48 protein-coding genes (1 of these 48 running past the window's edge) are annotated in these 57173 nt (G+C 61.8%); 33 read left to right on the top strand and 15 right to left on the bottom strand.

All coding sequences use genetic code 11. The annotated features are described in order from the left end of the window. Positions 1 to 18: 18 nt before the first annotated feature. Positions 19 to 675, bottom strand: a complete 657-nt coding sequence (locus tag ACZZ0Q_RS00765) for a histidinol-phosphatase (protein ID WP_463540434.1) — start codon at positions 673 to 675, stop codon at positions 19 to 21. A 188-nt stretch (positions 676 to 863) separates the two neighbouring features. Between ACZZ0Q_RS00765 and ACZZ0Q_RS00770 the strand changes: the two genes are divergently transcribed. Continuing rightward, on the top strand, positions 864 to 1343 hold the full coding sequence (locus ACZZ0Q_RS00770; protein ID WP_122492078.1) for an RNA pyrophosphohydrolase: 480 nt from the start codon (positions 864 to 866) through the stop codon (positions 1341 to 1343). 42 nt (positions 1344 to 1385) lie between these two features. Continuing rightward, on the top strand, positions 1386 to 3665 hold the full coding sequence (gene ptsP / locus ACZZ0Q_RS00775) for a phosphoenolpyruvate--protein phosphotransferase (RefSeq protein WP_122492077.1): 2280 nt from the start codon (positions 1386 to 1388) through the stop codon (positions 3663 to 3665). A gap of 32 nt (positions 3666 to 3697) precedes the next feature. On the opposite strand, the gene ACZZ0Q_RS00780 is transcribed toward ptsP, so the two are convergent. Continuing rightward, positions 3698 to 4444 (bottom strand): NRDE family protein, encoded by a 747-nt coding sequence (locus tag ACZZ0Q_RS00780; protein WP_463540433.1) that lies wholly within the window; start codon positions 4442 to 4444, stop codon positions 3698 to 3700. Between the two features lie 196 nt (positions 4445 to 4640). Between ACZZ0Q_RS00780 and ACZZ0Q_RS00785 the strand changes: the two genes are divergently transcribed. Genes ACZZ0Q_RS00785 through ACZZ0Q_RS00795 form a run of 3 tightly spaced genes read left to right on the top strand, consistent with a single transcriptional unit; the run spans position 4641 to position 7033 of the window. Continuing rightward, on the top strand, positions 4641 to 5423 hold the full coding sequence (locus ACZZ0Q_RS00785) for a sulfite exporter TauE/SafE family protein (RefSeq protein ID WP_122492075.1): 783 nt from the start codon (positions 4641 to 4643) through the stop codon (positions 5421 to 5423). A 9-nt stretch (positions 5424 to 5432) separates the two neighbouring features. Then, the gene (lgt, locus tag ACZZ0Q_RS00790; RefSeq protein ID WP_122492074.1) at positions 5433 to 6242 is read left to right on the top strand and encodes a prolipoprotein diacylglyceryl transferase; all 810 of its coding nucleotides are present in this window, start codon (positions 5433 to 5435) and stop codon (positions 6240 to 6242) included. Beyond that, on the top strand, positions 6239 to 7033 hold the full coding sequence (locus ACZZ0Q_RS00795; RefSeq protein WP_122492073.1) for a thymidylate synthase: 795 nt from the start codon (positions 6239 to 6241) through the stop codon (positions 7031 to 7033). Before lgt ends, ACZZ0Q_RS00795 begins: the two co-directional genes overlap by 4 nt. Positions 7034 to 7149: 116 nt before the next feature. Here ACZZ0Q_RS00795 and ACZZ0Q_RS00800 read toward each other — a convergent pair whose 3' ends face one another. Beyond that, a complete protein-coding gene (locus ACZZ0Q_RS00800) occupies positions 7150 to 8574 on the bottom strand; it encodes a DASH family cryptochrome (RefSeq protein ID WP_463540432.1) in 1425 nt (474 codons plus the stop codon). 269 nt (positions 8575 to 8843) lie between these two features. On the opposite strand from ACZZ0Q_RS00800, the gene ACZZ0Q_RS00805 reads away from it, so the two are divergent. Next, positions 8844 to 9629 (top strand): N-acetylmuramoyl-L-alanine amidase, encoded by a 786-nt coding sequence (locus ACZZ0Q_RS00805; RefSeq protein ID WP_463540431.1) that lies wholly within the window; start codon positions 8844 to 8846, stop codon positions 9627 to 9629. 9 nt (positions 9630 to 9638) lie between these two features. On the opposite strand, the gene ACZZ0Q_RS00810 is transcribed toward ACZZ0Q_RS00805, so the two are convergent. Next, on the bottom strand, positions 9639 to 10055 hold the full coding sequence (locus ACZZ0Q_RS00810; RefSeq protein WP_463540430.1) for a DUF1330 domain-containing protein: 417 nt from the start codon (positions 10053 to 10055) through the stop codon (positions 9639 to 9641). Between the two features lie 39 nt (positions 10056 to 10094). Beyond that, a complete protein-coding gene (locus ACZZ0Q_RS00815) occupies positions 10095 to 10478 on the bottom strand; it encodes a response regulator (protein WP_463384155.1) in 384 nt (127 codons plus the stop codon). Between the two features lie 241 nt (positions 10479 to 10719). Between ACZZ0Q_RS00815 and ACZZ0Q_RS00820 the strand changes: the two genes are divergently transcribed. From ACZZ0Q_RS00820 to etfB, 12 genes are all read left to right on the top strand, one after another. After that, positions 10720 to 14205 carry a response regulator gene (locus ACZZ0Q_RS00820; protein WP_463540429.1) on the top strand — a complete coding sequence of 1162 codons (3486 nt, stop codon included), beginning with the start codon at positions 10720 to 10722 and terminating at the stop codon, positions 14203 to 14205. Next, positions 14205 to 15026 (top strand): CheR family methyltransferase, encoded by an 822-nt coding sequence (locus tag ACZZ0Q_RS00825; protein WP_463540428.1) that lies wholly within the window; start codon positions 14205 to 14207, stop codon positions 15024 to 15026. Before ACZZ0Q_RS00820 ends, ACZZ0Q_RS00825 begins: the two co-directional genes overlap by 1 nt. After that, the gene (locus ACZZ0Q_RS00830) at positions 15023 to 15637 is read left to right on the top strand and encodes a chemotaxis protein CheB (RefSeq protein WP_463540427.1); all 615 of its coding nucleotides are present in this window, start codon (positions 15023 to 15025) and stop codon (positions 15635 to 15637) included. The genes ACZZ0Q_RS00825 and ACZZ0Q_RS00830 overlap by 4 nt, the downstream gene beginning before the upstream one ends. After that, positions 15631 to 16842, top strand: coding sequence for a hybrid sensor histidine kinase/response regulator (locus ACZZ0Q_RS00835; RefSeq protein ID WP_463540426.1), 1212 nt, complete (start codon positions 15631 to 15633; stop codon positions 16840 to 16842). The genes ACZZ0Q_RS00830 and ACZZ0Q_RS00835 overlap by 7 nt, the downstream gene beginning before the upstream one ends. 214 nt (positions 16843 to 17056) lie before the next feature. Continuing rightward, a complete protein-coding gene (locus ACZZ0Q_RS00840) occupies positions 17057 to 17365 on the top strand; it encodes a hypothetical protein (RefSeq protein WP_463540425.1) in 309 nt (102 codons plus the stop codon). A gap of 99 nt (positions 17366 to 17464) precedes the next feature. After that, on the top strand, positions 17465 to 17650 hold the full coding sequence (locus ACZZ0Q_RS00845; RefSeq protein ID WP_463540424.1) for a PA3371 family protein: 186 nt from the start codon (positions 17465 to 17467) through the stop codon (positions 17648 to 17650). Between the two features lie 294 nt (positions 17651 to 17944). After that, on the top strand, positions 17945 to 18922 hold the full coding sequence (locus ACZZ0Q_RS00850) for a dipeptidase (RefSeq protein WP_463540423.1): 978 nt from the start codon (positions 17945 to 17947) through the stop codon (positions 18920 to 18922). A 141-nt stretch (positions 18923 to 19063) separates the two neighbouring features. After that, a complete protein-coding gene (locus ACZZ0Q_RS00855) occupies positions 19064 to 19594 on the top strand; it encodes a DUF5943 domain-containing protein (protein ID WP_463540422.1) in 531 nt (176 codons plus the stop codon). A 157-nt stretch (positions 19595 to 19751) separates the two neighbouring features. Beyond that, positions 19752 to 21812 carry a dimethylglycine demethylation protein DgcA gene (gene dgcA / locus ACZZ0Q_RS00860; RefSeq protein WP_122492061.1) on the top strand — a complete coding sequence of 687 codons (2061 nt, stop codon included), beginning with the start codon at positions 19752 to 19754 and terminating at the stop codon, positions 21810 to 21812. 161 nt (positions 21813 to 21973) lie between these two features. Then, a complete protein-coding gene (gene dgcB / locus ACZZ0Q_RS00865; protein WP_463540421.1) occupies positions 21974 to 23908 on the top strand; it encodes a dimethylglycine demethylation protein DgcB in 1935 nt (644 codons plus the stop codon). Positions 23909 to 24064: 156 nt separating this feature from the next. Beyond that, a complete protein-coding gene (gene etfA / locus ACZZ0Q_RS00870; RefSeq protein WP_463540420.1) occupies positions 24065 to 25288 on the top strand; it encodes an electron transfer flavoprotein subunit alpha in 1224 nt (407 codons plus the stop codon). Next, positions 25278 to 26057: an electron transfer flavoprotein subunit beta gene (gene etfB, locus ACZZ0Q_RS00875; protein WP_463540419.1), complete on the top strand. Its 780-nt coding sequence runs from the start codon at positions 25278 to 25280 to the stop codon at positions 26055 to 26057. The genes etfA and etfB overlap by 11 nt, the downstream gene beginning before the upstream one ends. A gap of 220 nt (positions 26058 to 26277) precedes the next feature. On the opposite strand, the gene gbcA is transcribed toward etfB, so the two are convergent. Then, positions 26278 to 27567, bottom strand: coding sequence for a glycine-betaine demethylase subunit GbcA (gene gbcA, locus ACZZ0Q_RS00880; protein WP_463384146.1), 1290 nt, complete (start codon positions 27565 to 27567; stop codon positions 26278 to 26280). 307 nt (positions 27568 to 27874) lie between these two features. Between gbcA and gbcB the strand changes: the two genes are divergently transcribed. Then, positions 27875 to 28975 (top strand): glycine-betaine demethylase subunit GbcB, encoded by a 1101-nt coding sequence (gene gbcB / locus ACZZ0Q_RS00885; protein ID WP_463540418.1) that lies wholly within the window; start codon positions 27875 to 27877, stop codon positions 28973 to 28975. Positions 28976 to 29729: 754 nt separating this feature from the next. Here gbcB and ACZZ0Q_RS00890 read toward each other — a convergent pair. Together ACZZ0Q_RS00890 and ACZZ0Q_RS00895 are read right to left on the bottom strand one after the other, a co-directional pair. After that, a complete protein-coding gene (locus tag ACZZ0Q_RS00890) occupies positions 29730 to 31658 on the bottom strand; it encodes a ferredoxin (protein WP_463560204.1) in 1929 nt (642 codons plus the stop codon). 99 nt (positions 31659 to 31757) lie between these two features. Beyond that, on the bottom strand, positions 31758 to 32798 hold the full coding sequence (locus ACZZ0Q_RS00895; RefSeq protein ID WP_122492054.1) for a threonine aldolase family protein: 1041 nt from the start codon (positions 32796 to 32798) through the stop codon (positions 31758 to 31760). Between the two features lie 294 nt (positions 32799 to 33092). On the opposite strand from ACZZ0Q_RS00895, the gene glyA reads away from it, so the two are divergent. The 8 genes from glyA (at position 33093) to ACZZ0Q_RS00935 (ending at position 43433) form a co-directional block, all read left to right on the top strand. Then, positions 33093 to 34346, top strand: coding sequence for a serine hydroxymethyltransferase (gene glyA, locus ACZZ0Q_RS00900; RefSeq protein WP_463540416.1), 1254 nt, complete (start codon positions 33093 to 33095; stop codon positions 34344 to 34346). 66 nt (positions 34347 to 34412) lie between these two features. Beyond that, positions 34413 to 35663 carry a sarcosine oxidase subunit beta family protein gene (locus tag ACZZ0Q_RS00905; protein WP_463540415.1) on the top strand — a complete coding sequence of 417 codons (1251 nt, stop codon included), beginning with the start codon at positions 34413 to 34415 and terminating at the stop codon, positions 35661 to 35663. Between the two features lie 209 nt (positions 35664 to 35872). Continuing rightward, positions 35873 to 36187: a sarcosine oxidase subunit delta gene (locus ACZZ0Q_RS00910; RefSeq protein WP_122492052.1), complete on the top strand. Its 315-nt coding sequence runs from the start codon at positions 35873 to 35875 to the stop codon at positions 36185 to 36187. Next, a complete protein-coding gene (locus ACZZ0Q_RS00915) occupies positions 36184 to 39201 on the top strand; it encodes a sarcosine oxidase subunit alpha (RefSeq protein ID WP_463540414.1) in 3018 nt (1005 codons plus the stop codon). Before ACZZ0Q_RS00910 ends, ACZZ0Q_RS00915 begins: the two co-directional genes overlap by 4 nt. A gap of 54 nt (positions 39202 to 39255) precedes the next feature. Continuing rightward, a complete protein-coding gene (locus tag ACZZ0Q_RS00920) occupies positions 39256 to 39888 on the top strand; it encodes a sarcosine oxidase subunit gamma (RefSeq protein ID WP_463540413.1) in 633 nt (210 codons plus the stop codon). A gap of 93 nt (positions 39889 to 39981) precedes the next feature. Further along, positions 39982 to 40839, top strand: a complete 858-nt coding sequence (gene purU, locus ACZZ0Q_RS00925) for a formyltetrahydrofolate deformylase (protein WP_463384140.1) — start codon at positions 39982 to 39984, stop codon at positions 40837 to 40839. Positions 40840 to 40971: 132 nt separating this feature from the next. Then, a complete protein-coding gene (gene fdhA, locus ACZZ0Q_RS00930) occupies positions 40972 to 42171 on the top strand; it encodes a formaldehyde dehydrogenase, glutathione-independent (RefSeq protein ID WP_463540412.1) in 1200 nt (399 codons plus the stop codon). A 689-nt stretch (positions 42172 to 42860) separates the two neighbouring features. Then, complete coding sequence (locus ACZZ0Q_RS00935) at positions 42861 to 43433, top strand: DUF2780 domain-containing protein (protein ID WP_463540411.1); 573 nt, start codon at positions 42861 to 42863, stop codon at positions 43431 to 43433. On the opposite strand, the gene ACZZ0Q_RS00940 is transcribed toward ACZZ0Q_RS00935, so the two are convergent. Then, positions 43434 to 44327, bottom strand: a complete 894-nt coding sequence (locus ACZZ0Q_RS00940; protein ID WP_463540410.1) for an acyltransferase — start codon at positions 44325 to 44327, stop codon at positions 43434 to 43436. It abuts the gene before it with no gap. Positions 44328 to 44517: 190 nt separating this feature from the next. On the opposite strand from ACZZ0Q_RS00940, the gene rloA2 reads away from it, so the two are divergent. The 6 genes from rloA2 (at position 44518) to ACZZ0Q_RS00970 (ending at position 49790) form a co-directional block, all read left to right on the top strand. Further along, on the top strand, positions 44518 to 45018 hold the full coding sequence (gene rloA2 / locus ACZZ0Q_RS00945) for a retropepsin-like aspartic peptidase RloA2 (protein ID WP_122492046.1): 501 nt from the start codon (positions 44518 to 44520) through the stop codon (positions 45016 to 45018). A 131-nt stretch (positions 45019 to 45149) separates the two neighbouring features. Further along, a complete protein-coding gene (creB, locus tag ACZZ0Q_RS00950; protein WP_463560206.1) occupies positions 45150 to 45827 on the top strand; it encodes a two-component system response regulator CreB in 678 nt (225 codons plus the stop codon). Next, on the top strand, positions 45827 to 47254 hold the full coding sequence (gene creC / locus ACZZ0Q_RS00955; protein ID WP_463540409.1) for a two-component system sensor histidine kinase CreC: 1428 nt from the start codon (positions 45827 to 45829) through the stop codon (positions 47252 to 47254). Before creB ends, creC begins: the two co-directional genes overlap by 1 nt. 141 nt (positions 47255 to 47395) lie before the next feature. Beyond that, entirely contained in the window at positions 47396 to 47827 is a 432-nt protein-coding gene (locus tag ACZZ0Q_RS00960) for a CBS domain-containing protein (protein WP_463384135.1), read from the top strand. Between the two features lie 276 nt (positions 47828 to 48103). After that, on the top strand, positions 48104 to 49483 hold the full coding sequence (creD, locus tag ACZZ0Q_RS00965) for a cell envelope integrity protein CreD (RefSeq protein ID WP_463540408.1): 1380 nt from the start codon (positions 48104 to 48106) through the stop codon (positions 49481 to 49483). A gap of 4 nt (positions 49484 to 49487) precedes the next feature. Then, positions 49488 to 49790: a hypothetical protein gene (locus tag ACZZ0Q_RS00970; protein WP_463540407.1), complete on the top strand. Its 303-nt coding sequence runs from the start codon at positions 49488 to 49490 to the stop codon at positions 49788 to 49790. A gap of 178 nt (positions 49791 to 49968) precedes the next feature. On the opposite strand, the gene ACZZ0Q_RS00975 is transcribed toward ACZZ0Q_RS00970, so the two are convergent. The 6 genes from ACZZ0Q_RS00975 to ACZZ0Q_RS01000 all read right to left on the bottom strand — a co-directional run. Beyond that, entirely contained in the window at positions 49969 to 50598 is a 630-nt protein-coding gene (locus tag ACZZ0Q_RS00975) for a glutathione S-transferase (protein ID WP_463540406.1), read from the bottom strand. 214 nt (positions 50599 to 50812) lie between these two features. Further along, a complete protein-coding gene (locus ACZZ0Q_RS00980; protein WP_463540405.1) occupies positions 50813 to 53254 on the bottom strand; it encodes a TonB-dependent siderophore receptor in 2442 nt (813 codons plus the stop codon). 101 nt (positions 53255 to 53355) lie between these two features. After that, complete coding sequence (locus tag ACZZ0Q_RS00985) at positions 53356 to 54330, bottom strand: FecR domain-containing protein (RefSeq protein ID WP_463540404.1); 975 nt, start codon at positions 54328 to 54330, stop codon at positions 53356 to 53358. Beyond that, positions 54327 to 54845, bottom strand: a complete 519-nt coding sequence (locus ACZZ0Q_RS00990; protein ID WP_463540403.1) for an RNA polymerase sigma factor — start codon at positions 54843 to 54845, stop codon at positions 54327 to 54329. Before ACZZ0Q_RS00990 ends, ACZZ0Q_RS00985 begins: the two co-directional genes overlap by 4 nt. Before the next feature lie 125 nt (positions 54846 to 54970). Then, positions 54971 to 55681 carry a 3'-5' exonuclease gene (locus tag ACZZ0Q_RS00995; RefSeq protein WP_463540402.1) on the bottom strand — a complete coding sequence of 237 codons (711 nt, stop codon included), beginning with the start codon at positions 55679 to 55681 and terminating at the stop codon, positions 54971 to 54973. A 10-nt stretch (positions 55682 to 55691) separates the two neighbouring features. Beyond that, positions 55692 to 57173 carry the 3' portion of a putative nucleotidyltransferase substrate binding domain-containing protein gene (locus tag ACZZ0Q_RS01000; protein ID WP_463540401.1) on the bottom strand. The gene runs 453 nt beyond the window's last position, so 1482 of the gene's 1935 nt are visible here — the last part of the coding sequence; the start codon falls outside the window, past its right edge — the gene reads right to left on this strand; it ends in the stop codon at positions 55692 to 55694.

Consider the following 57173-nt stretch of genomic DNA (forward strand, 5'->3'; position numbering starts at 1 on the left):
GCCTCGATGCCATTGAGATCAGCCGCGCAAACTAATCACCGGCCAACCCCGACGCTCAGCTTCGGCGCGCAGCGTGGGGTCCGGGTCAACGGCGAACGGGTTGGCGACTTTTTCCAGCAGCGGCAAATCGTTCATCGAGTCGCTGTAGAAGTAGCTGTCGTCCAGGTTGAAACCAGTTTCTTCCAGCCAGCGGTTCAGTCGCGTCACTTTCCCTTCTTTAAAGCACGGTATGTCTGTGGTGCGGCCGCTGTAGCGGCCCTCGACCATTTCGCATTCGGTGGCCAGCAGCGTGTCGACGCCCAGGCGCGCGGCAATCGGGCCGGTGACGAAGCGGTTGGTGGCGGTGATGATCACCAGCTTGTCGCCCGCCGCGCGGTGCTTCTCCAGCAACGCCAAAGCGGGCGCGAGGATGATCGGCTCAACGCAATCGCGCATGAACTCGCGGTGCCATTGATCCAATTGGGCCATGTCGGTGCGGCCGAGAATTTCCAGGCTGAAGTTCAGGTAGTCGGTAATGTTCAGCTTGCCGGCCAGGTAATCCTGATAAAACTCGTCGTTGCGCGCTTTGTAAGTAGCGCCGTCGAGGATGCCGCGCTCGCACAGGTAATCGCCCCAGGTGTGATCGCTGTCGCCAGCCAGAAGGGTGTTATCGAGGTCGAACAAGGCCAGGCGCATACGTAATCTCGCTTTACAGATATCAAAAAGTTGACGGCTCAAGGGGCGGTGAAACCGAGCGTAGTCGTTTTCCCAAGGGCGGAACAATACGGGGTTTGAAGGCACCTGCCCATAAGGTTGGAAGGCGCGTTGCTGGCATCACGACCTTTGTGAAAGAATGCAAAAACATGCGTTTACGAGGTTGTGCCGTGATCGATTCTGATGGTTTTCGCCCGAATGTCGGCATCATTCTTACCAATGATGTTGGGCAAGTGCTCTGGGCTCGTCGTATCAATCAGGACGCCTGGCAGTTTCCGCAAGGCGGCATCAATGACAACGAGTCCCCCGAAGAAGCGCTGTATCGCGAATTGAACGAAGAAGTAGGGTTGGAGCAGGAAGATGTGCAGATTCTTGCCTGCACCCGCGGTTGGTTGCGGTATCGTCTGCCGCAGCGCTTGGTCCGTACTCACAGTCAGCCGTTGTGCATCGGGCAAAAGCAGAAGTGGTTTCTGCTGCGCCTGAAATCCGCCGAAGAGCGGGTGCGCATGGACCTGACCAACAAACCTGAATTCGATGGCTGGAAGTGGGTAAGTTATTGGTACCCGCTGGGCCAGGTTGTGACATTCAAGCGTGAGGTGTACCGCCGCGCATTGAAGGAATTGGCGCCGCGCCTTCTCGCGCGAGATTGACGATGCAAGCTATAAGACCGACCTAGGAGTTCACCTCGAGCCATGCTCAACACGCTGCGCAAGATCGTCCAGGAAGTGAACAGCGCCAAAGACCTCAAGTCGGCGTTGACGATCATTGTGCAGCGGGTAAAAGACGCCATGGGCAGCCAGGTGTGCTCCGTTTACCTGCTCGACCCCGAAACCAATCGCTTCGTGCTGATGGCCACCGAGGGCTTGAACAAGCGCTCCATTGGTAAAGTCAGCATGTCGCCCAGCGAAGGTCTGGTCGGCCTGGTGGGCACGCGTGAAGAACCGCTGAACCTCGAAAACGCCGCCGACCACCCGCGCTACCGCTACTTCGCCGAAACCGGTGAAGAACGTTACGCCTCCTTTCTTGGCGCGCCGATCATCCACCACCGTCGGGTGATGGGCGTTCTGGTTATCCAACAAAAGGAGCGTCGCCAGTTCGACGAGGGCGAAGAAGCCTTCCTGGTGACCATGAGCGCCCAGCTCGCCGGCGTTATCGCCCACGCTGAGGCCACCGGTTCCATCCGTGGCTTGGGCCGTCAGGGCAAAGGCATTCAAGAAGCCAAATTCACTGGCGTGCCGGGCTCGCCGGGTGCTGCCGTGGGCACGGCGGTGGTGGTGTTGCCGCCTGCCGACCTTGAGGTGGTGCCCGACAAAACCGTTTCCGACATCGCCGCCGAACTGCTGCTGTTCAATCAGGCGCTGGAGCGCGTGCGTGCCGACATGCGTGCGCTGTCCGCCAAGCTCGCCACCCAGTTGCGCCCGGAAGAGCGCGCGCTGTTCGACGTGTACCTGATGATGCTCGACGACGCGGCCCTCGGCGGCGAAGTAACCACCGTGATCAAAACCGGTCAGTGGGCGCAGGGCGCGTTGCGCCAAGTGGTGGGCGAACACGTCAACCGCTTCGGCTTGATGGACGACGCCTACCTGCGCGAGCGCGCCTCTGACGTCAAAGACCTCGGCCGTCGCCTGCTCAGCTACCTGCAACAGGCGCGTCAGCAGAACCTGGTTTACCCCGACAACACCATTCTGGTCAGCGAAGAACTGACCCCGGCCATGCTCGGCGAAGTGCCGGAAGGCAAGCTGGTGGGCCTGGTGTCGGTACTCGGTTCGGGTAACTCCCACGTTGCTATTTTCGCCCGCGCCATGGGCATTCCCACGGTGATGGGTGCGGTCGATCTGCCGTATTCGAAAATCGACGGCATTCAGCTGATCGTCGATGGCTACCACGGCGAAGTGTTCACCAACCCCAGCGACGTGCTGCGCAAGCAATACGTTGAAGTGGTGGAAGAAGAGCGCCAGCTCACCCAGGGTCTGGCAGCGCTGCGCGAGTTGCCATGTGAAACCCTCGACGGCCACCGCATGCCGCTGTGGGTGAACACCGGTCTGCTGGCCGACGTGGTGCGCGCGCAGGAGCGCGGCGCCGAGGGCGTTGGCCTGTACCGCACCGAAGTGCCTTTCATCATGAAAGAGCGCTTCCCCAGCGAAAAAGAACAGCTGGCCATCTACCGCGAGCAGTTGGCGGCGTTCCATCCGTTGCCGGTGACCATGCGCAGCCTGGACATCGGCGGTGACAAGGCGCTGTCGTACTTCCCGATCAAAGAAGACAACCCGTTCCTGGGCTGGCGCGGCATTCGCGTCACCCTCGACCACCCGGAAATTTTCCTGGTGCAGACCCGCGCCATGCTCAAGGCCAGCGAAGGCCTGGATAACCTGCGCATTCTGCTGCCGATGATTTCTGGCACCCACGAACTGGAAGAAGCGCTGCACCTTATCCACAGGGCGTGGGGCGAGGTGCGCGACGAGGGCACCGACGTACCGCTGCCGCCAGTCGGCGTGATGATTGAAGTGCCGGCCGCCGTTTACCAGGTGCGCGAGTTGGCTCGGCAGGTGGACTTCCTCTCCGTGGGCTCCAACGACCTGACCCAGTATTTGCTCGCCGTCGACCGCAATAATCCGCGCGTGGCTGATCTCTACGATTTCCTCCATCCCGCGGTATTGCAGGCCTTGAAGCTGGTCGTCGATGGCGCCCATGCCGAAGGCAAGCCGGTGAGCATTTGCGGTGAAATGGCCGGCGACCCGTCGTCCGCCGTGTTGCTGATGGCCATGGGTTTTGACGGCCTGTCGATGAACGCCACTAACCTGCCGAAGGTGAAATGGCTGCTGCGGCAGATCAGCCTGGGCAAGGCCAAGGAACTGCTGGCGCAGATCATGACCATCGACAATCCACAGGTTATCCACAGCACCTTGCACCTGGCGCTGCGCAATCTTGGCTTGAGCCGCGTGCTCAACCCGGCGTCGGTCATTCAGTCTTAAAGCCTCTCCCGGCAAAAACCGGGAGAGCGTCTTCAGTCTTCCAGCCGCACCTCACCCAAATGCCCGCCGTAGGGCCCAAAGCTGCGCTCGATCAGCACGCGTTTGCCGTCTGCTTGCGTGATCAGCACTGTGCAGGCGCGCGTGCCGTAGGTGCGGCTGGCGATAAACACGCTCGACAGCAATTGCTCGGTGGCCAGACCAATCCCGGTGTCGGGCAGTGCCGTGTCGGGTGGGCGCTGCGAGTCGGTGAGAATGGAAAACAGCGCCTCGGGCTCAGGCGCGTCGAGCACCTCGTTCAGCGCCGCTTTGGCTTTGTCCAGCTTCGGCCACGGCGTGTCCAGGCTGTCGTTGGACAGGCCGTACACACCAGGCGGCAGCAAGCGCGGCTGCCCTTCGCGGGAGTTGAAAAACCACACGCCGTCGCGGTCGCCCAGCAGCAGATTGAAGCCCGAATAATTGCCCGCGCGTTCCACCAGGTCATCCAGATACGCAGCCGGCGGCAGGTCGCTGCGTAAGAATTCCGCGACCAATTCACCCCGTGACCGGCCGAGCGGGGGCTGGCGGGGGTCGCGAATGTTGGTTAGCGCAGCAAAGCGGCCGTCGCTGCCGATGCCCAGCCAGCTGCCGCCCGCTTCCAGGTCGCGCCCGGCAAGCACGTGCGGAGCATCTTCCCAAGGGGCCAGTGGCAGGGCAGGTCGGTCATAGAACTCATCACGGTTGGCAGCCAGCACAAGCGGCTGGACGTGGCCAGGGCGCCACGCGAAAACAATCAGGCACATCACCCATTCCTTAATCGGCAGACAACTGGCGCAGTGGCTCTGCGTACAGGTACTCCCGTGCCGGGAGGCTAGCTCACTTTACCCAAGCCGGTAGGACGCTTCCATTGCGGGCCGGTGAAAAATCTACAGCCCGGCGGCATGTCTGGAGAGCCAAGGTGGCTTCCGTTACCATGCCGCATTGTTTTCGGGGGTGCCGATGGAATTCCTGCTCTATTTGCTGCTGGGTGCCGGGGCCGGTGTGCTGGCCGGGCTGTTCGGCGTGGGCGGCGGCATCATCATTGTTCCCGTGCTGGTTTTCAGCTTCACCGCGCAAGGCTTCGACCCGGCCATCCTCACGCAAATGGCGGTTGGCACCTCCTTGGCGACCATCATCTTCACCTCCATCAACGCCGTTCGTGAGCACCACCGCAAAGGCGCGGTGAACTGGACGATTGTGCGGTGGATGGGCCTGGGCATCGTCGTCGGCGCCGGCCTTGGCGCCCTGACGGCCAAGTCGATTCACGGTGAATACCTGCAAAAAATCATCGGCGTGTTCGCCATCGCCGTGGCCATTCAAATGGCGTTCTCGTTGAAACCTAAAGCCACGCGCGGCGTGCCCGGTAAAGCGGGCCTGGGCGCAGCGGGTGCGGTGATCGGCTGGGCGTCGGCGATTTTTGGCGTGGGCGGCGGCTCCATGACCGTGCCGTTCCTGAGCTGGCGCAGCGTGCCGATGCAGCAGGCGGTGGCCACTTCGTCGGCGTGCGGCTTCCCCATTGCCCTGGCCAGTGCGCTGAGTTTTATCCTATTGGGCTGGCATGACCCACGGCTGCCGTCCTGGAGCCTGGGCTTTGTGTATTTGCCGGCTTTATTGGGCATCGCCCTGACCAGTATGTTTTTCGCCCGTTACGGCGTGCGCCTGGCCCATCGGCTGTCGCCGGTGTTGCTCAAGCGCCTGTTCGCCCTGCTGCTTGTCAGCGTGGGTTTGAGTTTCTTGATTTAAGGAGTCCACATGCTGGCTTACCCGAATATCGACCCGGTGGCCCTGGCCATCGGCCCGCTGAAAATCCACTGGTACGGTTTGATGTACCTGGTGGGCATCGGCGGCGCCTGGTGGCTGGCCTCGCGCCGGTTGGAGCGTTTCGACGCCACCTGGACCAAGGAAAAGCTTTCCGACCTGGTGTTCTGGGCGTCCATGGGCGTAATCGTCGGCGGGCGTTTGGGTTACGTGCTGTTCTACGATTTGCCGGCCTACATCGCCAACCCGCTGCTGATTCTGGAAGTGTGGCGCGGCGGCATGTCGTTCCATGGCGGCTTTATCGGCGTGATGCTGGCCATGCTCTGGTTCGGCCGGCGTAACGGTAAAAGCTTCTTCGAGCTGATGGACTTTATCGCGCCGCTGGTGCCGATCGGCCTGGGTGCCGGGCGTATCGGCAACTTCATCAACGCCGAACTCTGGGGTAAGGCCACCGACGTACCGTGGGCGATGATTTTCCCCACCGACCCGGCGCAACTGCCGCGTCACCCGTCGCAGCTGTATCAGTTCGCCCTTGAAGGCGTGGCGCTGTTTGCCATTCTCTGGTTCTACTCGCGCAAGCCACGGCCAACCATGGCCATCTCCGGCATGTTCGCGCTGTTCTACGGCATCTTCCGTTTTATCGTTGAATTCGTCCGCGTGCCGGACGCGCAGTTGGGCTACCTAGCCTGGGGCTGGCTGACCATGGGTCAAGTGCTGTGCGTGCCGATGATTGTCGCTGGCCTGGCCCTGGTCGTTTGGGCCCATCGCCGCGCGCCCGTGGTCGCCAAAGGAGTCGTGCAATGAAGCAATACCTCGACATGATGCGCCTGGTGCGCGAGACAGGCACCTTCAAGGCCGACCGCACCGGCACCGGCACGTACAGCCTGTTTGCCCACCAGATGCGCTTCAACCTGGCCGATGGTTTTCCGTTGGTGACCACTAAAAAATGCCATCTGAAATCCATCATCCACGAGCTGCTGTGGTTCCTTCAGGGCGACACCAACATCAAGTACCTGAAAGACAACGGCGTGCGCATCTGGGACGAATGGGCCGACGAAAACGGTGACCTCGGCCCGGTGTACGGCTACCAATGGCGCAACTGGCCGGCGCCCAACGGTGAGTCGGTGGACCAGATCAGCAAGCTGATCGAGATGATCAAAAAGAACCCCGACTCACGCCGCCTGATGGTCTCGGCCTGGAACCCGGCGCTGGTCGACCAGATGGCCCTGCCACCGTGCCACGCGCTGTTCCAGTTCTACGTGGCGGACGGCAAGCTCAGCTGCCAGCTGTACCAGCGCTCGGCGGATATCTTCCTCGGCGTGCCATTCAACATCGCCAGCTACGCGCTGCTGACGTTGATGGTGGCGCAGGTGTGCAACCTGGAGCCGGGCGAGTTCATCTGGACCGGCGGCGACTGCCACCTGTACGCCAACCACCTGGAACAGGCCGACCTGCAGCTCACCCGCGAGCCGCTGCCGCTGCCGACCATGAAGCTGAACCCGGACGTGAAAGACTTGTTCGCCTTCAAGTTTGAAGACTTCGAACTGCAGAATTACCAGGCCCACCCGCATATTTCGGCGCCGGTGGCGGTTTAAACCACCTGCAATCCCGTCGCCTGCAACCCCGTAGGAGCCAGCTTGCTGGCGAAGCTTTTAATCTTGAAGGGCTTCGCCAGCAAGCTGGCTCCTACAGGTTGGTGACTGCTGACGATTTACGCTGCCACGCCCGGCAAATATGGCTGCCAACTCTCGGGCACATGCTCCAAGCGCGGGTAATTCAGCGCATCCAGTTGCAGGTGCGACAGCACAAACGGCGTGTGGCGCATGTTCACGGGCAAGGCGCGAAGCTCGCTCAGCCAAAGGCTGACATACGCCGCTTGCGGGTCGAAGCGCCGCGCTTGCAGCAGCGGGTTTAGCGCCTGGCTGCGCACCGGGTCGCAGGCGATACCGGTGAGATAGGCCCAGTTGCCCCAGTTGCTCGCCGCTTCGTAATCCAGCAAATGCTCTTCGAACCAGGCCGCGCCGTGGCGCCAGTCTTGGCGCAATTCGTTGACCAAATAACTGGCCACCACTTGCCGCCCGCGCTTGCTGATAAACCCGGTAGCGGCCAGTTCGCGCATGCAGGCGTCCACCAGGGGCATGCCGGTGCGGCCTTGCGTCCATTGCTGAAAACGTTCGTCCACGGCGGTCGGGGCTTGTTGCGTGGCCTTCAAACCGCCAGCCTGGAACAACGCGTCGCCGCGACGCACCAGGGTCCAGCGAAAGAATTCACGCCAGAGCACGGCGCGCCACAGTTCCTGTGTGGAGTCGTTGCGCCCGTACTGCGCTTCATGGCGGCGCAGGTCGGCGACCACACGGCGAACCGACAAGCAGCCGTTGGCCAGCCACGGCGAAAGCTTCGAGGAGAATTCGCTGCCGATCAGGCTGTCACGCGTCGCTGCGTATTGCCGAACGCCCTGGCTTTCCCACAAGAAGTCGCGCAACCGCGCCTGCGCCGCCACTTCGCCGCCCGAGAACGGAAAGGCGCTGTCGGCGATGTAAATCGGCTCGCCCAGGCCCAGGTGCGACAGCGGGGGTGGCGGCATCAGCAATTCATTCGCCGCTTCAGGAATCGCCGGCAACCGCTCCGGCGCCGCCAGTGGCTGGAACACCACCAGGCGTTCCTCCATCACGGTGCAGAAGTCGCGGTACACCGCGGGCAATTGCTCCACGGCGCATGGCAATTCGTTGGCTTGCAGCAGGCCATGCCCCGCGATTTCCAGCAGCGGCGTGGCGCCGAGTTTGTCGCGCACCCGAGCGAGTTCGTCCCGCGCCTCGGGGGCGATTTCCTCGTGGGTAATCACTTCATCAATGGCCAGGCGCTCGGCCAGCAGCGGCAGAATATGATCGGGTTGGCCCTGCACCACTAATAAGTGCGAGCCGCGCGCTCGCAGGGCGCCGTCCAGGGCCAGCAAGCTTTCCAGCAGAAACCGCGCGCGGTGCACACCGAGGCGGCGAGCGCCCAGCGGGCCGGGTTGCAATAATTTGGGATCGAGCACAAACACCGGCAGCATCCGCTCGGCGCGAGCAGCCGCGTGCAAAGCAGGATGGTCATCCAGACGCAGGTCGTGTTTGAACCATAGAAGTGAGCGGCGCATGCATGATTTCCTTTCAGTGCTTGGCAGCGTGGGCGAGAGCTGGAGCTAAATATAGGTCGGCGTTTTTTGCTCCATGACGCCGCTTGTCTGGCGCTTTTTCGCCGGGAAACTGACGCTTTGCGCATCCGCTCAGCAACGCCCCGCGTAAAGCACTAAACTACCGTTCGTTATACCTAGGGCGGCACTTCAGTGGCAACTAGCCAGCCCTTGGCAGGCGCCGAACGGGTTAAACCGGCCCGCTTTTACCCCGAGTCTTTCTGCGATATCCGATGAAAAATCTGCTTTTAGCCGTCTTCCTTATTTCCCTTGTTGGCTGCACCAACGGCCTGACCATCGACACCCGCCATCCCTCACAAAACCAGGATGAGCGGGTGCAATACGTCATCCTGCATTACACCTCGGCCAGCCTTGAGCGCTCGCTGCAATTGCTGACCCGGGGCGAAGTCAGCAGTCATTACCTGATCGGCGCAGGGCCGGCGACTATTTATCGACTCGTGGATGAAAACAAACGCGCTTGGCATGCCGGCGAAAGCGAGTGGGAAGGGCGCACCTGGCTGAACTCCACCTCTATCGGCATTGAGCTGGTGAACCCCGGCTACGACGACACGCCGCAAGGCCGCGTGTGGTATCCGTTTAGCGAACAACAAATCACCGCGCTGATGGCGCTGCTTAAAGACATCACCACCCGTAACCACATCGAGCCGCGCCACGTAATCGGCCATAGTGACATCGCGCCGTTGCGCAAACTCGACCCGGGGCCGCTGTTCCCTTGGCAGCGCCTGGCCGAGGCCGGTTTTGGTTTGTGGCCAGACGCGACAGCCGTGGCCGAGGCGTTGCCCGCCTTCGAGCAAAACCTGCCTTCGGTTAGTTGGTATCAACAGCAGCTGGCGCATCTTGGCTACGCCACGCCGCAAAACGGCGAACTGGACGTGGCCACGCGGCACGTGATCGCCGCGTTCCAGATGCACTACCGGCCCCATCGCTTCGACGGGCAGCCGGATGCGCAAACAGCGGCGCTGCTGGTGGTGCTTAATCGGATGAATCGGCCGAAATAGACGTCAGCCTTAGCGCTTGGGCAAGCTCGCCAACAACCGCGAGTCCGCCAAGGCCGCCGTGCGATGCACCGTCGCCGCCTTGTATTGCGGGTCGCCAATCATGCTTAAAAACGCATCCTTGGACGGGTAGCGCACCAGCAGCAGTTCATCCCACTGCTCGCCCGCCGGCGCAATCAGCGCCACTTCAATACTCGCCAGCACCTGCACTTCGCCACCAACGCCGCGCACTTTGGTCAGTGCCGTGCGGCTGTAGCGTGCGTAGGCCTCGCGGCCGCTGCACGGGGAGTGTTCGGTGTCGGCGGGGTACTGCGCCTCGGGGTTATAGCGCAGCAGGTTGAGCATCAGAATCGGCGTATCGGCCGGCAGCTTTTCAGCGAAGGTGGCCAGTTGCTCGCGGGTCGGATTGAGGGTGCTGAGTGGGTTCATGGCGGACTCTCTTATTGTTGTGGTTGAAGCCTTGAGCCGTTACGCCAGCATGTCGGCAACCGTTGTGCGCAGCAGGTCGAGGCTGAACGGCTTGGTGATGGTGGCGACTTTGGCGGTGGTCACGCCCGTCTGGTAATCCTGTGCGGCGTAACCGCTGGCGAACAACACCGGCAGGTTCGGCCGGCGCTCATGGGCGGCCGCCATCAGTTGCTGGCCGGTCATGCCGGGCAGGCCGATGTCGGTCATCAGCAGGTCGATGGGCTGTTCGCTATTAATGAAGGCCAGCGCGTCGGGGCCGTTCTCAGCCTCCAGCAACTGGTAGCCCAGCTCCTCAAGCACCTCGACGGTGAGCATGCGCACCACATCGTCATCCTCGACCAGCAGGATGGTTTTATGGCTGTTTTCACTAAGGCTGTCGGGCATGAAACGGTCTCGAATTGGGGGCAAATAAACAACGAAAAATAAATGTGCAACTGCTTGAGCGTGCTGCTGACCAAGTCTCTGGCCTTGCGTTTGTCGATGAGCCTCCGTGCGGCGCAAGACTACCGAAGGGTCGACAAACCGGCTACGGTCAGCCGGTCATTTCTCTAGCGTATGTAGGAATAAGCATGCACATTTCCTGGGCTTTACGGCAGAATCCGGAATTTTTACGCAGGGACGGCAAATGAGCGACACCACTGCAATTGACGAAAACAGCTTTCGCCGCATTCTCAGCCGCAACGTCTCGTTGCCGTTGGGCGTGGGCGTTCTCAGTGCGGTCTTCTTTATTGGCCTGGTGTATTACCTGCTCAACGTTCTGCAATGGGTCGAACACACCGACCGCGTGATCGGTAATACCAACGAGGCGTATCGCCTGACCGTTGACCAGGAAACCGGCATGCGCGGGTTCCTGATTACCGGCAATGAATCCTTTCTCGCGCCGTTTGATGTTGCCCGGCCGCGCATTAATTCCGAACTGCAATCGCTCAAAGAACTGGTGGCAGACAACCCGGCTCAGGTTGACCGGCTGCGTCGCCTGGAGGCGTTACAGCAGCAGTGGGCCAAGTTTGCCGATGCGGTGATCGACAGCCGCCGTGCCGGCGAAAACTACCAACTCATCATCTCTAGCGGCCGTGGCAAAGAACTGACTGACGAAATCCGCAAAGGTTTCGACGAAGTTATCGCCACCGAGCAGCAGCTGCGCTTCCAGCGCAACAAAGAAGCCAACAACACGGTGGTGCTGACCATCGCGCTGTACCTACTGTTCAGTCTGGTGGTCAGCGGCATTCTTGCGTTCATGGGCCGTCGCGAATTGCTCGGCTTGTCCAACAGTTACGCCAAAACCTTGCAGCAGCAACAGCGCAGCGCTGAAGTCATTGAGCAGAAAGCCTGGCTGCGCAACGGCCAGAGCCTGCTGGCTGAGCGGGCGCTGGGCCAGCAAACCCTGGCGCAATTGGGGCAGGGCGTGTTGAGCGAGCTGGCCAGTTATATCGGCACCACCGTGGGCGCGTTTTATGTGCGCGAGCTGGGGGGCGCGTTGAAACGCGTGGCCACCTATGGGTTTAACGTCGACCAAGACGGCTCGGAGCAGGTTGAGATCGGCAATGAATCGATGGTCGGCCAGGCTGCGCAAGAGCGCCGCATGATCCGCCTCGATAACCTGCCGCACGCCTACCTCAGCGTGGCTTCGGGCCTGGGCGCCACCTCGCAGCTCAATATCGTGGTGCTGCCGATCATCAATGACAACCTGGTAAACGGCGTGCTCGAACTGGCGTTTCTGCGCCCGATCACCGACACCGACATCGAGTTTCTGGAAACCATCGCCGGCAACATCGGCACCTCCATCGATGCCGCTAACTACCGTGTGCGCCTGCAGCAGGCCCTGACCGAAACCCAGCAGCTCAACGAAGAGTTGCAAGTGCAGCAAGAAGAATTGCGCACCGCCAACGAAGAGCTCGAAGAGCAGTCGCGCGTGCTCAAAGAATCCCAGGCGCACCTGGAAAGCCAGCAAGCCGAGCTTGAGCAAACCAACGAGCAATTGGCCGACCAGGCCCAGCGCCTGGAAGACCAGCGCGACTCGCTGGACGAAAAGAACAACGCCCTTGGTGTGGCCCAGCGCGAGCTGGAAGAGCGCGCCCAGGAACTGCAACGCGCCAGCCTGTACAAGTCCGAATTCCTCGCCAACATGAGCCACGAGCTGCGCACCCCGCTTAACAGCTCGTTGATTCTGGCCAAGCTGCTGGGCGACAACCCGCACGGCAACCTGACGCCCGAGCAAGTGAAGTTCGCCGAATCGATCTACGCCGCTGGCAATGACCTGCTGCTGCTGATCAACGACATTCTCGACATCTCCAAAGTCGAAGCCGGCAAGCTGGAAGTGCGCCCGCAAAACATGCCGCTCAGCCGCCTGGTCGACAGCCTGCGCACCTTGTTCCAGCCGGTTGCGCTGGATAAACAGCTGGGCTTTGACATCGTCATGGCGCCAGACCTGCCGACCGCCTTGTTCACCGACCAGCAGCGCGTGGAGCAGATTCTGAAAAACCTGCTCTCCAACGCCATGAAGTTCACCGAGAAAGGCCAGGTGACCCTGAGCGTCAGCCGCCAGCCAGATGGCCGCGTGGCGTTTGCGGTGAAAGACTCCGGCATCGGCATTCGCGAAGACCAGCAGAGCTACATTTTCGAGGCCTTCCGCCAAGCCGATGGCACCACCAACCGCCGCTACGGTGGCACTGGGTTGGGCCTGTCGATCTCCCGCGACCTGGCGACCTTGCTCGGTGGCGCCATCAGCGTGGTCAGCGCACCGGGCAAGGGCAGCACGTTTACCTTGGTCCTGCCGCAGTCCTATGAAGAAGGGCTGGTGATTCAGTCGGTCGCCGATGTACCGCCACCGCCGCCCGCGCCGCTGGTGGCGCCTGCCGCGCCGGTCAGCACCGAGCCGCCGGTTATTCCGCGCTTCAACGATGACCGCGAAAAACTGCAAGACGGCAGCCGCCGCATTCTGGTGATCGAAGACGAGCCCAACTTCGCGCAGATTCTCTACGACCTGGCCCACGAGCTGAAATACGACTGCCTGGTGGCGCACGGTGCCGACGAGGGTCTGCAATTGGCCGCGCAATTCCTGCCAGACGCCGTGCTGCTGGACATGCGCTTGCCCGATATTTCCGGCCTGGCCGCCTTGCAGCGCCTGAAAGACAACCCGCGCACCCGGCATATCCCGGTGCACGTGATTTCCGTTGAAGACCGCATGGAAGCCGCGCTGCAATTGGGCGCCATCGGCTATGCAGTAAAACCGACCACCCGAGAGCACCTGAAAGACGTGTTCGCCAAGCTCGAAGCCAAGCTCGCCCAACAGGTTAAGCGCGTGCTGCTGGTGGAAGACGACGCCCTGCAACGCGACAGCATTTCGCGCCTGATCGGCGATGAAGACATCGAAATCACTGCCGTCGAGTTCGGCCGCGAGGCACTTGAGCTGCTGCGCACCACGGTGTTCGACTGCATGATCATCGACCTCAAGCTGCCCGACATGCGCGGCAACGAGCTGCTCAAACGCATGTCCGAGGAAGACATCTGCTCCTTCCCGCCCGTGATTGTGTACACCGGCCGCAACCTGACGCGCGACGAAGAAATCGAGCTGATGAAGTACTCGCGCTCGATCATCATCAAGGGCGCGCGCTCGCCCGAACGCTTGCTCGATGAAGTGACGCTGTTCCTGCACAAGGTCGAGTCGCAGCTGTCCAGCGAACGGCAGAACATGCTGAAAACGGCGCGCAACCGCGACAAGGTGTTTGAAGGCCGGCGCGTGTTGGTGGTCGACGACGACGTGCGCAATATCTTCGCCCTCACCAGCGCCTTGGAACACAAAGGCGCCATCGTCGAAGTGGCGCGCAACGGGCGCGAAGCACTGACTAAGCTGGAAGAGGTCGAAGACATCGACCTGGTGCTGATGGATGTGATGATGCCGGAAATGGACGGCTACGAAGCCACCGCCGAAATTCGCAAGAACCCGCGCTGGCGCAAGTTGCCGGTGATTGCAGTGACCGCCAAGGCAATGAAAGATGACCAGGACCGCTGCTTACAAGCAGGCGCCAATGACTACCTGGCCAAACCCATCGACCTGGATCGGTTGTTTTCCTTAATTCGCGTATGGCTGCCCAAACTGGAACGCATTTGATGTCACCCGACCGTGATCTTGAGATCGAGCTGCGTCTGCTGATCGAGGCCATCTACCTCAAGTACAACTACGACTTCCGTGACTACAGCGGCGCTTCGTTCAAGCGCCGCGTGCGCCATGCGTTGCAGCAATTCAACTGCAACACCATCACGGCGTTGCAGGAGCGCATCCTGCACGATCCCGGCGCTTTTATGCAGTTGCTGCAGTACCTGACGATTCCGGTCAGCGAGATGTTCCGCGACCCGACCTACTACTTGGCGTTGCGTCAGCAAGTGGTGCCGCTGCTGAAAACCTACCCGTCGGTAAAAGTGTGGGTGGCCGGTTGCAGCACGGGCGAGGAGGTGTATTCGCTGGCCATTCTGCTCAAAGAAGAAGGGCTGCTGGAACGCTCGATCATCTACGCCACCGATATCAACCCGCGCTCCCTGGAAAAGGCCGAACGCGGCATCTTTTCCTTGGACAACATACGCACCTACACCGAGAACTACCAAAAGGCCGGCGGCCAGCGCTCGTTCTCCGACTACTACACGGCGGCCTACGAAGGCGCGCTGTTTGATAAGTCGCTGCGTGAGAACGTGACCTTCGCCGACCACAGCCTGGCCACCGATAGCGTGTTCTCGGAAACCCAGCTAATTTCGTGTCGCAACGTGCTCATCTACTTCAACAAAACCCTGCAAGACCGCGCGTTTGGCCTGTTTCACGAATCGCTCTGCCACCGGGGTTTCCTCGGCCTGGGCAGCAAGGAGAGCCTAGACTTCTCCAGCTACGCCAAGCGCTTCGAACCGTTGGTGAAACAAGAACGGATATTCCGCAAATCATGAACACCGCCGCCCTCGACGACTTGCTGCTGACCCGCGCCCACGCGCTGGAAGCGGTGGTGGTCGGCGCGTCGGCGGGCGGCGTACAAGCGCTGCTGGCCATCTTCAGCGGCCTGGGCGCCGACTACCGCCTGCCCATCATCACCGTGCTGCATTTGCCCGACGACCGTCGCAGTCAGTTGGCCGACGTGTTCCAGGCGCGCCTGGGCATTCGCGTAAAAGAAGCCGAAGACAAAGAACCGCTGCACGGCGGCACGCTGTATTTCGCCGGGGCCGGGTATCACTTGCTGATCGAAAACGACCGCAGCTTTTCCCTCAGCCGCGAAGAGCCGCAGCATTTCTCCCGGCCCTCGATTGACGTGCTGTTTGAGTCGGCCGCCGATGCCTACGGCCCGGCGCTGATGGGCGTGCTGCTGACAGGTGCCAACGAGGACGGCGCAAAAGGAATGGCAACCATAAAACACTGTGGTGGTCTGACCGTGGTCCAAGACCCCGCAGACGCTCAGGTTCCCACCATGCCCTTAGCGGCGCTGGCATTGCACCCAGCCGATTTTGTCTTGCCGGTTCCCGGCATACAGGCGCTGCTCGCAGAGTTGAATAAAAGCCCATGCTGACAACCATCGAAACCAAACTGCTGATCGTCGATGACCTGCCGGAGAACCTGCTGGCCCTCGACGCGCTGATCCGTGGTGAGGGCCGCCAGGTGTTTCAAGCCACCTCGGGCGAGGAAGCGTTGGGGCTGCTGCTGCAACACGAATTCGCCCTCGCCATTCTCGACGTGCAAATGCCCGACATGAACGGCTTCGAGCTGGCCGAGCTGATGCGTGGCACGGAAAAGACCAAACACATTCCCATCGTCTTCGTCAGCGCCGCCGGGCGCGAGATGAACTACGCCTTCACCGGCTACGAAAGCGGCGCCGTCGACTTTCTGCAAAAGCCCCTGGATATCCAGGCGGTGAAAAGCAAGGTCACCGTGTTCGTCGAACTGTTCCGCCAACGCCAAGCCATCAACGAACAAGTGATCGCCCTGGAAAAAGGCCGCAAGGAGCAGGAAGTGCTGCTCTGTGAACTGCGTGCCACCCAGGACGACCTCGAGCGGGCCGTGCGCATGCGCGACGACTTTATGTCTATCGTCTCCCATGAGCTGCGAACGCCGCTCAACGGCCTGGTGCTGGAAACCCAGCTGCGCAAGCTGCGCCTGAGCAAAGGCGACCTAAGCGCATTCACCCCCGACAAGCTCAAAGCCATGACCGAGCGCGACGAGCGGCAGATCAACAGCCTGGTGCGCCTGATCGAAGACATGCTCGATGTATCGCGCATTCGCACCGGCAAGCTGTCCATCCGCCCGGCCCACTTCGACCTCGCCGCCTTGGTGGGCCGCGTGCTGGAAAACTACAGCGCGCAAATTGCTGCCGCAGGCTGTGAAGTCACCCTGAGCGCGGCCGAGCCGGTAACCGGCTTGTGGGATGAATTCCGCATCGAACAAGTGGTGGTCAACCTGCTCACCAACGCGCTGCGCTACGGCAACAAGAAGCCGGTAGACCTGCGCGTGCTGGCCACGCCAGAAGGGGCCTGCCTGGAAGTGGAAGACCACGGCATCGGCATTTCCGCCCCGGACCTGGCGCGCATCTTCCAGCAATTCGAGCGTGTGTCGTCCAATGGCGTGAGCCAGGGGCTGGGCTTGGGCCTGTTTATCACCGAGCAGATCATTGCCTCGCACCAGGGCACCATCGAAGTGGAAAGCCACTTGGGCCAGGGTTCGCTGTTTCGCGTTTACCTGCCGCTGGAATCGCGCACCGAGCCAGACCCCGCCGCGTGAAAAAACGCCGTTTCGCTTAAGCCCCTGCGAAACGGTGATAAGCGGTCGTGCAATTTGCAACCCGGCAAAAACGGCCGTCGTGCAATGTGCAACCGGTCCTTACGGAATTGATTTGTAAGTGATTGATTTTAAAGGGAAAAAATTTCACTTTTAGTTGGCACGACGGCTGCACTTTCAGATTCAAGAAAACTTGATCTGCGATGGAGTCGCCGCCATGAATACCGTACTGAACCTGCTGAGTGCCGCTGCTGTGGTTGTCACTGGTGCATATGCGTCCGCCACGATCTCCGCCCCTGACACCGTTGCCGTTCAGGCGACTGCCAAGGTCACCCACTCCCAACTAATGAACAAACCGCTGACCGAGCCGCAGTGGGCCGAAAGCCCGTTCATGCAGCCTGAGCCGCAAATGGCCCAGACCGCACCGCAAGGCGACGTACTGCGCGGTGCCCAGTGGCTGACCGTCAGCGACGACGTTGAAACCGGCCACACCCCGCAAGCCGCTAACCAGCGCTTTGTATTCTGATTCCAATCCCTGAAAGCCGACAAATGACCGGCCGGCCCCGCGCCTGGTTGTCATGAAAGTCGGGTTAGTTATGTGTGTAAGAGCCTGAGGATGAATGCCATGTCTAAAGCTGCGACGGTCTTGCTGGTGCTGGCCTTTGTTTGCTGCGCTGTGGTGCTGTACGCGCCGTTGAGCAACGCAATGGTCATTGGTGTGTTGAAACTGGCAACCGGATTGCTGGTGGGTATGTTTGTATTAGCCCTGGTGTTTGGCCGCCGTATCAAGTTCGACCCGGTGCTGCGTTAAGCACCGATTCCCCGCTTTCCCGCTACTTCGCTTACCCTCCCGCGCCACCCGCGTATCCCGTAGGAGCGAGCTTGCTCGCGAAGCGGTATTCGCGCCGACGTAATCCCCGCCTGTTCACCACCCTTCGCGAGCAAGCTCGCTCCCACAGTTCGTTTCGCTCCCCCGCCCAACTTTGACGCTTTCGACAATTCCCCTGTCGTTTTTGCGCGATAGCGGCCAATGCCCAAGGAATATGCTGACCCCCAAAGCGCCGGCAAACGATTCGGCGCCGGTTATTAGAGAGGGGACAGCCTGATGAGCCCAGCCGAGTTGCACGCCGACAGCATCGTTATCGACGGTCTGATCATCGCCAAATGGAACCGTGAGCTGTTCGAAGACATGCGCAAAGGCGGCCTGACCATGGCCAACTGCACCGTCTCGGTATGGGAAGGTTTCCAGGCAACCGTCAACAGCATCGCCGCCAGCCAGAAGCTAATGCGCGAAAACGCCGACCTGGTGATGCCCGTGCGCACCACCGCCGACATCCGCAAAGCCAAGGAACAAGGCAAAACCGGCATCCTCTTCGGCTTCCAGAATGCCCACGCATTTGAAGACCAGATCGGCTACGTCGAGGTGTTCAAACAGCTCGGCGTTGGCATTGTGCAGATGTGCTACAACACCCAGAACCTGGTGGGCACCGGCTGTTACGAGCGTGACGGTGGGCTGTCCGGTTTCGGCCGCGAGATCGTCGCGGAAATGAACCGCGTCGGCATCATGTGCGACCTCTCCCACGTCGGTTCCAAGACCTCCGAAGAAGTCATCCTCGAATCGAAAAAGCCGGTGTGCTACTCGCACTGCCTGCCGTCGGGCCTTAAAGAACACCCGCGCAACAAATCCGATGAAGAACTGAAATTCATCGCCGACCACGGCGGCTTTGTCGGCGTGACCATGTTCGCGCCGTTCCTGGCCAAGGGCATCGACTCCACCATCGACGACTACGCCGAAGCCATCGAATACGTGATGAACATCGTCGGCGAAGACGCCATCGGCATTGGCACCGACTTCACTCAGGGCCACGGCCAGGACTTCTTCGAATACCTGACCCACGACAAAGGCTACGCCCGCCGCCTCACCAGCTTCGGCAAGATCATCAACCCGCTGGGCATCCGCACCGTGGGCGAATTCCCCAACCTCACCGAAACCCTGCTCAAGCGCGGCCATAGCGAACGTGTGGTGCGCAAGATCATGGGTGAGAACTGGGTTCGCGTTCTAGCTGACGTCTGGCACGAATAACGCCGTTTCCTTCGACCCTCACCCCCAGCCCCTCTCCCGCAAGCGGGAGAGGGGAGACCATTCGCGGTCGGCTCCCTCTCCCGTTTCGGGAGAGGGTTGGGGTGAGGGTAAAAACCTTACCGAATTTCTGGAGCTCCACCCATGGCCAAAATCGCCCCGCAACTGCCCATCGAAGTCGACAGCGAAACCGGTGTCTGGACCAGCGATGCGCTGCCGATGCTGTATGTGCCACGGCACTTTTTCGTGAATAACCACATGGGCATCGAAGAGGTTCTGGGCGCCGACGCCTATGCCGAGATCCTCTACAAAGCCGGCTACAAATCGGCCTGGCACTGGTGTGAGAAAGAAGCCGAATGCCACGGCATTGAAGGTGTGGCGGTGTTCGAGCACTACATGAATCGTCTGAGCCAGCGCGGCTGGGGCCTGTTCAAAATCCAGGACATCGACCTGGAAAAAGGCACCGCCAGCGTCAAGCTCGAACATTCGGCCTTCGTCTACGTGTACGGCAAGGTCGGCCGCAAGGTGGACTACATGTTCACCGGCTGGTTTGCCGGCGCCATGGACCAGATTCTCGCCGCCAGCGGCAGCAGCATCCGCACCGTCGCCGAGCAGGTGTACGGCGGCTCGGAAGAAGGGCATGACGATGGGTTGTTTGTCGTAAAGCCGCTCTGATCATCTCTTTCCAACTCAACGTGAAAACGTAGCGAGCGAAGGGTAGGCAAGGCGGAGGGCAAAGCGAAAAGCGGAGTTTACATTCAGTAAATGAGCATTTTCGCTTTGCCCTCCAACGCGGCATAACCGAGCGCAGTAGTTTTCAGAGGGTGCCGTAATGGCTTTTGAATCTATGTTCCAGCCGATCCAGATCGGCAAACTGACCATCCGCAACCGCGTGCTCAGCACTGCCCACGCCGAGGTGTATGCCACCGACGGCGGCATGACTACCGAGCGCTATATCAAGTACTACGAAGAGAAGGCCAAGGGCGGTATCGGCCTGGCGATTTGTGGTGGCTCTTCGGTGGTGGCGATCGACAGCCCGCAGGAGTGGTGGAGTTCGGTAAACCTGTCTACCGACCGCATCATTCCGCACTTCCAGAATCTGGCCGACGCCATGCACAAGCATGGCGCCAAAATCATGATTCAAATTACCCACATGGGCCGCCGCTCGCGGTGGGACGGCTTCAACTGGCCAACCCTGATGTCGCCGTCGGGCATCCGCGAACCGGTGCACCGCGCCACCTGTAAAACCATTGAAGTGGAAGAAATCTGGCGTGTGATCGGCAACTACGCCCAGGCCGCGCGCCGGGCGAAGGAAGGCGGCCTGGACGGTATCGAGCTGTCCGCCGTGCACCAACACATGGTCGACCAATTCTGGAGCCCGCGCGTTAACAAACGCACCGATGAATGGGGCGGCGATTTCGAAGGCCGGATGAAATTCGGCCTCGAAGTGCTCAAAGCCATCCGCCAGGAAGTTGGCCCGGATTTCTGCGTCGGCATGCGCATTTGCGGCGACGAATTCCACCCCGACGGCCTCAGCCATGAGGACATGAAACAGATCGCCAAGTACTACGACGACACCGGCATGATCGATTTCATCGGCGTGGTCGGCTCGGGCTGCGACACCCACAACACCCTGGCCAACGTGATCCCCAACATGAGCTACCCGCCGGAGCCATTCCTGCACCTGGCGGCGGGCATCAAGGAAGTGGTCAAGGTGCCAGTGCTGCACGCGCAGAACATCAAAGACCCGAACCAGGCCACGCGCATTCTCGACGGCGGTTACGTCGACATGGTCGGCATGACCCGCGCGCACATCGCCGACCCGCACTTCATCGCCAAAATCAAAATGGGCCAGGTCGACCAGATCAAACAGTGCGTCGGCGCCAACTACTGCATCGACCGCCAATACCAAGGGCTGGATGTGCTGTGCATCCAGAACGCCGCCACGTCCCGCGAATACATGGGCGTGCCGCACATCATCGAAAAAACCACCGGCGTGAAACGCAAAGTGGTGGTGGTCGGTGGTGGCCCAGCGGGTATGGAAGCGGCCCGCGTGGCGGCTGAACGCGGCCACGACGTGACCCTGTTCGAGAAGAAAGACGCACTGGGCGGGCAGATCACCACCGCCTCGAAAGCACCGCAGCGCGACCAAATTGCCGGCATTACCCGCTGGTATCAGCTGGAACTGGCGCGGCTGAAAATCGACCTGCGCCTGGGCACCGGCGCCGACGTCGCGACCATTCAAGACCTGCGCCCGGATGTGATCGTGCTCGCCAACGGCGGCCATCCGTACCTGGAACAAAACGAACATTGGGGCTCGGCCGAAGGTCTGGTGGTCAGCAGCTGGGACGTGCTCGACGGCAAAGTGGCGCCGGCCAAAAACGTGCTGGTGTACGACACCATTTGCGAATTTACCGGCATGTCGGTCGCCGACTTCATGGCCGACAAGGGCTCGCAGGTTGAGATCGTCACCGACGACACCAAACCCGGCGTGGCCATGGGCGGCACCTCGTTCCCCACCTACTACCGCAGCATGTATCCCAAAGACGTGGTCATGACCGGCGACATGATGCTGGAAAAGGTCTACCGCGAAGGCGACAAGCTGGTGGCCGTGCTGGAGAACGAATACACCGGCGCCAAGGAAGAGCGCGTGGTCGATCAGGTGGTGGTGGAAAACGGCGTGCGCCCGGACGAAACCTTGTACTACGCCCTGAAAGAAGGCTCGCGCAACAAAGGCCAGATCGACGTCGAAGCGCTGTTCGCCATCAAGCCGCAACCGTGCCTGAGCGAGGCGGGCGAGGGCTACTTGCTGTTCCGCATCGGCGACTGCGTAGCCCAACGCAACACTCACGCGGCGATTTATGACGCGTTGCGGTTGTGTAAGGACTTCTAAGTGATGGTCTCCCCTCGACCGCTTGCGGGAGAGGGGCGGGGGGAGAGGGGCTGTTGATTCGGTGATTCGCGTCGCCTGCCGCCCCCTCTCCCTAGCCCTCTCCCCGCAGGGGCGAGGGGACCGATTTGTGTTGTTTCCCGGTCCCGCGAAGGAGACCAATGATGTTAAACACCCTTCTGCCCATCCTCCTCTTCGCCGCCCTGCTCTTGGCGGCGATCGGCGCGGCCAAGCGCTTTTTCATGTGGCGCCGTGGCCGTGCAGCCGAGGTCGATTGGCTTGGCGGTTTGCTGGCCATGCCCAAGCGCTACATGGTCGATTTGCACCACGTGGTGGCCCGCGACAAATACATCGCCAACACCCACGTTGCCACGGCGGGCGGTTTTGTTTTGGCTGCCGTGCTTGCGCTGCTGGTGCATGGTTTCGGGTTGCATAACCGCATCCTCGGTTTCGCCTTGCTCGGCGCCTGCGTGCTGATGTTTGTCGGTGCGCTGTTCGTGGCCAAGCGTCGGCTGAATCCGCCCTCGCGCCTGTCGAAAGGCCCGTGGATGCGCCTGCCGAAAAGTCTGCTGATGTTTTCCGTCAGCTTTTTTATCGCCACCTTGCCAGTGGCCGGCATCCTGCCTGCGGCCTTTGGCGGCTGGGTGCTTGCGTTGGTGCTGGCAATTGGCGTGGCCTGGGGCGTGTCGGAATTGTTCTTCGGCATGACCTGGGGCGGGCCGATGAAACACGCCTTCGCCGGTGCCCTGCACCTGGCCTGGCACCGTCGCGCCGAGCGTTTTGGCGGTGGCCGTTCCACTGGGCTGAAAGCCCTCGACCTGTCCAATCCCAACGCGCCTTTGGGTGTGGAAAAACCTATCGACTTCACCTGGAACCAACTCCTCGGTTTCGACGCCTGCGTGCAGTGCGGCAAATGCGAAGCGGCATGCCCGGCCTTCGCGGCGGGGCAACCGCTGAACCCGAAAAAGCTGATTCAAGACATGGTCGTCGGCCTGGCCGGCGGCACCGATGCTAAGTTTGCGGGCAGCCCCTACCCAGGCAAGCCGGTGGGTGAACATGCAGGCGGCCCGCATCAACCCATCGTCAGCGGCCTGGTCGATGCCGAAACGCTGTGGTCGTGCACCACCTGCCGCGCCTGCGTGGAGGAGTGCCCGATGATGATCGAGCACGTCGATGCCATCGTCGACATGCGCCGCCACCTCACCCTGGAAAAAGGCGCCACGCCGAACAAGGGCGCCGAAGTGCTCGACAACCTGATCGCCACCGACAACCCCGGCGGCTTCAACCCCGGCGGCCGGCTGAACTGGGCGGCGGATTTGAACCTCAACCTGCTCAGCGAAAAACACACCACCGACGTGCTGTTCTGGGTCGGCGACGGCGCCTTCGACATGCGCAACCAACGCACCCTGCGCGCCTTTGTGAAAGTGCTGAAAGCCGCCAACGTCGACTTCGCCGTGCTCGGCTTGGAAGAACGAGACAGCGGCGACGTGGCTCGGCGTCTGGGCGATGAAGCGACCTTCCAGAGTCTGGCCAAACGCAACATCGCCACCCTGGACAATTACAGCTTCAAACGCATCGTCAGCTGCGACCCGCACAGTTTCCACGTGCTGAAAAACGAATACGGCGCCCTCGGCGGCCACTACCAAGTGCTGCACCACAGCACCTTTATCGCCGAACTCATCGCCGCGAAAAAACTCAACCTCGGCCAGCACAAAGGCGGCTCCGTGACCTATCACGACCCGTGCTACCTCGGCCGCTACAACGGTGAATACGAAGCGCCGCGTGACGTACTGCGCGCCCTGGGTATTGAAGTGAAAGAAATGCAACGTTCGGGCTTTCGCTCACGCTGCTGCGGCGGCGGTGGCGGCGCGCCGATTACCGACATTCCGGGCAAACAACGCATTCCGGACATGCGCATGGTCGACATCAAAGAAACCGGCGCTGAACTGGTAGCCGTGGGCTGCCCGCAATGCACCGCGATGCTGGAAGGCGTGGTCGAACCTCGGCCGCAGATCAAAGACATCGCCGAGCTGGTGGCAGAGGTACTGCTGGAGACGCCGGTTGTGGCGGTTAAGCGAGTGGCGGAGGGGGTGGAATGATGAACCTTCGTTTGCTGTCACCCCCTCACCCTAGCCCTCTCCCCCAGGGGGGCGAGGGGACGAATCGCGCGCGAATTAACTCCCCTCGCCCGCTTGCGGGAGAGGGGCTGGGGGAGAGGGGCCTTTCGCTCTTGCCTACTCGCCGGAGAAACACCCATGTCTGACCTCATCCGCCGCAACCCCCACGCCGAGCGCATCGCGCGCAACCGCCTGCACCCGTTGCACGCCACCTTGCAGCGCAGCGAAACCAGCTGGATGGGCCCCAACGGCGTCATCCGTAAAAATCCGCACGCGGTCGGCTTTATCGGCCCCAACGGCATCAAGCGCATCGACCGCAGCGGCGTGCAGCAGGGCGGCACCACCAAGCGCTCGAGCCAGAGCGCCGTGGTGCAATTGCCGCTGCACACGGTGCCGGCACCCAGCTTTTACATCGTGGTGGTGCCCGACATGGTCGGTGGCCGCCTGACCGCCCACGACAAAGATCTGCTCGGGCTCGCGCATAAACTCGCCGGCAGCGCAGGCGCCGTGTTGGCCGTGGTATTTGGCGAGCACAAAGAAAGCGGTTTCGACACCGCTGGCGTCGATCGCCTGCTGCACCTCGACGGCTCGCTTTACAGCGGCTACGCGCCCGAGCAACAGGTGCAAGCCCTGACTGCCATTGAACGGCAATTCCAGCCGCGCCATTGGCTGCTGCCCGACAGCCGCACCGGCGGCGGCGAGCTTGGGCGGCGCTTGGCGGCGCAACTGGGCGAACGTCCGGCTACGCGCGTGTGGCAAGTTACCGAGGAGCAATGCATCGGCCGCGCCGGTGCCGGCCAGCAAGACCTGCAACGTCCACTCGCCCGGCTGATTCTGGCCGCCAGCGAATGCGCCGAGCCGGTCAGCGAAACCCGTCATGAAGCGCAGCCCATTTCACTCGACCACGACGTCGCCCGTTGCCTGCCGCGTATCGAAGACCTCGGCGCCGTGGCAGTCGACCCCGCCGCGACACCGATGGCCGAGGCGGAATTTATTTTGTCCGGCGGCAACGGCGTTAAAGACTGGGACCTGTTCCACCGCACCGCCGTCGCCCTCGGCGCCACCGAAGGCGCTTCACGCGTGGCGGTGGACGACGGCCATATGGCGCGTAACCGCCAGGTCGGCGCGACCGGCACCTGGGTCACGGCGCGGGTGTACCTGGCCGTCGGTATTTCCGGCGCCATCCAACACCTGCAAGGCATCGGCGCCTGCGACAAAGTGGTGGCGGTCAACCTGGACGCTGGCTGCGACATGATCAAACGCGCCGACCTGTCCGTCATCGGCGACTCGGCGGCCATTCTTGCCGCCCTAATCGAACGCATGGCCGCGCACCGCGCCGGAGGCAATCGCGATGCAGCCTAAGCCACTCTCAGTGTTGTGCCTGGTGTCCATCGGCGCCCACCCCACCTCCGGCCGCGCCCGCCGCGCCGAGCAGGATTCCCGTGCTGTCGAACTGGGCTTGCGCCTGGCCGGCGAACAGCTGCGCGTACTGCACGCCGGCGACGCCCAGCAAGACGCCTTGCGCGCCTACCTGGGCATGGGCCTGAACGAACTCAGCGTGCTGCAACAGCCGGACGGCGCCGACGCGCTGCCCGTGCTGCTCGACTTCCTCAAAGGCAGCGAGGCGCAACTGGTACTCACCGGCAGCCAGGCCGAAACCGGCGAAGGTTCGGGCATGTTGCCGTACCTGCTGGCCGAGCAATTGGGTTGGCCGTTGGTGGTGGGCCTGGCCGAAGTGGAAAAGGTTGAAAACGGTGTGGCGCAAGTGCTGCAAGCGCTGCCCCGTGGCCAGCGTCGGCGCCTGCAAGTGCGCCTGCCGTTTCTCGCCAGCGTCGACAACGCCGCGCCGGTCGCCCGGCAAAGCGCCTTCGGCCCAGCCCGTCGCGGCACCTTGAGCGCCGATGAGGTTGAAGTGCTCGATGATGACGTGCTCGCCAGCGCCACCTTTCAACCGGCACGGCCTCGGCCCAAACGGCTGAAAGTGATCAAAGCCAAAACCGGCGCCGAGCGTATGAAAGCGGCCACGGCGAAAGCGGCGGGTGGCGGTGGGCAGATTGTGAAAGGCGTCAGCGCGCAGGAGGGCGCCGAGGCGATTTTCAAATTGCTGCTCGAGGAAGGGGTTATTCGCTAGGCCTTTTCGAACGCAAAAGCATCGCGGCTAAAGCCGCTCCCACAGAAAACGGACAACCTGTGGGAGTGGCTTCAGCCGCGATTTTTTTGCCAGGCTGGAGACCGCTTCGCGAGCAAGCTCGCTCCTACAGGAAGCGCACAACCTGTGGGAGCGGCTTTAGCCGCGAGTTTTTTGCGTCGTACCGCTGCGCGCGGAATTACCGTTGGGTCAAAAAGCGTGGTTATTGGGTCTTGATCCCATACAAATACGGCGCCGGCGCAGCCCCCAAATTGCTCAGCAAGCGCTCGCTGTACCAGTCGATAAAATTCACCACGCCAAACTCATAGGTCTTCGAATACGGCCCCGGCTGGTAGGCGGTGGAATTGATGCCGCGTTGGTTTTCTTCTGCCAGGCGACGGTCCTGGTCGTTGGTGGCGTCCCACACTTGGCGCATGCGCACCGGGTCGTAGTCCACGCCTTCAACGGCGTCTTTGTGCACGATCCATTTGGTGGTGACCATGGTTTCCTGGGCGCTGATCGGCCACACGGTAAACACAATGATGTGGTCGCCCATGCAGTGGTTCCACGAGTGCGGCAAATGCAGGATGCGCATGGAGCCCAGGTCCGGGTTTTTGATGCGGCCCATCAATTTGTTGCAGCCTTGTTTGCCGTCCAGGGTCATCGACACAGTGCCTTTGAGCAGCGGCATGCGCACGATGCGGTTGCGCAGGCCAAAGCTGGCGTGGGCGTACGGAATTTTCTCGGCGTCCCAGGCGGCAGCGGAAGCGGCGACGTGGTCTTTGAAAGCCTGGTCGGCACGCGGGTCGGTGACGTCGTCCCACTCCAGCAAAGTTTTCAGCAGCTCAGGGTGCGAGCCGTTGCAGTGGTAGCACTCGCGGTTGTTTTCGATCACCAGCTTCCAGTTGGCTTTTTCCATCAAGGTGGTTTGCACCGCCACCTTGGTGTTCTCCATGTCGTAGGGCTCCATGTAATGAGCCAGGGTGGAGAGAAATTCATCAATGGCCGGCGGGTTCTCGGCCAGCGACACGAAGATGTAGCCGCCCGCGACCTTCACATGCACCGGCTTGAGGCCGAATTTCTTCATGTCGAAGTCGTCGCCCATTTCGGTGCCGGCGTAGAGCAGGCGGCCGTCGAGTTCGTAGGTCCACTGATGGTACGGGCACACCAGCTTGGCGACTTTGCCTTTTTCGCCCGTACACAAACGCGAGCCACGGTGGCGGCATACGTTGTGGAAGGCGTTAACCACGCCGTCGGCGCCGCGAATGACCACGATCGGGTTTTTGCCCAATTGGAAGGTTAGGTAATTGCCCTTCGCCGGGATCTCGCAGGTCATGCCGGCGATCAACCATTCCTTGTGGAAAATCTCCTGCATATCGATATCGAACAGGCGCTCGTCGCTGTAAAAAGGCTGCGGCAGGGAATAGGTGCGTTCGCGGTTTTGCAGCATCTCGGCGGTGGCCTTGCGTGCCGGCTCCAGCGGGTCGCCCAAACTCAGGGTAGTGGTATCCATGGCTCTGTCCTCATGGCTGATCGCGGTGTGCGCGCAGCGAAAATTGGCGGTTGGTGTTCACGCAAGGCGCTTGTGTAATGCGCTCTAGATTGAGGTGGAGTGTGGAGTCGAGCGCGTTGATGGCCTTATCCATGGACGACACGGCCGAATCCGTTTCCGACGCGCCAGCCCCGATGGTTGGGGGCTGGTCGCGGTGAGCATGCCGATGTCGCAGATAGGTAAGTGAGCCACTAGGCGCATGCCCACAATCGGCGCCATAGTCCCGGGCACAAGACCCAGGCAACCCTAAGCGTCAGCGGGAGCGAACATGTCCAACACTTTCCTTAATCCGGTCAACACCCAGACTTGGGCCAACGGCCGTCACCTGGTGCGTTGCGTCAAAGTGATCCAGGAAACCTGGGACGTGCGCACCTTCTGCTTTATGGCCGACCAGCCGATCATGTTCTTCTTCAAGCCGGGGCAGTTCGTCACCCTGGAGCTTGAAATCGATGGCCAGCCGATCATGCGTTCGTACACCATTTCCAGCTCGCCGTCGGTGCCGTACAGCTTCTCGCTGACCATCAAGCGCGTGCCGGGCGGCAAGGTGTCGAACTGGCTGCACGACAACATGAAGGAAGGCGATGAACTGCCCGTGCATGGCCCGGTCGGCCTGTTCAACGCCATGGATTTCCCCAACGACAAAGTGCTCTACCTCAGCGGCGGCGTGGGCATTACCCCGGTGATGTCGATGGCACGCTGGTTCTTCGACACCAACGCCAATGTCGACATGGTATTCGTCCACAGCGCCCGCTCACCCCGCGACGTAATCTACCGCCGTGAGCTGGACCACATGGCCTCTCGCGTCCGCAACTTTGGCTTGCACATCATTTGTGAAAAGCATGGCGAGGGCGAGCCCTGGGCTGGCTATCGCGGCTACCTCAACCAGCCGATGCTGGAACTGATCGCCCCGGATTTCCGCGAGCGTGAAATCTTCTGCTGCGGCCCGACGCCGTACATGAACGCCGTGAAACGCCTGCTCGAAGCCAACGGTTTCGACATGACGCGCTATCACGAAGAATCGTTCGGCGCGACGCCGGCCGAAGATAAAGCCGAAGCCATCGTCAACGCCGAACAGGCCGCCGAAGCGCCGGCGCCGGACGCGGCCGACCTCAATCAGGTGGAATTCACTGCCACGGGCAAGAGCATCCGCGTGGCGCCTGGTGAGACCGTGCACGCTGCGGCGGCCAAGCTGGGGCTGCACATTCCCAAGGCCTGCGGGATGGGGATTTGTGGGACGTGCAAGGTGATGAAGACTTCCGGTGATGTGGAGATGGAGCACAACGGGGGGATTACGGATGAGGATGTGGCGCAGGGGTACATTCTGTCGTGCTGCAGTGTGCCGAAGGGGGATGTGGTGATTGATTATTAAGCGAAGCCCGGCTTATTCGGGCTGCTTTCGATCTGCGAAAACCTTCATTAGCGCGTGTGAGTGGGGATCTGTTTCGCGCCTTACGCGCGAGCTTTTCTACGACGCCATTATCAAAACCTCCGTCATTCCCGCGCAGGCGGGAATCCAGAATCTCAAGCCGTACACGGCAGATCGGCGTAGGTATTCATTACCGCGTGCGCTGAACGTTTTTGTTTCGCGCCTTACGCGCAAGCTTTTCTACCGCGCCCGATATCAAAACCTCCGTCATCCTCGCGAACGCGGGGATCCAGAATTTCAAGCCGTACACGGTAGATCGGCGTAGGTATTCATTACCGCGTGCGCTGAACGTTTTTGTTTCGCGCCTTACGCGCGAGTCACTTTTAGCATTGCCCTAAAAGTAACCAAAAGGTCTAGCTCCTACCTTGGCCTTACGCTGCGCTTCAGGTTCCCTCGCTCCGTCGTTACTCCGGGGGCACGGCGAGACGGGCCATCCATGGCCCGACACGCCTCTCGCGGCTCCCGGCCGCTCAACCCCCTACGCAACGACTCCACTCGGCCTGCGATAAACGGTGCGGGGTAGATCAAGAGCGGGAGATCAAGATCACAAGCAGATCACAAGCAGATCACAAGCGGATCACAAGCGGATCAAAAGCATCGCGGCTGAAGCCGCTCCTACAAAAAAACACTGCCCTGTGGGAGCGGCTTTAGCCGCGATTCCTGGAAACGAAAATGGCGCGTCACAAGTACGGTTTGTTCATTCTTGAACGTTCACCTCGGGCAATTCCTGCAACCGCCAAACCCCTGCTTCAACCACCGCGACCTGCTGCCGGTAAAACAATCGCCATTTACCGTCCCGCTGGGCAAATGCATACGCCTTGCCCGCCGCCGGCGCCGCCTCGGTAAACCGGCTTTCGCGCTCGGGGTTTCCCTGCCCCGGCCCGGTAATCGGCACGTACCGATTGCGCCCGAGCAAGCGCAGCAGGTGCAGTTGGCCGTCGATAAAGCCTTGGAAGTGCACGTCGAGCACATCGTCTTCCAACCAGTGCAGCGTCTCGCTGCGCGGTTCGGCGATGGCGACGCGGTGGAGCACGCCAGGCGCTTCGGCGAAGGCGATCAGGGCGATAAAGTGGCCGCAGTCGGACACGCGATGGTCCAGCGCCCATTCGCCCGGCAATTGCCAGTCACCGATGCTGCACTGGTAGGCGCGCAAGTCGCCTTCGCGGCTGTCACGAAGCGCCTGGAAGGTTAGGCGTTGGCCGCTTTTCAGCGGGGCGCTTTGCAGGAGCAGTGGGTCGTCGTTGAGGGGTAGCAGCAGGTCGACTTCCGGCATCTCGGCGTAGCCGAGTGTCTGTTTGCCGCGACGGTTTTGGCCGGTCACCAGTTCGATTTGGCCGTGGGTGTACGAGGTCACGGGGCCATGGTCGCGGTATTCCAGGCACGGTTGCGCCCAGTTCATGCGCAGGCGCAAATGGTCGGCTTCCAGGCCGATAAAGTTCGGCGAGCTGCACAGCGGTTCACGTTCTCTCGGCTGCCAGGTGTTGCTCATCAGGCGCCAGCCGCTGCTGCGTTGCCATAGCCAAAAACCGCTGATGTCGTCGCGGCTGGCGGCGCAGACGAAGGTCTGGCCGTCTTGGCTGAAGACGATGCTCGGGTCGGGTTGCATCAGCATCAGGCCGGTGGCCTGGCCGTCGAGTATCAGTTCGCCAAGCGGGTTGCGCAGCGGTTCCAAGGGGTCGCCCAGGTCCATCAGGCGCTCGGGCAAGCAGGTGCGCAGTTCAAGCGTCGGCGCCTGAGGCGGCGAGGGCAGTGTGCGGTTCTGGTGGTCGGTTTGCAGGTACTGCCAGTAGCTGTCGGGCAGCCACAGGTCCTGGATGCCGACGAAGGTTTCGCCCCGTTTCGCGCCGGCTATCAGCTCGTCGATGTTGGCGCGGTAAGGCGCGTCGGAGGTCAGTGGGCTGACGCGGCCGATCACCTCGGTGCTGCTGACGTGGTCCAGTTCCCAGAAGTGGCTGATGGCGCAGTGGTGCAGCACGCGCTGTTTGCGGTCGTAGATCAGCAGGCTCCATTCGTTGCGGCTCGGTGCCGGCGACACGAAGTAACGGCCGTCGCTGGAGAACTGCGCCGACGGGCTGGCGTTGAAGATCACGCTGCCGTCGGGTAGCAGGTAGTCGCACACTACCGGCCCGCCCATGGCGATTTCGCTTTCGCCCAGTAGCCGCACCGGCTCGCCTTCGGGCGTCAGGCGCGGTTCGCCGCCGCCCCAGGCGCTGGCGCCGCGTTCGCTGTAGGGGGTGGGCACGGGCATGAGGTTGGTGTCGCTCTCGCGCTCGACCTGTTTTTCCAGGTTCAGGCCGAGGCGTTTTTCCAGGTGGCTGATGAGCAGAATGCCGCCAAAGATCACCAGCACGCCGGCGCAAAAGGCTATCCAGAACGTGGGGATGGCGCGGCCGATGCCGATGGCCAGGCCCAGGGTCCAGAAGAAGCTGAATTGCTGGAGGCGGTAGGGCACGCCGCCGCGGATGCGGTTGGTTAGCCAGGCGATGGGCAGATAGGCCATCCAGCCGAGAAGCCCCAGGGCGAGGGGGGCAAACAGGGGGGTGACGATGATGAGGGCGATCCAGCCGAGTTCGAGGAACAGTTCGAGGAACAGGCGGGGGAGGGACTTTAGGGATCGGTCGTCCATGAACGTGTTCGGCTCGGGATTCTGGATCCCCGCCTGCGCGGGGATGACGGAGGTTTTTGTTGCGCGTGTGGTAAATCTCGCGGTTTTTGCGGGTGGCCTTTAAGCCTGCATCACCAACCGAATATCCGCCGCCAGCTCGCGCACGCGTTCTTCTTCGGTGTCCCACGAGCACATAAACCGCGCGCCGCCGGCGCCGATGAAGGTGTAGAAGCGCCAGTCCCGCGCGCGCAGGGCTTCGATGGCCGGTTCCGAGAGTTGCAGGAACACGCCGTTGGCTTCCACGGGGAACATCAGGCTCACGCCCGGAATGTCGCTGACCAGCTCGGCCAGCAGGCGCGCGCAGCTGTTGGCGTGGCGGGCGTATTTCATCCAGGCGTCGTTTTCCAGCAGGCCGACCCAGGGTGCCGAGAGGAAGCGCATTTTCGAGGCCAGTTGGCCGGCTTGTTTGCAGCGGTAGTCGAAGTCTTCGGCCAGTTGTTTGTTAAAGAACAGAATCGCCTCGCCCACGGCCATGCCGTTTTTGGTGCCGCCAAAGCACAGCACGTCGATGCCGGCTTTCCAGGTCAGCTCGGCAGGCGAGCAGTCGAGGAAGGCGCAGGCGTTGGCGAAGCGGGCGCCGTCCATGTGCAGGTTCAAGCCCAGCTCGCGGCACGTGGCGCTGATGGCTTTGAGTTCTTCGGGGCGGTATACGCTGCCGATTTCGGTGGCCTGGGTGAGCGTAACAACGCGCGGCTTGGGGTAGTGGATGTCTTGGCGCTTGAGGGCGATTTCGCGAATGGTCGCGGGCGTCAGCTTGCCGTTTTCGGTGCGGGCGGTGAGCAGTTTCGAGCCGTTGGAGAAAAACTCCGGCGCGCCGCATTCGTCGGTTTCGACGTGGGCGGTCTCCGAGCAGATCACGCTGTGGTAGCTCTGGCACAACTGCGACAACGCCAGCGAGTTGGCGGCGGTGCCGTTGAAGGCGAAGTACACCTCGCAGTCGGTTTCGAACAGCCGGCGAAAGTGATCCGAGGCGCGGGCCGTCCATTGGTCATCGCCGTAGGCACGGTCGTGGCCGTGGTTGGCCTGCGCCATGGCGGCCCAGGCTTCTGGGCAAATGCCGGAATAGTTGTCGCTGGCGAACTGTTGGGTGGTGTCGGTCATGGAGCACTTCCTGGGACGGCGATGGGCAACACTTTAGCGCGGGTCGGTCGTTGTGTCGTTCAAAGAGCATCGAGGCTGAAGCCTCTCCTACAGTGGAACGTATTTCATTGTGGGAGCGGCTTCAGCCGCGATTGGTCGTTTGCCCAGCCTGGTCAGTTTGAGCATTTTGACGTCGCAAACAGGCATATGGCGTCGCTGGCGATTTCGCAGAATCGCTACACGCACAACCGCTCCGCCTGCCGGAGTGGGCGCCCATAACAATGATGCGGCAGCCGCTGTCGCTGGAGACCCGAGATGTTCAGCAAAAACGACCAGATCAAAGGCTATGACGATGCACTGCTGGCAGCCATGGATGCCGAAGAAGCCCGTCAGGAGCACCACATCGAGCTGATCGCCTCGGAGAACTACACCAGCAAACGCGTGATGCAAGCTCAGGGCAGCGGCCTGACCAACAAGTACGCCGAAGGTTATCCGGGCAAGCGTTACTACGGCGGTTGCGAGCATGTGGACAAGGTCGAGCAACTGGCCATCGACCGCGCCAAAGAGCTGTTCGGCGCCGACTATGCCAACGTGCAGCCGCACTCGGGCAGCCAGGCCAACGCCGCTGTGTACCTCGCGCTCCTGCAAGCCGGCGACACCGTGTTGGGCATGAGCCTGGCCCACGGCGGCCACCTGACTCACGGCGCCAAGGTGAGTTTCTCCGGCAAGCTCTATAACGCGGTGCAGTACGGCATCAACACCGACACCGGCCTGATCGACTACGACGAAGTCGAGCGCCTGGCCGTCGAGCACAAGCCGAAGATGATCATTGCCGGCTTCTCGGCCTACTCGAAAACCCTCGATTTCCCGCGCTTCCGCGAAATCGCCGACAAAGTGGGCGCGTACTTTTTTGTCGACATGGCCCACGTGGCCGGTCTGGTGGCCGCTGGTTTGTACCCCAATCCGCTGCCTTACGCCGACGTGGTGACCACCACCACCCACAAAACCCTGCGCGGCCCGCGTGGCGGTCTGATTCTGGCCAAGGCCAACCCAGACCTGGAGAAGAAATTCCAGGCCGCCGTATTCCCCGGCGGCCAGGGCGGCCCGCTGATGCACGTGATCGCCGCCAAAGCGGTGTGCTTCAAGGAAGCGCTGGAGCCTGGCTTCAAGGCGTATCAGCAGCAGGTGATCGATAACGCCCAGGCCATGGCTAAAGTCTTTATCGAGCGCGGCTACGACGTGGTGTCGGGCGGCACCGACAACCACCTGTTCCTCGTCAGCCTGATTCGCCAGGGCCTCACCGGCAAAGACGCCGACGCAGCCCTCGGCCGTGCCGGCATCACCGTGAACAAGAACGCCGTGCCTAACGACCCACAGTCGCCGTTCGTAACCTCGGGCCTGCGCATCGGCACGCCAGCGATCACCACACGCGGCTTCAAAGTGGCGCAGAGCGTGGCATTGGCCGGCTGGATTTGCGACATCCTCGACCACCTCGGCGATGCCGATGTCGAGGCGCAGGTGGCCAAGCAAGCCGCCGCCCTGTGCGCGGATTTCCCGGTCTACAAGTGATTTCACCCGACTGATTTACTAACCCTCGCCAGCGGTCGGCGAGGGACGCAGCGAGGAGCACCTCTGATGCAACGTTATTCCGGCTTCGGCCTGTTCAAGCACTCGCTCAGCCACAACGAAAACTGGCAGCGCATGTGGCGCAATCCCACACCGAAACCGGTGTACGACGTAATCATCGTCGGCGGTGGCGGCCACGGTCTGGCCACGGCTTACTACCTGGCCAAAGTGCATGGCATCACCAATGTCGCGGTGGTCGAAAAGGGTTGGCTGGGCGGCGGCAACACCGCGCGCAACACCACCATCGTGCGTTCCAACTACCTGTGGGATGAGTCGGCGCACCTGTACGAACACGCCATGAAACTGTGGGAAGGGCTGTCGCAAGACATCAACTACAACGTGATGTTCTCGCCCCGTGGTGTTTACAACCTGTGCCACACCCTGCAAGACATGCGTGACTCCGAGCGCCGCGTGAGCGCCAACCGCCTCAACGGTATCGACGGTGAACTGCTCGACGCCAAGCAAACCGCCGCTGAAATTCCGTACCTGGATTGCTCGAAAAACACCCGCTACCCGGTCATGGGCGCCACCGTGCAACGGCGCGCAGGCGTGGCCCGTCACGACGCCGTGGCCTGGGGCTACGCCCGTGCCGCCGACGCCCTGGGCGTGGACCTGATTCAGCAAACCGAAGTGATCGGTTTCCGTAAGGAAAACGGCGTGGTCATCGGCGTTGAAACCAGCAAAGGCTTTATCGGCGGCAAGCGCGTGGGCGTGGTCACGGCGGGTAACTCTGGACACATGGCCAAGCTCGCGGGCTTTCGTCTGCCGCTGGAATCCCACCCGCTGCAAGCGCTGGTATCAGAGCCGATCAAGCCGATTATCGACAGCGTGATCATGTCCAACGCCGTGCACGGCTACATCAGCCAGTCCGACAAAGGCGACCTGGTCATTGGTGCCGGCATCGACGGCTACGTCGGCTATGGCCAGCGCGGCTCGTACCCGACCATCGAACACACCCTGCAAGCCATCGTCGAAATGTTCCCGGTGCTCAGCCGCGTGCGCATGAACCGCCAGTGGGGCGGCATTGTGGATACCTCGCCGGACGCCTGCCCAATCATCAGCAAAACCCCGGTGCCCAACCTGTTCTTCAACTGCGGTTGGGGCACCGGCGGCTTCAAAGCCACACCGGGCTCAGGCCACGTATTTGCCGCCAGCCTGGCCACTGGCGAGATGCACCCGCTGGCCAAACCGTTCTCGATGGACCGCTTCCACAACGGCGCCTTGATCGACGAACACGGCGCAGCGGCAGTGGCCCACTAATCAAGGCGCAATCCCCTCTCCCGCGAGCGGGCAGAGGGGAGCCAAGCGGGAACGCGGTAGCAAAACAATCCCCTCGCCCGCTTGCGGGAGAGGGTGCCCGAAGGGCGGGAGAGGGGCTTTTAGCGGCGAACGCAAAAACCCTCTCCCCCGACCCCTCTCCCGCAAGCGGGCAGAGGGGAGGTAAGCAAACGAATTCTGGAGGTACGGCCATGCTGCAAATTTTCTGCCCTCACTGTGGCGAGCTACGCGCTGAAGAGGAATTTCACGCGGCCGGCCAGGCGCATATTCCGCGCCCGCTCGACCCCAACGCCTGCACTGACCAGGAGTGGGGCGATTACCTGTTCTTCCGCGACAACCCCCGTGGCATTCACCACGAGCTGTGGATTCACGCCGCCGGTTGCCGCCAGTACTTCAACGCGACGCGCGACACCATCAGCTACGAAATTTTCGAAACCTACAAAATTGGCGAGAAGCCCTCGGTGACCGCCAAACCGAAAGCCAGCGCCGCAGGAGAACAGGCATGAGCCAGATCAACCGCCTGAGTAACGGTGGCCGGATCAACCGTAACCAGCCGCTGACCTTCACCTTCAACGGCACCACCTACCAAGGTTTCGCTGGCGACACCCTGGCGGCCGCGTTGCTGGCCAATGGCGTCGACATCATCGGCCGCAGCTTCAAGTATTCGCGCCCTCGCGGCATCGTCGCCGCCGGTGCTGAAGAGCCCAACGCCGTGCTGCAAATCGGCTCTCGCGAAGCCACGCAAATCCCCAACGTGCGCGCCACGCAACAAGCGCTTTACAGCGGCCTCGTCGCCACCAGCACGAACGGCTGGCCGAGCGTGAACAACGATGTAATGGGCATTCTTGGCAAGGTCGGCGGCGACATGATGGCGCCCGGCTTTTACTACAAAACCTTTATGTACCCGCAGTCGATGTGGATGACCTACGAGAAGTACATCCGCAAAGCCGCAGGCCTGGGCCGTGCGCCGAAGGAAAATGATCCCGATCGCTACGACCACATGAACCAGCACTGCGACGTGCTGGTGGTCGGCGGTGGCGCTGCCGGTCTGGCCGCTGCGCTGGCGGCCGGCCGTGCCGGTGCGCGGGTGATTCTGGCCGATGAGCAAGAAGAGTTCGGCGGCCAGTTGCTCGACAGCCGCGAAAGCCTCGATGGCCGTCCGGCTGCCGACTGGGTGGCCAAAGCCGTGGCCGAATTAAAAGCCATGCCTGAAGTGCTGCTGCTGCCGCGCGCCACGGTGAACGGCTACCACGACCATAACTTCCTCACCATTCACGAGCGCCGTTTCGACCACTTGGGCGAAACCGCCCCGCTGGGCGAGACGCGTCAACGCATGCACCGCGTGCGTGCTAAACGTGTGGTCCTGGCCACGGGCGCCCATGAGCGGCCGCTGGTGTATGGCAATAACGATGTGCCGGGCAACATGCTCGCCGGCGCCATCTCGACGTATGTACGCCGTTACGGCGTGGCGCCGGGCAAACAGCTGGTGCTGTCGACCACCAACGACTTCGCCTACCGCGTTGCGCTCGACTGGCTCGAAGCCGGCCTGAAAGTGGTCGCCATCGCCGATGCCCGCCCGAACCCACGGGGCGCCTGGGTGGAAGAGGCCCGCGCCAAAGGCGTGCGCGTGCTCACCGGCAGCGCCGTCATCGAAACCCGTGGCAGCAAGCGCGTGAGTGCGGCGCGTATCGCCGCCATCGACCCGGTTGCCCATAAAGTCACCAGCCCCGGCGAGTGGCTGGACTGCGACACCGTGGCCACTTCCGGCGGCTACAGCCCGGTCGTTCACCTGGCCTCGCACCTGGGCGGCAAGCCGACCTGGCGTGAGGACCTGCTGGCATTCGTGCCCGGCGAAGGTTTCCAGAAGCGCGTGTGTGCCGGTGCCGTTAACGGTGTATTCCAACTCGGCGATGTGCTGGCCGATGGGTTCGAGGCCGGCGTGAAAGCCGCCGGTGAAATCGGTTTTGCACCTGTCACGGGTGAAGTGCCAAACGTGGCCGCGCGCAGTGAAGAGCCGAGCATCGCCTTGTTCCAGGTGCCTCACGAAAAATCCACCGCCCGTGGCCCGAAACAATTCGTCGACCTGCAAAACGACGTCACCAGCGCCGGTATCGAACTGGCCACCCGTGAAGGCTTTGAGTCGGTCGAGCACGTTAAGCGCTACACCGCGCTGGGTTTTGGGACCGATCAGGGCAAGCTTGGCAACATCAACGGGTTGGCGATTGCCGCGCGTTCGCTGGGCATCAGCATTACCCAGATGGGCACCACGATGTTCCGCCCCAACTACACGCCGGTGACTTTCGGCTCGGTAGCCGGGCGCAATTGCGGCGCGCTGTTCGACCCGGTGCGCTACACCGCACTGCACGCCTGGCACCTGGCACAAGGCGCCGAGTTCGAAGATGTGGGCCAGTGGAAACGGCCCTGGTACTTCCCGAAAAACGGTGAAGACCTGCACTCCGCCGTGGCACGTGAATGCAAAGCCGTGCGCGACAGCGTCGGCCTGCTGGACGCCTCCACCCTCGGCAAAATCGACATTCAAGGCCCCGATGCCCGCGAGTTTCTCAACCGCGTGTACACCAACGCCTGGACCAAACTTGACGTGGGCAAAGCCCGCTACGGCCTGATGTGCAAAGAAGACGGCATGGTCTTCGACGACGGCGTGACCGCGTGCCTGGCCGACAACCATTTCCTGATGACCACCACCACCGGCGGCGCTGCCCGCGTGATGCAGTGGCTGGAGATTTACCACCAGACCGAGTGGCCGGACCTCAAGGTGTACTTCACTTCTGTGACCGACCACTGGGCCACCATGACCTTGTCCGGCCCCAACAGCCGCAAGCTGCTCAGCGAAGTGACGGACATCGACCTGGACCGCGACGGCTTCCCGTTCATGACCTGGAAAGAAGGCCTGGTTGGCGGTGTGCCGGCGCGGGTGTTCCGTATCTCGTTTACCGGTGAGCTGTCCTACGAAATCAACGTGCAGGCCGACTACGCCATGGGCGTGCTGGAAAAAATCGTCGCCGCCGGCAAGTCATACAACCTGACCCCGTACGGCACCGAAACCATGCACGTACTGCGGGCCGAGAAGGGCTTCATCATCGTCGGCCAAGACACCGACGGCTCGGTCACCCCGGACGACCTGAACATGGGCTGGTGCGTGGGCCGGACCAAACCGTTCTCTTGGATCGGCTGGCGCGGCATGAACCGCGAAGACTGCGTGCGCGAAAACCGCAAACAGCTGGTTGGCCTGAAACCGGTAGACCCCAAGTTCGTGCTGCCCGAAGGCGCGCAACTGGTGTTCGACACCAAACAGCAGATTCCCATGGCCATGGTCGGCCACGTCACCTCCAGCTACTACAGCGCCAGCCTGGGCTACAGCTTTGCCCTGGCAATGGTTAAAGGCGGCCTGAAACGCATGGGCGAGAAGGTGTGGGCGCCGTTGGCCGATGGCCGTTTCGTGGAAGCGGAAATTTGCAGCTCGGTGTTCTTCGATCCGAAAGGGGAGCAACAGAATGTTTGACTCCCTGAATCACACCCTTACCGCAATGCCGGACGTTTTATTCGCGAGGTCTTTATGACAGCTATCAACGTGTACCAGCAGCGCCCTGAAGCTGGCAAAGCCGAGTCGCCGCTGCACCACGCCGGCCTGGCCGACGCCGCCGGCAAAGGCAAAGCCAGCGCCGGCATTCAACTGCGCGAACGCAAACTGCTCGGCCACCTGACCCTTCGCGGCGACGGCCACGACGCCGCGTTTGCCGGCGCCGTGCACAAAGCCACCGGCCTGGAATTGCCCGGCGCGCTGGCGGTGATCAGCGCGGGCGAAACCTCGTTGCAGTGGATGGGCCCGGATGAATGGCTGCTCATCGTGCCAGGCGGCACCGAGTTCGACGCCGAGAAAAAACTGCGTGAAGCGCTGGACGGCCAGCACATACAAATCGTCAACGTCAGCGGCGGCCAAACCCTGCTGGAACTGACCGGCACCCACGTGCGCGAGCTGCTGAAAAAATCCACCAGCTACGACGTGCACCCCAACAATTTCCCGGTGGGCAAAGCCGTGGGCACCACCTTCGCCAAGTCGCAACTGGTGATCCGCCACACCGCCGAAAACACCTGGGAGCTGCTGGTACGCCGCAGCTTCAGCGACTACTTCTGGCTGTGGCTGCAGGATGCGAGCCAGGAGTTTGGCTTAGCGGTAAAAGCATCGTAGTCCCTGTAGGAGCGGCTTCAGCCGCGATGCTTTTCAAGAGCATCGCGGCTGAAGCCGCTCCTACGCGATTGTCGGTATCTCCCGGAGAACAGCATGAGCCGCACCCCCGATACCTGGATTCTCACCGCTTCGTGCCCGAGCATTCTCGGCACGGTGGATGCGGTGACGCGTTATCTGTTCGAGCAGGGCTGCTACGTCACCGAGCACCACAGCTTTGATGATCGTCTGTCGTCGCGGTTTTTCATTCGCGTTGAATTCCGCCAGCCGGACGTGTTCGCCGAGCTGGACTTTCGCGACGGGCTGGCAGCACGCGTCGGTAGTTTCGGCATGGACTTCGAGCTGACGCCACCGAACTACCGCAGCAAGGTGGTGATCATGGTGTCCAAAGCCGATCACTGCCTGAACGACCTGCTCTATCGCCAACGCATCGGGCAGTTGCCGATGGACGTGGTGGCCGTGGTGTCCAACCACCCCGACCTCGAACCACTCGCCCGCTGGCACGGCATTCCTTACCACCACTTCCCCCTCGACCCGGCCGACAAGCCGGCGCAAGAGCGCAAAGTGATGCAAGTGATCGCCGACACCGGCGCCGAGCTGGTGATTCTTGCCCGCTACATGCAAGTACTGTCGCCCGAGCTGTGCCGCAAGCTGGACGGCTGGGCCATCAACATTCACCACTCATTGCTGCCCGGCTTCAAGGGCGCCAAGCCGTATCACCAGGCCTACGAAAAGGGCGTGAAGCTGGTTGGCGCCACCGCGCACTACATCAACAACGACCTCGACGAAGGCCCGATCATCGCCCAGGGCGTCGAGCCGGTAGACCACAGCCACTACCCCGAAGACCTGATCGCCAAAGGCCGCGACATCGAATGCCTGACCCTGGCCAAGGCCGTGGGTTTCCATATTGAACGGCGCGTTTTTTTGAACGCGAGCCGGACGGTGGTTTTGTAACCCCATCCGAAGAGGGCATTCCGCGCTGCCTATAGCGGCCTCTTTGGCTTCACCCAACAACCTCCAATGCAGGGCCGCGCAGTGCGTTTTGGCTGCGCCTTTGTAACCACAACAACAAACGGAGAATCACCTATGTCTGGTAATCGTGGCGTCGTTTATCTCGGCGCGGGCAAGGTCGAAGTGCAGAAAATCGACTACCCGAAAATGCAGGACCCGCGTGGGCGCAAGATCGAGCACGGGGTCATTCTCAAAGTGGTGTCCACCAACATTTGCGGCTCCGACCAGCACATGGTCCGTGGCCGTACCACCGCGCAGGTCGGCCTGGTGCTGGGCCATGAAATTACCGGCGAAGTGATCGAGAAAGGCAGCGACGTCGAGCACCTGAAAATCGGTGACTTGGTGTCGGTGCCGTTCAACGTGGCGTGCGGCCGCTGCCGCTCGTGCAAAGAACAGCACACCGGTGTTTGCCTGACCGTAAACCCGGCGCGCCCTGGCGGTGCTTACGGTTATGTCGACATGGGCGACTGGGTCGGCGGTCAGGCCGAATACGTGCTGGTGCCGTATGCCGACTTCAACCTGCTGAAACTGCCGGACCGCGACAAGGCCATGGAAAAAATCCGTGACCTGACCTGCCTCTCCGACATTTTGCCCACCGGCTACCACGGCGCCGTCACTGCTGGCGTTGGCCCGGGCAGCACCGTGTACGTAGCCGGCGCTGGCCCTGTCGGCCTGGCGGCGGCTGCCTCGGCGCGCTTGCTGGGTGCGGCGGTAGTCATCATCGGCGACGTCAACCCGGTGCGCCTGGCCCACGCCAAGGCTCAGGGTTTCGAGATTGCCGACCTGTCGACCGACACACCGCTGCACGAACAGATCGCCGCGTTGCTGGGCGAGCCTGAAGTGGACTGCGCCGTCGATGCCGTGGGCTTTGAAGCACGCGGCCATGGTCACGCCGGTGCGCAGCACGAAGCGCCTGCGACCGTGCTCAACTCGCTGATGGGTGTGGTGCGGGTGGCCGGCAAGATTGGTATTCCTGGCTTGTACGTCACCGAAGATCCGGGTGCTATCGACCAGGCGGCGAAGATGGGCAGCCTGAGTATTCGTTTTGGTTTGGGCTGGGCCAAGTCGCACAGTTTCCATACTGGGCAGACGCCGACGATGAAGTACAACCGGCAGTTGATGCAGGCGATTATGTGGGACCGCATCAATATTGCTGAGGTGGTTGGGGTGCAGGTGATCAGCCTGGATGACGCGCCGCGTGGGTATGGCGAGTTTGATGCCGGGGTGCCGAAGAAGTTTGTGATTGATCCGCATAAGTCGTTTAGTGCGGCGTGAGGATGAGGCAGCCTAAGGGCTGCCTTTTTTGTTTTTGGGCGCTTACAGACCGCGTGAATCTGCCCACACCTCCGTCATCCTCGCGAAAGCGACGGTCCAGTGCGTAGGTTGTGCATAGGTTGGGTTGAGCCGCAGGCGAAGCCCAACATTACGCCGCCCCGAATCCAAACCTCCGTCATCCTCGCGCACGCGGGGATCCAGAATTTTGAGCCTTACGCATGTGGCATGGACGGAGGTATTCATTACCGCATCCGCTGAACGTTTTGTTTCGCGCCTTACGCGCGAGCTTCTTTTGGCATTGCCCCAAAAGAAGCCAAAAGGTCTAGCCCCTACCTTGGCCTTCCGCTGCGCTCCAGGTCCCCTCCCTCCGTCGCCACTCCGGGGGCACGGCGAGACGGGCCATCCTTGGCCCGACACGCCTTTCGCGGCTCCCTGCCGCTCAACCCCCTGCGCGTCGACTCCACTCGGCCTGCGATAAACGGGGCGGGTAAATCACAAGCCAGATCAAAAGCGGGAGATCAAAATCTCGCGGCTGAAGCCGCTCCTACAGGGGGGTGGTGGTGGTGGTGGTGCGCTGTGTGTAGGAGCGGCTTTAGCCGCGATGCTTTTGCGGCATAATCCTGCCCCCCGGGAACATCACCGGTTCCCTCCAGTCCAACCGCTTTCTATCCCCCGCTGAGGTTTTGCCGATGTCTGCTCCCCGTCGTTTGGTGTTGCTGGCTGCGTTGTCTGTGCTGAGTTGCCAGGCGTTTGCGTTCAATTTGAATGATGCGGCGGCGCTGTATTCGGCCAGTCAGGGTGGCAAGGGCGGTGATGCTTCGGCGTCGTTGTTGAGTAATCCGGAGAATTTGCAATTGCTGGCGGCGCTCAAGCAGTTGAAGGTCTCGCCGGAGCAGGCTGTGGGTGGCACCGGGGCGATGTTGGGGTTGGCGAAGCATCAATTGCCGGGTAATCAGTACGGTGAGCTGACGCAAACCGTGCCGGGCCTGCAAAAATTCGAGGGGGCAAACGGCCTGGCGCAGTTGGGTTCGTTGAGCAGTTTGCTGGGTAAGTCGGCCAGCAAACCGGTGAGCCCGGAAGCCGCGGCGGCGGTGGCGAATGTGAATAACCCGCAAGACCTCAGCGCCGCCTTCGGTGCCTTGGGTATGGACAGCGGCATGATCGGCCAATTCGCGCCGCTGTTGTTGCAGTACCTCGGCCAGCAGGGCGTCGGCAATTCGCTGTTGGGTAACCTTGGCAGCCTGTGGAAGCCGGCCGGCTGATTACGCGGCGGCCTGTTCTGCTTTCATGGCGCTGAGCCGGGCGTCTTTTTCGGCCCAGCGTTCTGAAATCCAGGTCTGCATGTACACGCGAAATCTTGGGTCGTTCTGGTAGTCGCCTTGCCACAGCGCCGGGTCCATGGGCAGGGTCTGGATGTCGACCACCACCTTGGGCACACGCCCGCACAGCAAGTCCCAGAAGCCTGGAATGCGCGCGCCGGGGTAGAACACGGTGATGTCGAGAATGGCGTCCAGTTGCTCACCCAGGCTCGCCAGCACGAAGGCGACGCCGCCGGCTTTGGGTTTGAGCAGATGCCGATACGGTGATTGCTGCTCGGCCTGCTTGGCCGGGGTGCAGCGCGTGCCCTCCAGGTAATTCACCACGCTCACCGGCAAGTCGCGAAATTTTTCGCAGGCCTGCTGGGTGATGAGCAAATCCTTGCCGGCCATCTCCGGGTGTTTGGCCAGGTAGGCCTTGGAGTAGCGCTTCATAAACGGGTAGTCCAACGCCCACCACGCCAGGCCCAGCAAGGGCACCCAGACCAGTTCCTTTTTCAGGAAAAACTTGAAGAACGGCGCCTTGCGGTTGAAGGCCTGCATCAGTGCGGGAATGTCGACCCACGATTGGTGGTTGCTGATCATCAGGTACGAGCGATCCATGCGCAGCTCGGTGTCGCCGCGAATGTCCCAGACCGTGGGCAGGCACAGAGCGAAGATAAATTTGTCGATGTCGGACCAGGTTTCGGCAATCCACACCACGCCGGCCGAGCAGGCGGCGCGTAGTTTGCCGGGCAGAATGAGTTTGAGCAGGGCAAGCACGGTCAACGGACCGATCAATACCAACGTGTTGAGCAAAAGCAGCAAGGCGACGGTCATACCGGTGAGCAAACGGCGCATGAAGGCTCCTAACTTAGCGCGAGCGGGCCATGATAATCAGGCCTGGCGCGCCGTCCAATACGCCGATTGGAAGTTTGGACCGTCGTACTTTTTGCCGCGTCCGCTACAGTTTCTTCACCTGAACCGGTGTATGAAGGGCCGTTGTCTGCCCTGATGCAGCCCCCCTTAACCGCCTGGAGTGACCTGATCTGTGAAACCTGTTCTCGCCCTGTTAGCGCTGATGGCGCTGCCGGTTATGGCCGCCGAGCCAACCGTGTATGGCCGCTACGAATACATCAAGCTGCCGGAAATCGACCAGACCTTTAAAGCCAAAATGGACACCGGCGCGCTGACCGCCTCGCTGTCGGCCAAGGACATCGAAACCTTCAAAAAAGACGGTGACGACTGGGTGCGTTTCCGCCTGGCCACTAAAGACGCCAGCGACAAAGTGTACGAACACAAACTGGCGCGCATCAGCAAAATCAAAAGCCGCGCCGACGAAGACGAAGGCGAAGAAAGCGCCGAAGTGGTGAAGCGCCCGGTGGTGGCCATGCGCATGTGCCTGGACGGCACCAGCCGCATCATTGAGGTCAACCTCACCGACCGCAGCAGCTTCAACTACCCGCTGCTGATCGGCGCCAAGGCCCTGCGTGAATTCGACGCCGCCGTGAACCCGGCGAAGCGGTTTACGGCGGGGCAGCCGAAATGCTGATGGCCTGACCGGGATCTGTAGGAGCGGCTTTAGCCGCGATGCTTTTGACGCTCCAAAGCATCGCGGCCCTGTGTCACGCCTATCCCTCAATGCTAAATTGAGCGCCTTGCCTTCCCCGCTGCAGGACGCACATGCCCACCATTCTGTTGGTCGAAGACGAAGCCTCGATCGCCGACACCCTGATATACGCCTTGCAAAGTGAGGGCTACAGCACCCACTGGCTGACCCTGGCTGGCGAGGCGTTGGCTTACCAACAAAGCACCCCCGCTGACCTGCTGATCCTCGACGTCGGCCTGCCGGACATGACCGGCTTCGAAGCCTGCAAACAGCTGCGCCGTTTTTCCGAAGTGCCGGTGATTTTCCTCACGGCGCGCAACGCCGAAATCGACCGCGTGGTGGGCTTGGAAATCGGTGCCGATGACTACGTCACCAAGCCCTTCAGCCCCCGTGAAGTGGCGGCGCGGGTCAAAGCCATTCTCAAGCGCGTGCAACCGCGCGCGCCGGCCTCCCCCGTCAGCGCCTGCGCGTTTTCGGTGGATGCCGAGCGCTTTCAGATTCACTACCACGGCCACCTGCTGGGCCTGACCCGCCACGAATTTCGCCTGCTGCAAACGCTGGTTGCCCAGCCGCTGCGGGTGTTCAGCCGCGAGCAGTTGCTGGACGCCGCCGGCGTACCGGCCGAAGCCGGCTACGAGCGCAATATCGACAGCCACATCAAAAGCCTGCGCGCCAAGCTGCGCCAGGTAACGGCAGATGCCGAACCGATCCAGACCCATCGCGGCCTGGGTTACAGCATCAAGGTGGACTGATGCCGCTCGGGATCCGGATATTCCTCGTCTACTTTGTGTTCGTCGGCTTGTCTGGCTGGTTTGTGCTGAGCACGGTGATGGACGAAATTCGCCCCGGCGTGCGCCAGACCACCGAAGAAACCCTGGTCGACACCGCCAACCTGCTCGCCGAGTTGCTGCGCGATGACCTGCGCAATGGCCGCCTTGATCAACAGCACTGGCAGGCGCAATTTCAGGCTTACGGGCAACGCCAACCCCATGCGCAGATTTGGGGCCTGACCAAACGCGAAGTCAGCCACCGCATCTACGTCACCGACGCCACCGGCAAGGTGCTGGTCGACTCCACAGGCGTGGCCGTGGGCCAGGATTATTCGCGCTGGAACGACGTGTTTCTGACCCTGCGCGGCGAGTACGGCGCGCGCTCCACGCGTGAGGTTGAGGGCGACCCGGAAACCTCGGTGATGTACGTGGCCGCGCCGATCAAAGACGAGGGCAAGATTATTGGCGTGGTGTCGGTGAGCAAGCCGAGCCGCACCTTGCAGCCCTATATCGAGCGCTCGCAGAAGCGCCTGGCCTGGTTTGGCGCCGGGCTGATTCTGCTCGGCTTGCTGGTGGGCGGGCTGCTGTCGTGGTGGCTGAGCGCGTCGCTGCGTCGGCTCACCGATTACGCCCAGGCGGTATCGGCCGGCGAGCGCAGCCCGTTGCCGGCGTTGCAGGGCGGTGAGTTGAAGCAGCTCGCCGAGGCGCTGGAGCACATGCGCAGCGAGCTGGAGGGCAAGGCCTACGTCGAACGCTACGTGCACACCCTGACCCACGAATTGAAAAGCCCGCTGGCAGCGATTCGCGGCGCTGCCGAATTGCTGGAAAGCGATATGCCGGCGCAGCAGCGCGAGCGCTTTGTGGCCAACATCCAAACCGAAAGCGCGCGCTTGCAGCAGTTGATCGAGCGGCTGCTCAACCTGGCACTGGTCGAGCAACGTCAGGGCCTGGACGAGCGCGTGCCACTGCCGCTCCGCGCCTTGGTGGAGGAGCAATTGCAGGCGCAGGCGGCGCGCATCGTCAGCGCCCGCTTGCAGGTGGAAAACCAGGTGCCCGACGAGGTGCAGGTGCGCGGCGAGCGTTTCCTGTTGCAGCAGGCGCTGGCCAATCTGCTCGACAACGCCCTGGACTTCACCCCGCCCGGCGGCCAGCTGCGTTTTGCCGCCGAGCAGTTGGACGACACCCTGACCCTGATCGTTTTCAACCAATGCGCGCCCATTCCCGAGTATGCGCTGGCGCGTTTGACCGAACGTTTTTACTCTTTGCCGCGTCCGATAAGTGGGCGCAAAAGCACCGGCCTGGGCCTCAACTTTGTGCAGGAAGTGGCCAGCCTGCATGGTGGTGCTATAACAATTGGCAACGTCGACGAAGGCGTGGAGGTTCGCTTGAGCCTGCCGCTGGTGCACTAGCAGAAGCCGTTTTCAGCGCTGTAACCGCTCTGCAAAGCCTGTTCAATAGTGTCCAAACAAGCGCGCAAGGCCCGGCGGCCTTGCAGGTGGCACTAAATGTGAAAGCCACTGCGAGAACAAGAACGCCACAGGAGTCAGGGTATGAAAACGGTTGCGGAAATCCTCAAGTCAAAAACGCGGAACACCATTTTCAGTGTCACGCCTGACACCTCGGTGCTCGACGCCGTGAAGCTCATGGGCGAGAAGGGCATCGGGGCGCTGGTGGTGATGCAAGGCGAGCAGTTGGTGGGCATCGTCAGTGAGCGCGACTACGTGCGCAAAATCGCCATGCTCGAACGCGCCTCCCCGGCCACGGTCAGCGAAATAATGACCTCCAAGGTCATCACCGTGAGCCCCAAAGAAGGCAACCGTCACTGCATGCAACTGATGACCGACGGCCACCTGCGCCACCTGCCGGTGATGGACGAGGGCAAGTTGATCGGCTTGTTGTCTATTGGTGACCTGGTGAAAGACATCATTTCCGAGCAGGAGAGTTTGATTAATCATTTGGAGCAGTACATTCGCGGGGAATAGGGGGAAATAGCCGGGAATAGTGGCGCTGCCGGCCCTCACCCCCGGCCCCTCTCCCGCAGGCGGGAGAGGGGAGCAGAGCAGTTGAGTTTGTTTTCGGGAGAGGGGAGCTTAATCGCGGTAGTCGCCCAATTCCCTCGCCCGCGCGCGGGAGAGGGTGCCCGAAGGGCGGGAGAGGGCCGCTTCTCGCTTCTCCACACACTCTCCACATTCCCCCCATAACCCCTCCACCGCGCCTCCCCACACTCTCTCCATCCCAACCACATGGAGAGCACCGCGATGAACCGCAGCCTGGGCATCAAACTCGGGGCCATTGGCCTTCTGATTCTGTTGTTGTTAATTCCCCTGTTAATGATCGATGGCCTGATCGGCGAGCGGCAGTCGGCGCGCAATGGCGTGCTCGACAACATCGCCCGCAGCTCCAGCTATAGCCAACAAATCACCGGGCCGATTCTGGTGGTGCCGTATCGGCAGAAAATTCGCGAATGGAAAACCGCTGAAAAAACCGGCGTGCGCTATCAGGAAGAACGCACGATTTCGAGCCGTCTGTACGTGCTGCCGGAAACCTTCAGCCTCAACGGCGACATCGGCACCGAGCTGCGCGCCCGTGGCATTTACCAGGCGCGGCTGTTCAAAAGTGACAACCAGATCAGCGGCCATTTCGAAGTGCCGGCCAACTACGGCATCACCGAAGACCTCGCCGATTACCAGTTCGATGAGCCGTTCCTGGCGGTGGGCATCAGCGACATCCGAGGCATCAGCAACGCATTGAAGCTAGACCTCAACGGCCAGAAGCTCGACTTCGAACCGGGTTTTGGCGACGACATGCTGGCCAACGGCGTACATGCGCCGCTGGGCAAAGTCGACACCACGGTCGACATGAACTTCGCCTTCGCCTTCAACCTGAAACTGCAAGGCACCTCCAGCTTCAGCGTCGTGCCGGTCGGCCGCGACAGCCAGGTGCAGCTGCATTCGGACTGGCCGCACCCAAGCTTTATGGGCGAGTTCCTGCCGGTGGAACGTGAGATCACCGCGCAGGGTTTCAACGCCACGTGGCAGACCAGTTTCTTCGCCACCAACATGGAGCAAGTGCTGCGCGATTGTGTGTCCACCACCAATTGCAGCAGCTTTGATGCGCGCACCTTTGGCGTGAGCTTTGTCGACCCGGTCGACCAGTACCTGAAAACCGACCGCGCCATCAAATACGCCATGCTGTTTATCGCCCTGACGTTTGCTGGCTTCTTCCTGATGGAAGTGCTCAAACGCCTGGCCGTGCACCCGGTGCAATACGGTCTGGTGGGCTTGGCCCTGGCGATGTTTTACCTGTTGCTGCTGTCGCTCTCCGAGCACCTGGAATTCGCCCTGGCCTACGCCGCATCGGCGGCCGCGTGTGTGTCGCTGGTGGGGTTCTACGTGTGCCACGTGCTGCACAGCTGGCTGCGCGGCGCTGGATTTACCGCCGGGTTGGGCCTGCTCTACGGCGTGCTCTACGTGCTGCTCAGCGCTGAGGATTACGCGCTGCTGATGGGCTCACTGCTGGTGTTCGGCCTGCTGGCCTGCGTAATGCTGCTGACCCGCAAACTCGACTGGTATGGCGTGGGTAAAACCCCCGACGCCGAACCGACTCTGACCCTTGAACCTGGCCTGTTGGGGGAATAACGCCATGCGCATCGTCCTGCAATTTGGCGCTTGTCTGGCCCTGGGTATGTTTGTTGCGCTGCTGATTCTGGTGGGCCTGATGTTTGCTCAGCGCTTCGACGTGATCAACCTCATCGTGCTCACCGGCAAGCCCCTGGCGCACCTCGCGCTGGTGGTGTTGCCAGAAGGCTTCTGGATCAGCCTGACCGGCGCCCCCGACGCCATTGAAAACGCCTCGGTGCGCTCGTTTCTGCAAATGTGCGCGGCGCTGGGGCAAGTCGCCCTGCTGGTCGGCGCCGGGCTGTTTCGCATGAGCATGAGCAAATGAGCGGGCACGTGGGGTTGCGGGAAGATGCGCAGGTTGGGCACCAGTTGGCGCGTCAGATAGCAACGCTTTTCGTAGGTTGGGTCGAGCAAAGCGAAGCCCAACGTGGCGCGCAAAATGTTGGGCTTCGCCTTCGGCTCACCGAACACGGACCGACCCAACCTACGAGAGAGCGGGCTTATCAAACCGGCGGCTGAGTCGCCAACATCGAGGGGCGCTGGCTGACATCGGCGTACCACGTGGCCAGGCTTGGGAATTGCTGGCGCCAGTCGAATTCGGCTTGGCGGAAGTCGAGGTAACCGAGGGCACAGGCGATGCCGATGGCGGCCACGTCGAAGCGACTCGGTAACTCGGCGCCTGCCGCTTCCTCGAACTCACCCAGGGCGCGGACGATTTTTGCCTGCTGAGCGTCGAGCCATTCAGCCCAGTGTTTGTCTTGCGGGCGGGTGGCCAGTTCGTAGCGGATCAGTACGGCAGCATCCATCACTGCATCGGCCAGCGAGGCCAACGTCAGCCGCCGCCAACGGCTGGCACCGTCGCGCGGAATCAGCGGTTCGCCGACGTGCTGGTGGTCGAGGTAATCGACGATCACGCGGCTGTCATGCAGCAGCGAACCATCGTCCAGACGCAGCGCCGGAATCTTGCCCGCCGGGTTATGGGCGATAACGGCGGCGTTGGGGTTGGTGGGGGTGAGCAACACGGTTTCCAGCTCGACACGTTCCTGCTGGCCGGTCTCGTGGAGAACCACCAGCACCTTGCGCACGAACGGCGAGGCGGGGTTGTGGAACAGCTTCATGGTGGCAGCAGACATGGCGCGATTCTCAAGTTAAAGGCAAGGCGCTAACCCTACAGCGCCAAGCCGCCAGGCGCCAAGCGCAGGCACGACAGTTGTCGGTTTTGGCCGCGAACGCATCGAGGCTAAAGCCTCTCCTACAGGAAATGAGCAACTTGTAGGAGAGGCTTTAGCCTCGATTTTTTTTAAACAACAAAGCCGCCTGACGGCGGCTTTGTGCAGTGCGAGTTTCTTAAAACTTGTAGTTCACGCTCGCCACGACGCTGCGGCGTTCGCCGTAGTAGCAATAGGTACCGTCGCAGGTCGACATGTATTCCTTATCGAACAGATTCTTGGCATTCAACGCCACACTTGCGCCTTCCATTGAGGTGGCGATTTGGCCCAGGTCGTAATGAATGGCGGCGTCATACACGGTGTATGAGCGTGTATCACCGTCTGACTTATCGCCAACGTACGGCAGGTTACCGACTGGCACGTTGTGGGTCTCGCCTACATAACGCACGCCGAATCCGGTGCCGAAGCCAGCGAGAAAACCGGTGTGCCAGGTGTAGTCAGCCCAGGCAGAAGCCTGATTCTCTGGCGTCAGCGGCAGAGGACGGTTTTTGTCGTCCGGGTCGCCAACCTTGGTCATCTTGCTGTTGGCGTAGGTGTAGGCGGCGGTCAGCTTGAGGTTTTCGTTGACGTTGCCGGTCGCTTCCAGCTCGAAGCCTTTCACGTTCACTTCGCCTACTGGACGCGTCACGCCGAGCGAGTCCGACATCACGATGTTCTTGCGGGTCAGGTCGTATACCGCCGCAGTGAACAGCATGTCGCTGCCCGGTGGTTGGTATTTGAGGCCCAACTCATATTGCTTACCGGTGCTGGGTTCGAACGCGATACTGCCGTTGCCGCCTGCCTCGGGCTGGAACGATTCCGCGTAGGACACGTAGGGCGTGAAGCCGGAGTCGAACACATAACTGAGTGCCGCATTGCCGCTGAAGGCGTTGTCGCTGCGGTTGTCATGTTCGTCGGCGGCAAAGAATGTGGAGTCGGTCTTCATCCAGTCCTGACGCCCACCCAGGGTCAGGCGCCAGTTATCGAGCGCCATCTGGTCTTGCAGATACAGGCCAGTGCTATAGCGTTTCTGGTTGTAGTCCTGATAGGCGAAGTAACTTACCGAGCTGAAATCCTGCCCGTAGACAGGGTTGATGATATTGCTGGTCGGCGCCTCACCATATAGCCACTGGTAGTTGGTATTTACGCGTTGGTGGTCAAGGCCGATCAACACGGTGTGACTCAGCCCGCCCGTGGCAAAGTCAGCCTGGAAGTTGTTGTCCAGCGCAAACTGGCTGATGTCTTCGTTAACGACGTTCGCGCCTCGGCGCACCGTGCCGTCTGGGGAAACCGCCAAATCCGGCGTATTCGGCCAGTAGAAGCCGCCGGCGGTAATACCCTGGAAAGACAAGTCGCTCTTCGTATAGCGCGCGTTTTGGCGGAACTGCCATATGTCATTCAAGCGATGTTCAAAGGCATAACCCAGGGCGTAGTAGGTTTTGTCGTAGAACTCCCACTCTGGATCGCCGAGGTTCTTGTGGTACTTGATCTCGCCAGCCGGACTGGTCAGCTTGGTGCCTTGCAGCGGCAGGAACTGGCTGGTGATGCCGGTATCGTCGCGGTTGAACTGCGAGAGGAAAGTGAGCTTGGTGTCCTCATCCATATTCCATGTCAGGCTCGGCGCAATGTTGTAGCGCTTGTCATCAACATGTTCGATGGCGGTACCGCTGTCGCGTACCACACCGCTGACGCGATACAGAAATTGACCTTGGTCGTCGATCGGGCCGGTGCTGTCGAAGCTGATCTGTTTGTGCTGGTAGCTACCGACTTGTAGCTGCACTTCGTTGCTATTGGTGTCTTCCGGGCGGCGACTCACCATATCCAACATCCCGCCCGGGGGCGTCTGGCCGTAGATAGAGGAGGCCGGACCGCGCAACACGGCGACGCGCTCAAGGTTCCAGGTCTCCAGCTTGGGCATTACGTAGGTGCCCTTGGGCAGCGGCAAACCATCAAGAAACTGCGTGGGTTCAAAACCGCGGATTTTCATCCATTCGGCCCGTGCATCGCTGCCGTAACTGCTGGCCACCACGCCGGGCATGTAGCGCACGGCGTCGTCAAGGTTTTGCACCGCGCGGTCCTGCATCTGCTCGCGAGTGGCCACGGAAATTGAGCGTGGCGCCTCAGCCAGTGCCGTGTCGGTTTTCGTACCGACGGCGGTGCGCTTCGCAAGGTAGCCAGTCGCGGCGCCCCAGGGGCTTTCCACGCTGCTACTGGCATCAATGTTTACATCCGGCAGTGCCACGCCATTGGCCGAGCTCGCTGCCGGCGCCAGACTAAACGTCCCCGCACTGTTAGCCACCAATGTCAGCCCGCTTCCGCGCAACGCCTGACGCAGCGCCGTCTGCGCGTTGTACTGGCCTTGCACCGGCTGGGCAGTTTTGCCGGCCGTCAGGCTGGGGTCGATGCTCAGCACTACGCCGGCCTGGCTGGCGATCTGGTTCAGGGTGCTGGCCAATGGCGCGGCCGGCAGTTGGTAGCTGCGCATGGCGGCGGTGTCGGCGGCGAGGGCCGGCAGGCTGGCGAATGCCAGGGCGGCGGCCAGTAACGTGGGGCGGAACAGGGTGATGGCGGACTTCGACATTGCGAGCGGCTCCCAAGCAGGAATTAATCTCAATGCCCCTATGCCGAAGCAAAATCGAAAAGTGATAGGGCTGCCTGAAAATATTTTCAGCAGCCGGTTTTTTAGGGTTTTTCCGCAGCGGGCGCCGGCACCACGCGCACCCACCAATCGGTGCGCCGTTCGATTTGCACCGGCAGGCTGGGCGGCAACGCGGCCAGGGCCAGGTCGGTGTTGCGCAAGGGGAAACTGCCGCTGATGCGCAAATCGGCCACTTGCGGGTCGGCGCTGAGAAAGCCTTCGCGGTAGTCGCCCAGTTGCTCGAGTAAGTCGGCCAGGCGCATGTTTTCCACCACCAACATGCCGTGGGTCCAGGCGTCGGCGGTGGCCGGTGCGGCGTTCACGTGGCCCAGTGCGTCGGCGGCCATGAGCACTTGTTGGCCTTGCTGGATGACACCGGTTTCGGCTGCAGCTTGCGCCGGACGCGCGGCCACGGCCGATTGCAGCACGATCAGGCGCGTGCCGGTCGGCTCTTGGCGCACCAGAAAGCGCGTGCCCAATGCGCGCAGTTCGCCGTTGCGGGTGGCGACGATAAAAGGCCGGGCGTCGCCGTGGGCGGTTTCTACGAGTATTTCGCCGCTGCGCAAAAACAGGCGGCGTTGCTGCGGGTTGAAGTCGATGTCCAGCGCGCTGCGGCTGTTGAGGCGCACGGTGCTGTGGTCGGGCAGTTGCAGTTCGCGCTGCTCGCCGGGCGCGGTGCGCTCGTCGGCCAGCCAGTCACCGAGTGGGCGCTGCTGGTGCGCCAGGCTCAGGCCCAGAACCGCACCGAGTAGCACGCCGAGAATGCCGCCGCTGCGCAGGCGACTTTTGCCAGAACTGGCGGCGCGCACCAGGGCGCGGCGAGCCGGCTGGCTGCTGACGTTGGCGAAGTGTTGATCCAGGCCGCTGAGTTGCGCCCAGGCGCGGGCGTGTTCGGCGCTGGCGGCCTGCCACAAATGAAACTCGGCGCGCTCAAGGTCGCTGGCCTCACCCGAGCCCAGGCACAGCTGCCAGCTAATGGCTTCGTCGAGCACCTTGGCCGATACGCTGGCGCGGTTCATGTCGGCTCGCCGTAAAGGGCGATGTAGCACTGGCGCAAACCCTGCGCCAGGTACTGACGCACGCGCGGCACCGACACCCCAAGGCGCTCGGCAATTTCGGCATGGCCGAGGTTGTCGATGCGGCTATAGAGAAAGGCCGCGCGCGCATTGCTCGAAAGCGTGCCGAGCAGGCGGTCGATGGCGCGCAGCGATTCGAGCACCAGGGCTTGTTCTTCAATGTCGGGATGCACGCTTTCGGGCAGCGCGGCCAGTTCGTCGAGGTAAGTGCGTTCCAGGGCGCTGCGGCGGAAATAGTCGATCAGCAGGCCTTTGGCGATGGTGGTCAGCAGGGCGCGGGGTTCGCGCATGTGCAGGGCGTCGGGTTTGCCGAGAATGCGCACGAAGGTGTCTTGGCTGAGGTCTTCAGCCCGGTGCGGGCAGCTCAGGCTTTTGCGCAGCCAGCCGAGCAGCCAATCGCGATGATCGCGATACAGCACGCCCGCCAATTCGTGGTTTGTGGATTCCCCAACCGACACAGCACTCACCGCCCAAAAGCAGAACAAACGCGAAATCGAGAATTATTCGCATATGATTGCAGAGAGTGGCCGTGCCTCGCAATTGTTCGCGGTCGGTTATTTATGTGGGTCGCTTTGCAACGTGGTTACAGAGAGGGTCGCTGCTGGCGCCGTTGCCAGCGGCTGAGCGCATCGGCCAGCGCGGCCGGGCTGTGCAGCCCTTGCTGGCGGGCGCGGCTGAACAGAATCAGCGCCAGTTCTGCGGTTACCAGCGCGTCGGCACTGGCGTGGTGGCGCTGCTGAACCTGGAGGCCAAAGTGCGCGGTCCAGTCGTCCAGCCCGGCCTGGCGCAGCGTGATGTCGGGGCAGAGCATGGGCGCCAGGTCGGCCACGTCGAGAAAGCGGTGTTCCAAGCTGTAGCCCAATTCCTGCTTCAACGCTTTGCTCAGCATGTGTTGGTCGAACGGCGCATGAAAGGCCAACAACGGGCTGTCGCCGACAAACTGCATAAACGCCAGCAAGCCGTCGGCGGGCACCACGCCAGCGGCCAGCGCGCTGGGCGCGATGCCGTGAATGAGCACGCTGGGACTCACCGGCTGCGCATGGCGTTGGAGGGTGCATTCGAACTGCTGACCGAGGTTGATCGCGCCGTCTTCAATCACTACGGCGCCGATGGACAGCACCTGATCGCGCTGCATGTTCAGGCCGCTGGTTTCCAGATCGAGCACCACGAAGCGTTGCTCGCGCAGCGGTAAATCGCTCCATTGGCCCGGCGCGTGCAGTTGCGCGCAGGCGTCCAATAACGGTTGGGCGATGGGCTCGGCGGGGCGGCGGCGCAGCCAGTCGAACGGCATCATGTGCGCCGGCTCATAGCTGATACCGCAGCGCCAGGCTACTTTGCAGGCGCTGCGCCTGGCGGAACGACTCGCGCAAAATGCGCCGGTCGAGGTGGTTGAGGCTGTCGGGGTCGAGGCGATTTGAATAGCGCTGTTGCTGGCGCGCCTGCTGCTGGTGCTGCTGCATGCGGGTTTGCTGAATAAAGTGATAGGCCTCTTGGTACGCCGCGCCGTCGAGTGGGTCGATCACTTCCTTGGCGATCAACTCACGCAGGCGCTGCACCGTATTGCCGGCGCTGATGCCATGGGCCAATGCCAACAGCCGCGCGCCATCCACGAACGGCGTGAGTCCCTGCACTTTTAAATCCAGCGTGTGTTTTTCGCTGCCGCTGCGCGCCACCACAAAATCGCGAAAGCGCCCCACCGGTGGGCGGTTGCGCAGGGCATTGGCGGCCATCATGCGCTGGAAAATCTGGTTGTCGGCCACTTCGATCAGAATCTGCTGGCGCAGCACTTCGCAGCCCTCCACCGGCCCCCACACCGCTCGCAAGTCGAAGTAAATGCTCGAAGCCAACAAATGTTCCGGGCTGGCATCGCGGATAAAACTGCTAAAGCGCCGCGACCATTCCAGGTGCGACAAACACAGCTGCGGGTTGCTGGCCATTACGCCGCCCTTGCACAGGCTGAAGCCGCATTTGTCCAGGCTGTGATTAATGCGCTCGGCCAGCGGCAGAAGCTTGCCGCGCTTGATCGCCGCGTCGGCCGCGTCGCTGGCCTCGAACAACATGCCATTGTCCTGATCGGTATGCAGCGTCTGCTCGCGGCGGCCCTCGCTGCCGAAACACAGCCAGGTAAACGGCACGCCCGGATCGCCCAACTGCTCGATGCTCAACTCGATGACGCGGCACACCATGTGGTCGTTGAGCAGCGTGATGATTTGCGTGACCTGCGTGGACGATGCGCCGTGAGCGAGCATGCGTTCGACCAATTGATGAATATCACTGCGCAGCGCCACCAGCGTCTCCAGCCGGTTGGCGTGGCTGATGGTGCGCGCCAAGTGCACCAGGTCGACCCGTTGCAGGGAAAACAGATCACGCTCCGACACCACGCCGCGCAGCTCGCCGTTAGCCACCAGGCAGACATGGGCGATATGGCGCTCGGTCATGGCGATGGCGGCGTCAAAGGCGCTAGCCGTGGGCGGCAAATGGAAGGGAGACGGAATCATCACATCGGCAATCGGCCCGCCCAGGTTCTCCGCCCCGGCGGCGACCACCGAGCGCAAGTCGCGCAGCGTGAAAATGCCGATCGGGTGGTGCGCGTTATCGACGATCACAATGCTGCCCACTTGCAGCTCATGCATCAGGCGCACGGCCGCGCTGATCGGCGTGTCGGCGCTGCACGTCACCGGTTGGCGCATCGCCAATTCGCGCAGCGGCGTATCCAGCGAATACTGCGCACCGAGCGTGGCGACGGCCTGGCGCTGCACCTGCTGATTGACCTGATCGAGCAGGCT

Source organism: Pseudomonas sp. AC070, assembly GCF_979258635.1.

What these genes read in the sequence shown, in the direction of transcription:
- ACZZ0Q_RS00765 (WP_463540434.1), bottom strand. Translation starts at nt 675, where the DNA reads ATGCGCCTGGCCTTGTTCGACCTCGATAACACCCTTCTGGCTGGCGAC.
- ptsP (WP_122492077.1), top strand. Translation starts at nt 1,386, where the DNA reads ATGCTCAACACGCTGCGCAAGATCGTCCAGGAAGTGAACAGCGCCAAA.
- ACZZ0Q_RS00780 (WP_463540433.1), bottom strand. Translation starts at nt 4,444, where the DNA reads ATGTGCCTGATTGTTTTCGCGTGGCGCCCTGGCCACGTCCAGCCGCTT.
- ACZZ0Q_RS00785 (WP_122492075.1), top strand. Translation starts at nt 4,641, where the DNA reads ATGGAATTCCTGCTCTATTTGCTGCTGGGTGCCGGGGCCGGTGTGCTG.
- lgt (WP_122492074.1), top strand. Translation starts at nt 5,433, where the DNA reads ATGCTGGCTTACCCGAATATCGACCCGGTGGCCCTGGCCATCGGCCCG.
- ACZZ0Q_RS00795 (WP_122492073.1), top strand. Translation starts at nt 6,239, where the DNA reads ATGAAGCAATACCTCGACATGATGCGCCTGGTGCGCGAGACAGGCACC.
- ACZZ0Q_RS00800 (WP_463540432.1), bottom strand. Translation starts at nt 8,574, where the DNA reads ATGCGCCGCTCACTTCTATGGTTCAAACACGACCTGCGTCTGGATGAC.
- ACZZ0Q_RS00805 (WP_463540431.1), top strand. Translation starts at nt 8,844, where the DNA reads ATGAAAAATCTGCTTTTAGCCGTCTTCCTTATTTCCCTTGTTGGCTGC.
- ACZZ0Q_RS00810 (WP_463540430.1), bottom strand. Translation starts at nt 10,055, where the DNA reads ATGAACCCACTCAGCACCCTCAATCCGACCCGCGAGCAACTGGCCACC.
- ACZZ0Q_RS00815 (WP_463384155.1), bottom strand. Translation starts at nt 10,478, where the DNA reads ATGCCCGACAGCCTTAGTGAAAACAGCCATAAAACCATCCTGCTGGTC.
- ACZZ0Q_RS00820 (WP_463540429.1), top strand. Translation starts at nt 10,720, where the DNA reads ATGAGCGACACCACTGCAATTGACGAAAACAGCTTTCGCCGCATTCTC.
- ACZZ0Q_RS00825 (WP_463540428.1), top strand. Translation starts at nt 14,205, where the DNA reads ATGTCACCCGACCGTGATCTTGAGATCGAGCTGCGTCTGCTGATCGAG.
- ACZZ0Q_RS00830 (WP_463540427.1), top strand. Translation starts at nt 15,023, where the DNA reads ATGAACACCGCCGCCCTCGACGACTTGCTGCTGACCCGCGCCCACGCG.
- ACZZ0Q_RS00835 (WP_463540426.1), top strand. Translation starts at nt 15,631, where the DNA reads ATGCTGACAACCATCGAAACCAAACTGCTGATCGTCGATGACCTGCCG.
- ACZZ0Q_RS00840 (WP_463540425.1), top strand. Translation starts at nt 17,057, where the DNA reads ATGAATACCGTACTGAACCTGCTGAGTGCCGCTGCTGTGGTTGTCACT.
- ACZZ0Q_RS00845 (WP_463540424.1), top strand. Translation starts at nt 17,465, where the DNA reads ATGTCTAAAGCTGCGACGGTCTTGCTGGTGCTGGCCTTTGTTTGCTGC.
- ACZZ0Q_RS00850 (WP_463540423.1), top strand. Translation starts at nt 17,945, where the DNA reads ATGAGCCCAGCCGAGTTGCACGCCGACAGCATCGTTATCGACGGTCTG.
- ACZZ0Q_RS00855 (WP_463540422.1), top strand. Translation starts at nt 19,064, where the DNA reads ATGGCCAAAATCGCCCCGCAACTGCCCATCGAAGTCGACAGCGAAACC.
- dgcA (WP_122492061.1), top strand. Translation starts at nt 19,752, where the DNA reads ATGGCTTTTGAATCTATGTTCCAGCCGATCCAGATCGGCAAACTGACC.
- dgcB (WP_463540421.1), top strand. Translation starts at nt 21,974, where the DNA reads ATGTTAAACACCCTTCTGCCCATCCTCCTCTTCGCCGCCCTGCTCTTG.
- etfA (WP_463540420.1), top strand. Translation starts at nt 24,065, where the DNA reads ATGTCTGACCTCATCCGCCGCAACCCCCACGCCGAGCGCATCGCGCGC.
- etfB (WP_463540419.1), top strand. Translation starts at nt 25,278, where the DNA reads ATGCAGCCTAAGCCACTCTCAGTGTTGTGCCTGGTGTCCATCGGCGCC.
- gbcA (WP_463384146.1), bottom strand. Translation starts at nt 27,567, where the DNA reads ATGGATACCACTACCCTGAGTTTGGGCGACCCGCTGGAGCCGGCACGC.
- gbcB (WP_463540418.1), top strand. Translation starts at nt 27,875, where the DNA reads ATGTCCAACACTTTCCTTAATCCGGTCAACACCCAGACTTGGGCCAAC.
- ACZZ0Q_RS00890 (WP_463560204.1), bottom strand. Translation starts at nt 31,658, where the DNA reads ATGGACGACCGATCCCTAAAGTCCCTCCCCCGCCTGTTCCTCGAACTG.
- ACZZ0Q_RS00895 (WP_122492054.1), bottom strand. Translation starts at nt 32,798, where the DNA reads ATGACCGACACCACCCAACAGTTCGCCAGCGACAACTATTCCGGCATT.
- glyA (WP_463540416.1), top strand. Translation starts at nt 33,093, where the DNA reads ATGTTCAGCAAAAACGACCAGATCAAAGGCTATGACGATGCACTGCTG.
- ACZZ0Q_RS00905 (WP_463540415.1), top strand. Translation starts at nt 34,413, where the DNA reads ATGCAACGTTATTCCGGCTTCGGCCTGTTCAAGCACTCGCTCAGCCAC.
- ACZZ0Q_RS00910 (WP_122492052.1), top strand. Translation starts at nt 35,873, where the DNA reads ATGCTGCAAATTTTCTGCCCTCACTGTGGCGAGCTACGCGCTGAAGAG.
- ACZZ0Q_RS00915 (WP_463540414.1), top strand. Translation starts at nt 36,184, where the DNA reads ATGAGCCAGATCAACCGCCTGAGTAACGGTGGCCGGATCAACCGTAAC.
- ACZZ0Q_RS00920 (WP_463540413.1), top strand. Translation starts at nt 39,256, where the DNA reads ATGACAGCTATCAACGTGTACCAGCAGCGCCCTGAAGCTGGCAAAGCC.
- purU (WP_463384140.1), top strand. Translation starts at nt 39,982, where the DNA reads ATGAGCCGCACCCCCGATACCTGGATTCTCACCGCTTCGTGCCCGAGC.
- fdhA (WP_463540412.1), top strand. Translation starts at nt 40,972, where the DNA reads ATGTCTGGTAATCGTGGCGTCGTTTATCTCGGCGCGGGCAAGGTCGAA.
- ACZZ0Q_RS00935 (WP_463540411.1), top strand. Translation starts at nt 42,861, where the DNA reads ATGTCTGCTCCCCGTCGTTTGGTGTTGCTGGCTGCGTTGTCTGTGCTG.
- ACZZ0Q_RS00940 (WP_463540410.1), bottom strand. Translation starts at nt 44,327, where the DNA reads ATGCGCCGTTTGCTCACCGGTATGACCGTCGCCTTGCTGCTTTTGCTC.
- creB (WP_463560206.1), top strand. Translation starts at nt 45,150, where the DNA reads ATGCCCACCATTCTGTTGGTCGAAGACGAAGCCTCGATCGCCGACACC.
- creC (WP_463540409.1), top strand. Translation starts at nt 45,827, where the DNA reads ATGCCGCTCGGGATCCGGATATTCCTCGTCTACTTTGTGTTCGTCGGC.
- ACZZ0Q_RS00960 (WP_463384135.1), top strand. Translation starts at nt 47,396, where the DNA reads ATGAAAACGGTTGCGGAAATCCTCAAGTCAAAAACGCGGAACACCATT.
- creD (WP_463540408.1), top strand. Translation starts at nt 48,104, where the DNA reads ATGAACCGCAGCCTGGGCATCAAACTCGGGGCCATTGGCCTTCTGATT.
- ACZZ0Q_RS00970 (WP_463540407.1), top strand. Translation starts at nt 49,488, where the DNA reads ATGCGCATCGTCCTGCAATTTGGCGCTTGTCTGGCCCTGGGTATGTTT.
- ACZZ0Q_RS00975 (WP_463540406.1), bottom strand. Translation starts at nt 50,598, where the DNA reads ATGTCTGCTGCCACCATGAAGCTGTTCCACAACCCCGCCTCGCCGTTC.
- ACZZ0Q_RS00980 (WP_463540405.1), bottom strand. Translation starts at nt 53,254, where the DNA reads ATGTCGAAGTCCGCCATCACCCTGTTCCGCCCCACGTTACTGGCCGCC.
- ACZZ0Q_RS00985 (WP_463540404.1), bottom strand. Translation starts at nt 54,330, where the DNA reads ATGAACCGCGCCAGCGTATCGGCCAAGGTGCTCGACGAAGCCATTAGC.
- ACZZ0Q_RS00995 (WP_463540402.1), bottom strand. Translation starts at nt 55,681, where the DNA reads ATGATGCCGTTCGACTGGCTGCGCCGCCGCCCCGCCGAGCCCATCGCC.